Origin of the sequence: Kitasatospora sp. NPDC048545 (assembly GCF_040651155.1) — a bacterium.
Lineage (GTDB): Bacteria > Actinomycetota > Actinomycetes > Streptomycetales > Streptomycetaceae > Kitasatospora.
Genome location: NZ_JBEZIQ010000059.1, coordinates 1 through 52,154, shown reverse-complemented (window position 1 = coordinate 52,154; position 52,154 = coordinate 1). Strand labels below are relative to the sequence as shown.

The window sequence follows — 52,154 nt, the reverse complement described above, 5'->3', positions numbered from 1 at the left end:
GTCTGCTGCAGGACCGCCACACCAGGCGCGATTAGCTCAGCGGGAGAGCACTACCTTGACACGGTAGGGGTCACTGGTTCAATCCCAGTATCGCGCACAGTAACGGCCGGGGCCGCGTTCCGAGAGGATCGCGGCCTCGGTCTTTTGCGTTCGCCGACACGGGCACCGGCACCGGCCTACCGCGGCCCTCGGCCCTCGGCCCGGAGATCCGGAGACGCGTAAGGCCCGGAAAAGAGAAGAGCCGCGTACGGACGCCCTCACCGACGTCCGTACGCGGCGTCTCCGCCTGCCGGGGCGCTCTGCGCACCGCACACGCCCGTCCGCGTGTGATCGCGGCCGCGGCCTCCCCGGCGGCACCGCTCCCCGTCCCCAGGGGACCGGTGCCCGTTTCTGTGGCCGCCCCCTAGGGGACGGCGTCCTTCTCAGGTGCTCCTCAGCGGCTGATCAGATCGGCGACGGCCTGCGCCTGGTTCGCCATCTGGTCCCACCCGCCGAAGAGCAGCACCAGGAGCACGGCGCACGGCAGGGCCATGGCCAGCGCCACCGCGGGGTGCCGCGTGGGCTGCTCGGCGGTCGACCGGGACTGGACGAAGGCCTGCCGACGGCGGCGGGGGGTTCCCGTGAGCTGCGGTGCCATGCCCTTGCTCCTGATCCGGTCGAGTTGGCGCGGTGAACGGCTTACCTCGGGGGACGAGCTCCCCGTCCACCGCTGAACACAACGCTATTGGTCGGGGGCCCTGCGGGCGTCATGCCGTCGTACCGTTCCTCGGACGTCCCGGAGGATGACGCCCGGACTCGGGGCCTACTACCGCAGGGGGAGGCAGGGCTGACCCGACCCCCGGGGGAACCCTGAGGGGTAACCCCGAGAGCCGATCCGGCACCCCTGTGACCTGCGGGTCAACGCAAGATCAGACAATCGCACGGCCGCTGGAGGTGTTGCGTATCAGCACACCGCAGCAGGCAGTCCGTAAGCTGTGCCAGACAGGAACTGACGACGGCCCAACCGACGGGGCCTCAACCACAGGCTGACGGGGAACGGAACATGGCGATGATGCGGCTGAGGCGTGAGGACCCCCGCATCGTCGGGCCGTACCGCCTGCACCGGCGACTGGGCGCCGGCGGCATGGGCGTGGTCTACCTCGGGTCCGACCGCCGCGGGCAGCGCGTCGCGCTCAAGCTGATCCGCGCCGAACTCGCCGAGGACCAGGAGTTCCGCACCCGCTTCGCCCGCGAGATCGCCGCCGCCTCCCGGATCCGCGGCGGCTGCACCGCCCGCGTGGTCGGCTCGGACATCGAAGCCGACCGGCCCTGGCTGGCCACCGCGTACGTGCCCGGGCCCTCGCTCTACAAGCAGGTCGGCGACGAGGGACCGCTGAACTGGGCCGACGCCGCCCGGATCGGGGCCGCGCTCGCCGACGGACTGGTCAAGGTGCACGAGGCCGGGGTCGTCCACCGGGACCTCAAGCCGTCCAACATCCTGCTCTCCCCGCGGGGCCCGCGGATCATCGACTTCGGCATCGCGTGGTCACGCGGCGCCAGCACGCTCACCCACGTCGGCACCGCCGTCGGCTCCCCCGGCTTCCTCGCGCCCGAACAGGTGCGCGGAGCCGCCGTCACACCCGCCACCGACGTCTTCGCCTTCGGAGCCACCCTCGCCTACGCGCTCACCGGGGACACCCCCTTCGGCTCGGGGGCGTCCTCCGAGGTGATGCTGTACCGCGTCGTCCACGAGGAGCCCGACCTGTCGGCGGTGCCGCCGCAACTGGCACCGCTGATCCGCGCCTGCCTCGCCAAGGAACCCGCCGAGCGGCCCGGCGCGGCCGCACTGCACGAGCGGCTCAGCGAACTCGCGGCGCGCGGCACCGCCGGCGCCGGCCCGCGCACGGCACGCCCCGGTCGCGCAGCGGCCGCTCCCGCCCCGCAGGACGGCGCCCGGCAGGGCGTCCCGGCGCCCGGCCGCCCCGCCGAGCCGCCCGCCGAGGCGCGGGCCCGGGCCGCGGCGGGCCGCCCGGGCGGCCAGGGCGCCGGACCTGCGGGACGGCGCCCGCACGGGGCCTCCGCGCCGCTCCCCCGGCCCGAGCCGACACCCGTCACCCGCCCGCTGCGGGCACGTCCGGACCGCCCGCAGACACCTCCGCCGGCCCGGCCCGGCCCCCGCGACCGGGTGCGCCCCCGCGACCGCCAGCACACCCCCGCCCCCGGCGGACGACCCGGCACCGCGCGCCAGCGGCTGCTGCGTCAGCGGCTCGTCGTCTTCGTCACCGTGACCATCGGCGTCGCGCTGGCCATCGCGGCGGCACAGGGGTGCGAGAACCGGGACAACCAAGGTCTGAGGCCGCCGACCGGGGCGGTCGCGGCCACTGGCGCCCGTACCGGCGGCGGCGAACTGTCGGTGCCGGACTCGTCGGTGGACGTCGCCCCGCAGGCGCCGACCGCACCGCTCCCGGCGACCGCCCGCGGCGGCGCGGACGGCGCCCTGGGCGCCCCGCAGGGGCCGGTGCCGGCCGTCGACTGGCCGAACCGCAGCTACCCCGACGGGGCCGGCGGGCCCGCCGTCGCCCTGAAGGACGGGCACTCGGCCGGAGCCGGGCCCCAGGTCGCGCTGAGCGCGGTGCTCCCGGCCCGGTACAAGGGCCTGCCGGCCTCGGTCGTCGTCCTGCGACGGGCGGAGGGGTCGGCACCGGTCGACCTCGTCCAGCTCTACACCTTCGCCGGGGACTCCCCGGTCGCCGCCGCCTCCCGCACCTCGGCGGCGGACCCGCAGGCGACGGCGGCCTGGCGGCTGGACGGCAGCACGGTCGTCCGCGAGGAGCGCACCACCGTCGGCGCCGTCACCACCACCCGCTACACCGTCCGCGCCGACGGCACCCTCGACGAGTCCTGGCCCGGCGCCCCCAGCGGCCCCACGCCGCCCCCCGCGGCCGCCCCGGCCCCGCCCACGGCCCTGGCGAACTGACCCGGGCGGGCCGACAGGCCCGGTGCGGCGCCGGACGTCGGGCCGGCCGACTTCTCGTGCGCCTGGCCGGAAGCCGACGAGCGAGCGATGCCCCGTGCGGGACAGGTGCACGAGGGCCCGGACGGACAGAAATCCGGAGCACCGAGAGTGCGACCCGGTGCGCCGGTACGGACGGGCGGCGCGGGACGTCGGGTGGGCCGACTTCTCGGATGGTCGGGCGCCGGCTCCGGTGAGGACGGCGTCGAGGTGGCTTCGGGGCCGTCGGTACCGGAAGTCGATCCGGCCGACTTCCTGCGGCGCACGGGCCTTCTCCCGGCACGAACTCTGCAGGAGGAGGGTTCACCGCGGACCCTGAGGGCCACCGGCGGCCCGGGTGAGGCCCCGCGCGGGTCGTCTGATCGGCCGACCTTCCCTGCGGCGGGGGGCACTGCGGGCGCGGGACGTCGGGTGGGCCGACTTCTCGGATGGTCGGGCGCCGGCTCCGGTGGGGGCGACGCCCGAGGGGCTTCGGGGCCGCCGGTGCCGGAGCGGTCCGGCGGGCCGACGTTCCGTGCAGCGGGGGCAGTGCGGGCGCGCGGGACGTCGGAGCGGCCGTCCCCTGGCGCGCCGGGTCAGGAGGCGGGGGTGGTGACGGCGTAGAAGACGACGGCTGCGGCGGCGCCGACGTTGAGGGAGTCGATGCCGTGGGCCATGGGGATGCGGACGGGGTGGTGGGCGGCGGCGATGGCCTGGGGGGTGAGGCCGTCGCCTTCGGCGCCGAGCATGAGGGCGGCCTTGGGGAGGCCGTGCGGGGCGAGGCCGGCGAGGTCGACGGCGTTGTCGGCGGGGGTGAGGGCGAGCAGGGTGAAGCCGGCGGCACGGACCGTGGCGAGGCCGGCGGGCCAGGGGTCGAGGCGGGCGTACGGGACCGCGAAGACGGCGCCCATGGAGACCTTGACGGCGCGCCGGTAGAGCGGGTCGGCGCAGTCCGGCGAGAGCAGGACGGCGTCCATGCCGAGGGCGGCGGCGCTGCGGAAGATCGCGCCGCCCATCGTGCGCTCTTGCGGTGCGCCGCCGGCTTCGGCGGACCCTCTGCGGCATGCCTCGCGACCCGATACCGCCCCGGCCCCGCGCGCGGCTTCGGGCCCGCAGGAGCGGTCACCATGGAGGGGTGGACAGACGCCCGATCTACGTTCCGGGGGTCCTGGACGTCGGACCGACACCCCGGACGGCGCTTGGTTGCCACCGACGGAACTGTGGCAGGCCGTCCAGCGGATCCGGGAGGAGCACGATCCGCAGATCCGCCGCTGGCCGCTGCACGTCAACGTGCTGTTCAGCTTCGTCTCGGAGTCGGACTTCGGGCCCGCGCTCCCGCTGCTGGGCGCCACCGCGGCCGAGCACGCCCCGTTCACCGCGCGTCTGCAGGGGGTGTGTCACGCTGCCGCCGGACCCTCTGACCGCGCCTGCTTCCGGTTCAGCTCGTCCCGTTCGCCGGGCCGGAGCGGACATCCCGACGCATACCCAGGATCTCCGCGACGGCCACCAGCCACCGGGCGAGCAGCTGGTCGCCGTCGGTGGTGGTGACGATGGTGGTGGCCGAGCTCAACCACTCGCGGGCGAGCCGGGTCGGCTCCTCGCCGGGCAGCGGCTCGGCGAGGTCGGCGGCACAGCGGGCGCCACCGGCACGCACCACCTCGGCGAGGAACACGAGCGAGCGGGGGACCACCCCCAGCCCGTCGGCGGCCAGCGCCGCGGCGATGGCGCCCTCACCGAAGAGGGTCGTCCGGTGGGGGCCGGCGAAGGCCAGGCCGTAGCGGAGCATAGCGGGCACGTCGAGCTGTCGCAGCTCGTCGTCCGTCTTGGGGCGAAAGCGGTCGTTGGTGGTCATCGGACGGTCACCGTGTAGGTGTTGCGCACGACCCGTTTCCTGCTCTCGTCGTCGCCGAGTTTCGGGTGGTTGCAGAGTGTGCGATAGCAGTTGAAGAGGGTGATGGTGGTGGTCCCGCTGCCGTTGGCCTTGAAGGTGTAATAGCGGGTGCCGCCGGCACCGTCTGCGGTCTTCGACTCTTCTGGGAGGTCGTGCACCTCGCCGACGTTGGTCACGACGGCGGCGTCCGGCTTCGGGTCGACAATGTTCCAGTAGTCGCCATCCGAGGCATTGTCCCAGACGGCGATCGAGAAGCGCTGGCCGACGGCGAGGCTCACCGCGCGCTCGTCCGCTCGAAGCACCCGGCCGCGGTCCGGCCCGTCCGACCCGCAGGCCGTCAGGCCCGCCACCAGTACGACCGACAGCGCCACCACCCGCAGCAGTGTCTTCGTGACTGCCTTCATCGGTCTGGTCACCTCGGCAGGTGGACGGCGTAGGCGGTTGGCACCCGGTTATCCGCTGCCCGGTCCATGTGACCGTTGATGAAATCGTCCTCGCTGACCCAGGTGGTGAAGCCCCAGGGGTTATAGACCTGCAGCATGTTGCCCTCCTGACCGACGATCAGCAGGGCGTGGCCCTCGCGCTTGCCGTCCTTGTCGTGGCCCTCGATACCGATCGGGACCGGCTTGCCGTCGGCGACCGCCTTCTCGATGTCCGGCAGGATCTCACGCCGGGCGTTGTCGTCCGGCAGCTTCTTGTAGTCGAAGTCGGCGCCGGTATGCGGGCTGACCTCCTTCTCCAGCACCTGCCCCTTGCCGTTCGCCTCCATGCCCTTCTCGTTACCGTGGCCCTCCGCATGTACACGGTGCTCCTCGTCCAACAGTCGCTTCTGGAACGCCGCAGGGTCATTCTCCTGGCCGGACGGGCCGCCGGTCAGGTCCAATGCGTAGAGCGGGTCGACCATCGCCCGGGCGGTGACGGTGGAGGAGGCAACGCAGGTATTCTCACCAGCGTTTTCGCCGATCTTCTGCCTCCATACGCCGGTGCCGAAGTTCACCGTGTCCGTGTTCCTGTTGGAGCCGTCGTCATTGACTCCGCCGCTGGATTTGTCCTCGCTCCTGGTGTAGACGGGCGTCAGGTGCGTACGCAGCCACTCCGGGGTCTTGCCGTGGATCTTGTTCTGGAAGGTGCGGATCTCGTCCAGGCTGTGACCGGCCGCCAGCGCCTTCATCAGGTAGGCGCGCTCCTGCGGGGAACCGGAGGCAGCGAGCAGCTTCTCGAAGTCCGCCCGGTCCTTGTCGTTCATCTTGTTCAGGTACTCGCCGGACCGATTCATATCGTTGGCGGTCAGCAGCTCGTTCAGCTCGGTCGGGCCGTCCGGGCCAGAGGTCTCGGCCAGCATCAGCTTGTCGGCGGAGGTGACCCCGTTGACCACGGGCAACTTGCCGGCCCGGGCCTCGGACGCCAGCTTGTTGAGGTCACGGGCCGCCGCCCGGGCCGCCTCGTCGGCCTTCTTGGCGGCGTCGAGCATCGACTCGACATGCGGTATGGCGGCCTGCTGCGCCTTCTTGCGCTTGGCCTCGTCGTCATCGTCCTCGAACCACTCGTCGAGCAAGCCCTCCCTCCCGCCGAGTGAGCTCAGCACCTGCTGGAGTTCGGAGCGTGCGGTGCTGTCCTGGCTCTGGGCGGCACTCAGCGCGTCGGCGAGGCTGTGCAGAGCGATCCCGCCGTTGTGGAGCGCCGTGGTCTGGCGGTCGAGTGCACGGCCCGCGGCGCCCACCACCTCGGCCGCCTTCGCGCCGGTGTTGCCGGTCCAGACGTCCGGTAGACCGGAGTCGGTGATCTTCACGACATCCTGATGGAGATGGCCCGAGTCGGCGGCCGCCTTCTTGAAACGGTTTCCGGCGGCCTCGATGGCGCTCGGGGATCCGAGCGGCGCGTGGACGGCGAGGGCGCCCTTGATCGCGTCGATGAGGTCGTTCTTGGAGTCCGCCTCGCGGGCGTCCTTCAGTCGGTCGCCCAGCGCCTTACAGCGCTGAGTAGTGGATTCCTTTGCCATGCCGGTTTGTCAGCCCCCCTGATCCCCCTGGTGCCATGTTCAGCCGAAGGGGCGGTAGTCGCCGCCGGAGGCCGCCTCCCGGAGGCCGGCCACCGCAGCGCTCTCGGCCTTCTGGTAGTTGTGCGAGGAAAGGCGTACCTTGAGCGCCAGCTCGCTCAGGGCTCCCTGGATCACTGTGGTCTCGGACTGCCATGCGTTGCGGAAGTTCTGGTACGCCGGGTCGGCATCCTCACCGCCGTACACGTTCTCGGCGAGGTTGACGGGGTCGATGGTCGCCGCGCATATCTTGTCCTGGTCCAGGGACGCCTTGTCCAGCGCCTTCGCCTGCCCCTCGGCTCCGCCTGCCTGGATCGCGTAGCCCGTACCCTCGGCCATGGTCCCCACCCTGTGTGCCTTCTGTGTGCCATCTGAATGACGGCCTTCGTGCACTCTACGTGCGGGTTCGTGACCGGACCAGTTCGTATCGCTTCTGATGCGGTCAATGGTGCCGGTTTATGACACACCGTCAACCGCGTGGTGGCACCACCGGAACGGGACTTCCAGCGTGGGCCAACGGTTCCTCCGGGGCAGGCGTCGTGACCGAAGCCGTCCACCTGCCCGGCCAACATCGAGCGGAGGCGGAATGGGAGCGGTTACGAAGGTGGAGCAGGCTCGCCGGGTGATCGGAGATGCGGTCAGCGCCAGGGTCCCGACCTCGCGCAGATGCGCGAGCCGTTCCGCCCGTCCCGCCGGCCGACGTCGTCACATACTGCGCCATCACCAAACCGCAAGTGATGTTCACCTGGAAATCGGAGAACGGTACGGCCCCGTACTTCCAGATGGACATGCTGTCCAACTGGACGGCCGGAGCGGGCTGATGGGCCTGCTCGCGTCCGGTGCGCGGCTCGTGGTGCGCACCTGCTCGGCGCCGCCGGGACTCGGCGCCGAGCAGTGCGAGGAGCTGCTGGCGCTCGACCGCGACGCGTTCCGCGTGACCGCGTCCGAGGAAGCCCGGCGCACCCGCCACGGACCCGCGGCACAGCCCGCCGACCAGTTGAGAGAGCGCGCACATGAACCCTGCCGGATCTTCGAAACCCGTCCCAATTCGGCAGCCACCACCAAGCTCATCGCGTGGCGCACAGTCTCACAACGCCTCCGAGCTGTCTGTTCAAACGGCTCGGACCCGGTCGACGTTCCAGCAGTTCCCGAAGGCTGGAAGCTGCCTGCGAGCCTTCGCGGCAAGGAGGAAGCACCGAACCTTGCGCCACGGCACTGCATTGCTGGTGATCCGCCGGACCGGAGGAGGGCAAAAAGCCCAGGAGTTACCCTGAGTGATCTACCGGCCCAGCTCTCGTCGCGGCTGGGTCGCGTAGAAAGCCACCGCCGAGGCCGCTGCGACGTTGAGCGAGTCGACACCGGCATCCATCGGGATGCGGACATGCTCGTCGACCGAAGCGAGCGTCTTGGCGGCGAGGCCGTCGCCCTCCGTGCCGAAAACCAGGGCAAGCTTCTCGTCGTCCCGCGAAGCGAGTTCACCAAGGGTGATCGCCTGGTCACTCAGGCACAGCGCCGCGATCGTGAAGCCTGCGGAACGCAGGATCTCGATGTCCTTCGGCCAGGCCTCCAGGCGAGTCCACGGCACCTGGAAGACGGCACCCATCGACACCTTCACGGACCGCCGGTAGAGGGGATCGGCACAGCGCGGGGTGAGGAAGATCGCGTCGACGCCCAGGGCGGCTGCGTTCCTGAAGGCCGCCCCTATGTTGGCGTGATCGACGATATCCTCGAACACGGCGACGCGCCGGACTGCATGTTCCCGTAGACCCAAAGGCAACACCGCGCCGAGGTTGGTGTGGTCGACCAGTCCTTCCAGGACCGCGACCCGGCGGGCCCCGGCGAGCACGTCGGCGGCGGCCGGGAGGGGCTTGCGCTCCATCGAGGCGAGGGCGCCGCGGTGCACGTGGTAGCCGGTGACGGTTTCGGCGAGGGCGGGCTCGACGACGTGGACCGGGGCGTCGGCCTCGGCGATGACGTCGGCCATCACGTCCAGCCACTTCGCTGTGAGCAACATCGACCGCATCCGGTAGCCGGCGGCGAGGGCTCGGCGGATGACCTTCTCCCCCTCGGCGATGAACAGGCCCTCGGCGGGTTCGCGGCGGCGGCGCAGTTCGACGTCGGTGAGGCCGGTGTAGTCGGCGAGGCGGGGGTCGGCCGGGTCGGTGATGGTGCTGGGTTCGGACACCCTGCGATCTTGCCAAGCCGGGGCGGCGAAGGCCAAACGGCCGACAGGACGGGGTGGTCCCCGGCTAGTCGGAGTGCAAATATGACCGTATGGCCCGTTATCCGGGCCGATCCTGGGCTCCGTCGGCCAATGGCGCCACTGGCTCCGCCGGCCCCTCCGGTGGGCGCCCACACGGTCGGCCACAGCTGCCGCACGCGAAGCGGGCGTGGCCGGTGTGGCACCGTTCGGTGGCCGGACAGGTGTTCGCGCTGCAGATCCTGGTCGTGCTGCTGCTGGTGGCGGCGGCCGTGGTGGCGTTGGTGGTGCAGTCGCACAGGGACGCCGACAACGAGGCGCGCAACCGATCGGTTTCGGTCGCCCAGACGTTCGCCAACTCGCCGGGCATGGTCGAAGCGCTCCGCTCCCCCGACCCGAGCGCGATCCTGCAGCCGAAGGCGCAGTCCGCCCGGATCGGCTCCGGCGTGGACTTCATCGTCGTCCTGAACAACCAGGGCATCCGGTACACCCACCCGAACCCGGCCAGGATCGGCCAGAAGTTCGTCGGCACCTACGAACCCGCGCTGCACGGCCAGGTGGTGACCGAGCACATCACGGGCACGCTCGGCCCGCTGGTGCAGGCCGTGGTCCCGGTGTACGCGCCGGACGGCCAGGTCGTCGGGCTGGTCTCGGCGGGCGTCACCCTGGCGAACGTCAGTACGGCCAGTGAGCGCCAGTTGCCGGTGGTGCTGGGCGCGGCGGCCGGCGCGATCGGGCTGGCCACGCTCGGGACGGCGCTGATCAGCCGTCGGCTGCGGCGCCAGACGCGGGGGCTGGGCCCGATCGAGATGACCCGCATGTACGAGCATCACGCGGCCGTGCTGCACGCGGTGCGCGAGGGCGTCATGATCGTCGGCGGCGACGGGCTGCTGCTGCTCTGCAACGACGAGGCACGTCGGCTGCTCGACCTGCCGCCGGACGCCGAGGGCCGTCCGGTGACCGAGCTGGGCCTGGAGCAGGTTCCGCTGGAGCTGCTGACCGCCAACCGGCAGGTGACCGACGAGGTCGTGCTGGCCGGGGAGCGGCTGCTGGCGGTGAACGTCCGGCTGACCGACCAGGCTCCCGGCGGCGCGGGCGGCTGCGTCGCCACGCTGCGCGACTCCACCGAACTGCTGGCGCTGTCCGGCCGGGCCGAGCGCGCGCAGCGGCGGCTGCGGCTGCTGTACGACGCCGGGGTGACGGTGGGCAGCACGCTGGACGTGACGCGGACGGCGGAGGAACTGGCGCAGGTCGCGGTGCCGCGGTTCGCGGACTTCGTCACGGTCGACCTCGCGGAGCAGGTCCTGGCGGGCGAGGAGCCGCCGACGGGTTCCACCCTGGGGCGGATGCGACGGGCGGCGGTGACGGGCGTCCGGGAGGACGCGCCGTTCTACCCGGTGGGCACGGTGCTGGACGTGGTGCCCGCGACGCCGCTGGCCGGGGCGCTGCACAGCGGTGAGCCGGGTCTGGAACCGGACCTGGCACAGGCCCGGCAGTGGCGCGATCAGGACCCGGAGCGGTCGGCGCAGGTGCTGGCGTACGGGGTGCACTCGCTGCTGCGGGTGCCGCTGCGGGCGCGCGGCGTGCTGCTGGGGGTGGCCCGGTTCTGGCGGGCGCAGCGGGCGGAGCCGTTCGAGACGGACGACCTGGCGCTGGCCGAGGAACTGGTGTCGCACGCGGCGGTGTGCATCGACAACGCGCGCCGCTACACCCGGGAGCACGCGATGGCGGTGACGCTGCAGCACAGCCTGCTCCCGCGCAACCTGCCGGCGCAGAACGCGCTGGACGTGGCGCACCGCTACCTGCCGGCCCAGGCCGGGGTGGGCGGGGACTGGTTCGACGTGATCCCGCTGCCGGGCGCGCGGGTGGCCCTGGTGGTCGGTGACGTGGTGGGGCACGGGTTGCACGCGGCGGCGACGATGGGCCGGCTGCGCACCGCGATCCACAACTTCTCGACCCTGGACCTGCCGCCGGACGAGCTGCTGGGACACCTGGACGAGCTGGTGAACCGGATCGACCAGGACGAGGCAGCGAGCGGCGAGAACGCGGGGCTGACCGGGGCGACCTGCCTGTACGCGATCTACGACCCGGTGTCGCGGCGCTGCACCCTGGCCGCCGCCGGTCACCCGCCCCCGGCCGTGGTGGACCCGGAGGGCCGGGTGGTGTTCCCGGAGCTGCCGACCGGGCCGCCGCTGGGGCTGGCGGGACTGCCGTTCGAGACCGCCGAGCTGGAGCTGGCGGAGGGCAGTCGGCTGGTGCTGTACACGGACGGACTGGTGGAGGACCGCGACCGGGACATCGACGAGGGGCTGGAGCTGCTGCGTGCGGCACTGGCCGGCGAGCCGCGCACGCCCGAGCAGACCTGCGCGGACGTGCTCGGGGCGATGCTGCCGGCGCATCCGCAGGACGACATCGCGCTGCTGGTGGCGCAGACCAGGGTGCTCGCGCCGGACCAGGTGGCGGAGTGGGACGTGCCGTCCGACCCGGCGGCGGTGGGTGCCGTCCGGGGGGAGGTGGCCCGGCGGCTGGAGGCCTGGGGGCTGGACGAGGCCTCGTTCGTCACCGAGCTGATCCTGAGCGAGCTGGTGACCAACGCGATCCGCTACGGCTCGGGGCCGATCCGGGTGCGGCTGCTGCGGGACCGCGCGCTGATCTGCGAGGTGTCGGACGGCAGCAGCACCTCGCCGCACCTGCGGTACGCGGCGACCGAGGACGAGGGCGGGCGCGGGCTGTTCCTGGTCGCGCAGTTCGCGGACCGCTGGGGGACGCGCTACACGGCGACCGGGAAGGTCATCTGGACGGAGCAGCCGCTGGAGTAGGAAGTCGGCCGGGCCGACTTCCCGCTCCGGCCAGGGCTACCGCTGGAAGGCGGCGGCCAGGACGTTGACGACGTCGCCGACGACGATGACCGCAGGGGGCTTGACGCCCTCCGCTTCGACCACCGCGGCGACGGTGCCCAGGGTGGCGTCCACCCTGCGCTGGGCGGCGGTGGTGCCCTCCTGGACGATCGCGACCGGGGTGTCCGCCGGGCGGCCGAACTCGACCAGCCGGGCGGCGATCGCGCCGATCTTGTCCACGGCCATCAACAGCACCAGGGTGCCGCTCATCTTCGCGGCGGCCTCCCAGTTGGTCAGGGAGCGCTCGTCGTCCGGACCGACGTGGCCGGAGATGACCGTGAACTCGTGCGTCATGCCGCGGTGGGTGACCGGGACCCCGGCCGAGGCGGGGACGCTGATCGAGCTGGAGATCCCGGGCACCACGGTGACCGGCAGGCCGGCCTCCGCGCAGGCCAGCAGCTCCTCGCCGCCGCGGCCGAAGACGTAGGGGTCGCCGCCCTTGAGCCGGACCACGAACTTGCCGGCCTTGGCGTGCTCGATCAGCGTGCGGTTGATCGCCTCCTGGGCCATGAAACGGCCGTACGGGATCTTGGAGGCGTCGATCACCTCGACGTGCTCGGGCAGCTCGGCGAGCAGCTCGCGCGGGGCGAGGCGGTCGGCGACCACCACGTCGGCGTCGGCGAGCAGCCGGCGGCCGCGCACGGTGATCAGGTCCGGGTCGCCCGGGCCGCCGCCGACCAGGGCGACACCGGCGCCGTGCGAGCGGTACTGGCGGGCGGCCAGCGAGCCGTCCCGCAGCCCGTCCACGATGGCGTCGCGCAGGGCGGCGGAGTGGCGCGGGTCCCCGGTGAGGACGGCCACGGTGGCGCCCGCGTCCCGGCCGCTGGCCGGCGTCCAGGCGGAGGCGGCGGAGGCGTCGTCGCTGCGCGAGCAGAACACCCGGCCGCGCTCGGCTTCGGCGCTGACGGCCGTGTTGACGACCTGGTCGTCGGTGGCGACCAGGACGTACCAGGCGTCGGCCAGGTCGCCGTCCCGGTACGGGCGGGCGTGCCAGGTGAGCTCGCCGGCGTCGGCCATCGCCTGGACGGCCGGGGTGGTGACGGGCGATATCAGGTGCAGCTCGGCCCCGGAGGCGATCAGGGCGGGCAGCCGCCGCTGGGCGACCTGGCCGCCACCGACCACGACGACACGGCGGCCGGCCAGCAGCAGGCCGACCGGGTACGGGGTACGGCCCTCGGTGCTCGGGTGCGGGGTGGGCGCGGTCATCGACGGTGCTCCTGATCGGGGTGAGGGTGTGGGGACGGTACGGCGAGACGCCGCTCCGCGGGCCGGCGCGCCCTCGGGCCGGTCCGCGGAGCGGTGCGAGGTGCGCGTCAGGCCTTCTCGGTGACCCCGGCGGAGTCGAAGGTGGCTACATCGTGCATCGCCCGGGCCGCGCTCTGCACCAGCGGCAGGGCCAGCAGGGCGCCGGTGCCCTCGCCGAGCCGCAGGTCCAGATCGATCAGCGGACGCAGGCCCAGCTTCGCCAGCGCGGCCTGGTGACCGGGCTCGGCGGAACGGTGGCCGGCGATGCAGGCGGCCAGCACCTCGGGTGCGATCGCCTTGGCAACCAGGGCGGCCGAACCGGCGATGACGCCGTCCAGCACGACCGGGGTGCGCAGCGAGGCGGCGCCGAGCAGGAAGCCGGCGATGGCCGCGTGCTCCAGGCCGCCGATGGCGGTGAGGACGCCGACCGGGTCGTTCGGGTCGGGCTGGTGCAGGGCCAGCGCGGCGCGGATCACCTCGATCTTGCGGGCGTGGGTCTCGTCGTCGATGCCGGTGCCGCGGCCGGTGACCTCGGCCGGGTCCAGACCGGTGAACACCGAGATCAGGGCGGCCGAGGCAGTCGTGTTGGCGATGCCCATGTCGCCGGTGACCAGCGCCTTGTTGCCCGCCGCGACCAGGTCACGGGCGGTCTCGATGCCGACCTCGATGGCCTTGAGGGCCTCCTCGCGGGTCATCGCCGGGCCTTGGGTCATGTCGGCGGTGCCGGGACGGACCTTACGCGGCAGCAGGCCGGTGGCCCGGCCCTGCTGGACGGCCTCCGGCAGCTCGGCGGCCACGCCCACGTCGACCACGCAGACCTCGGTGCCGATCTGCTTGGCGAAGGAGTTGATCACCGCTCCCCCGGCCAGGAAGTTTCCGACCATCTGGGCGGTCACCTCCTGCGGCCAGGGGCTGACGCCCTGGGCGTGCACGCCGTGGTCGCCGGCGAAGATCGCCACGCAGGCGGGCTCCGGGATCGGCGGCGGGCACTTGCGGGACAGCCCGGACAGCTGGGCGGAGATGATCTCCAGCATGCCGAGCGACCCGGCCGGCTTGGTCATCCGCTTCTGCCGGTCCCAGGCTTCGCCGAGCGCCTTGGCGTCCAGCGGGCGGATGCCGCGCAGGGTCTCGGCGAGCAGGCTCTGCGGCTCCTCGCCGGGCAGCGCGCGGTTGCCGTACTGCTCCTCGTGGACGACCCAGGACAGCGGGCGCTTCTTGGCCCAGCCCTGCTGCTCCAGCTCCGGCTCGTCCGGGAACGAGTCGACGAAGCCGACGCACAGGTAGGCGACGACCTCCAGGTGCTCGGGCAGGCCGAGCTCGCGGACCAGCTGCTCGTCGTCGAAGAAGCTCACCCAGCCGACGCCCAGGCCCTCGGCGCGGGCGGCCAGCCAGAGGTTCTCCACGGCCAGGGCGGCCGAGTACGGAGCCATCTGGGGCTGGGTGTGCCGGCCCAGGGTGTGCCGGCCGCCGCGGGTGCGGTCGGCGGTCACCACGATGTTGACCGGGGTCTCGAGGATGGCCTCGATCTTGATTTCCTTGAACTGCTTCGCCCGGCCCTTGGGCAGCGAGTCCGCGTACGCCTCGCGCTGACGCTCGGCCAGGGCGTGCATCCGCTTGCGGGTCTTGCCCGAGCGGATCACCACGAAGTCCCAGGGCTGCGAGTAGCCGACGCTGGGCGCGGTGTGGGCCGCCTCCAGGACGCGGATCAGCACCTCGTGCGGGATCGGGTCCGGGCGGAAGCCGTTGCGGACGTCGCGGCGCTCGCGGATCACCTGGTGGACGGCCTCTCGGCCGAGCTCGTCGTAGCCGGGGGCGGCGGGGCCGCGCGGCTCGGCGGGTTCCTCGGGCTGCTGGTCCTCGGGCTGCGGCTCCTCGGGCTGCTGGTCCCCGGACACCGGCTGCTCGGCGGCCGACGGGTCGACGGCGGGCTCCTCGGTGGCCTGCTGCTCGGACACCGGCTGCTCCGCCTGCTGGTCGGCGGGCTGCGCGGCCTGCGGCTCCTCGGCGGCGGGGGCCTCGGGGGCCTGCTCGGCGGCCTCGGCCGGAGCGACAGCGACAGCGACCTCGGCCGGAGCGGCTTCGGCCGGAGCGGCGGGCGCCTCGGCCGGAACCTCGGCCTGCTCGGCGAGCGGTTCGGCGGACGCCTCCGCCGGGGCCTCGGCCGGCGCGGCCTCCGGCTGCTGCGGCTGCCCGGCCTCGGCGGCGGACCCGGCGGCGGACTCGGCGGCCGGCTCGCCAACGGGCTCCGCGGCGGTCTCGACCGGGGCGGCAACGGCCTCGGCCGGCTCGGCGGCGGGCTGCTCCGGCTCCTGCGTGACCGCTACGGCGGGCTGCGCCGCCTCGGCCTCGGCAACGGGCTCCGCGGCGGTCTCGACCGGGGCGGCAACGGCCTCGGCTGCGACGGCCGATTCGGCCGGGACCTCCGCCTGGGCCTGCTCCGCGGGCTGCTCGGCGGGCTGCTCGGCGGACGCCGCCGCCGGGGCCTCGGCCGGCGCGGCCTCCGGCTGCTGCGGCTGCCCGGCCTCGGCGGCGGGCTCGTTGACGGGCTGACCGGACGGCATCTCCCCGGTGCCGGCGGCGGTCTCGGCGGCCGGCTCGACGGCGGCCTCCGGCGCGACGGCCACGGCCTCGGCACCCTCGCCGCCCTGACCGGGCTCGCCGACGGGAGCCACCTGGAGGGCGTCACCGCCGTCGACGGTCTGCGGCACGTCGGCGGCCGCTATGGGCGCGGGCTGCTGCGGTGCCGCGGCCTCGGCCACCGGGGCCTGCCCGGCCGCCTCGACCTTGGGCAGGCCGTGCGGGGTGGGCGCGGCGAGGAAGGCGGAGATCCGGCGCTGCGGACCGGCCGGAGTCGCCTCGGCCTGCTCGGCGGACGCGTCGACGGCCACGGACTCGACAGCCACGGTCTCGACGGCAACGGATTCGACGGCAACGGTCTCGACGGCGACGGAGTCGGCGGGGACCGGTGCGGCGGGAGCCCCGGCCGGGGCCTGCTCGACGGCCGGCTCGGCCACGACGGCCTGCGGCGCGACGGCCACGGCTTCGACAGCGGACTCCGGCGCCACCTGGACCGGAACGGGCTGGACGCCCTGGATGGCCTCCGGCGTCTCGACGACCTCGATCACCTCGATCGCCCCGACCGTCTCCACGGCGAGCATCGACTCGACCGGCTGCGAGGCCGGCGGCACCTGCTGGACGTCCTGGGCGAGCGGCAGCTGCTGACCGTCAGCCACCGGAGTGCCCGGGACCAGCGGAACGACCGGCGGCGCCGCCAGCGTCTGAACGGCCTGCGGCGCGACGGGCGGCGCGGCCTCGGCCATCGGCGGCCGGCCGACGACCGGGATGCCGTGCGCGGGCGTGCCGCCCTGCGACGGGCCGCGATCGGCCAGCGAGCGCACCGGGACCTGACCGGTCATCAGCGACGGGTCCGGGATCGGCGGGCCGGCGTGCAGCGGGCGGCGCGGCTGAGCCTGCGTCATCGGCTGCTGCACCTGCGGCTGCAGCGGGACGGGCTGCTGCTGGACGTGCTCGGCGCCGAGCGCCGGCGGGTCCACCGGCGGCCAGGACGGCTCGAGCGGGGTGCCGTCCTGCTGCGACGCGAGCGGCATCTGCTCGGCCGGGACGGACGCCATCGGCTCGCCCCAGGAGCCCTGCGGGCCGGGCATCAGCAGCACGTCGTCATCGTCGTCCAGGCCGTCCGGCGAGTCGGGCTGGTCGAGGAAGTGGAAGGCCGGGCGCTGGGCGCCCTGGTCGACGGCCCACCCCTCGCCGGGGACGCCGGGGATGCCGTAGCCGGGCTGGCCCTGCGGCGGGATGACGCCGGCACCCGGGGGCATCCCGCCGAGCGGTCCGCCGAGCGGGGCCGCCGGGTTCGGGATCATTCCGCCGTCCGTCGCGACGCCCTGCAGGGGTGCAACGCCCGCGACGCCCTCCGGTCCGCCGAGCGGGTCGGGCCCGGCGTGCAGGTGCTCCGGCAGTCCCTCGCCCGGGACGTGGCCGCCATCGGTCATTGTCAAAGCTCCTTCCAGGCCGCTGCCGCGCCCTTGGCGACACGATCCGATCGCAGCGCCCATCCGCACGGGCCGGGCCAGCACCGACCCGCCCCTCAACCACACGCGGCCGCCGCGCCATGGCGCTGCGGCCCAAGTCCATCCGGTGCGCCGCGGCACCCCGGCCCGGCGCACCGCCACACGGGGCGGCGCATCGTCTGAAACAACGACACCCCGGAGCAACCGGCACGACCGCACCGGACCCTACGGCATTCTCCAGGTCCGGCACGAGGCTCGTCGAATTGCCCACACTCCGAGCGGAACCGGGTTGCACCACGTCAAAAAGGTGACAAACCGACCGAATCGGGTGGGTCGCCGACAGCTGCAGCCGCCCAGGACGTCACACTACCGGCCCGGCGCGGTCACCTCTCGAATCGGTGTCCGGATGCGACCTGGATCACCGTCCGCACCGCGCGTGGACCGCGCCCGCGCAACCGTCCGCACCACCGCGCGGCCCCGGCGCGCGCCCGAGGTTTTCACACGATCTGCTCACCCCAGAGCACGAGCGCGCCGGTTCCGCCCGACCCCAGCCCCAGCCCGCTGCCCTCCCCCGCGGACGCCAGCGGGGTCGACTGGAGCAGCGCGCCGTCCGCCCGGTACCCGGCCCCGTCGATCGCCCGGCGGACCTCCTCCGCCTCGGCGAAGGTCCGGGCCAGCGCGACGAACCGCTCCGGCCTGCGGGCCAGCACGGCGCGCACCACGTCCGGCCCGCCGGACTCCACCACCGCCGCGTCCGGCTCCGGCAAACCGCCCAGCACCTCGGGGCCACTCCCGTACACTGCCTCGATCTCGACGCCGTACCGGCGGGCGTTGACGGCCAGCCGGGCACAGGCCGAGCGGGATCCCTCGACCGCGACGACGGCGGCGCCGAACCGGGCCGCCTCCACCGCGAGGGCGCCGCTGCCCGCGCCGACCGACCAGACCAGGTCCCCCGGGCGGGCGCCCAGACGGGCCAGCACCAGGGCGCGCACGTGCGCGGGAAGCGTGTCCGGCGCGCCCGTTTCACCACCCGTGCGCCCGGCGCCCGCGTAGGCGTCGCCGGGGAGCGCCCAGCCGCGCTCCGCGCCGGGGTAGCCGACCGGGCGCCCGGCGAGCCAGCCGGCCGCCTGGTCCACCGGGGCGGCCTGGGCGCCACCGCCGATCACCAGCACCACGTTGGGGTCGCGCCAGTCGTGGTCGGCGATCCGGTCGGAGGTGAGGACGGTGACGTCCTCCTCGGGGGTGCCGAGGGCCTCGCAGACCACGAAGGTCCGGTGCACCCCGCGCAGCATCAGGGCGAGTTCGGCCGGCCCGGCACCCGGGGCGGTGAGCACCGCCACCTTGGGGTGGGCCCGGCAGATGTTGGCCGCGCGGCGCAGCCGTCCGCCGTGGGCGCTGACCACCTGGGCGTCCTCCCAGGGCATGCCGGCCCGGGCGAAGGCGGTGGCGACGGAGGAGACGGCGGGCAGGACTTCCAGTTCGAGGCCGTACTCGGGGCGGCGCAGGGTGCGCACCACGCCGAAGAAGCCCGGGTCGCCCTCGGCGACCACGACGGCGGCGCCGCGGTGCTCGGCGATCCGGCGAGCGGCCTGCCGAACGTCGCCGAGGGTGATCCGCTCCGCGGCTTCGGGCACCGGGAGGGCGCTGAGTTGATAGGGGGCTCCGGCCACCAGGGTCGCCGCGGCGAGGGCCGCACCGGCGGCCTCGGTCAGCGGCGTGCCGTCCCACCCGATGACCGTGATCCGGTCAGCCATCTGCGGCCGTTCTCCCTCGCCTCGTTGCGCCGTTCCGTGCGCCACCCGGTGCGCCGTGCTGCCGCACCGGTGCAGAGGCTACCGGGTGTGATCCCCCGGGGACGGACATCTCGTACACATGTCCGTGGCGGGCGGGTGGACAGACGGACGGTCGACGGCGGTCCGGTCGCCGGGCTGCCCCGGTCCGGCGGTCCGGGGCAGCCCGGCGTCAGTCGCGCAGCACGTAGCGGTGGTCGCCGTGCCAGCCGTGCCGGTGCAGTCCGGGCGACTCCAGGTCCTCCGGGAGCAGGCTCCAGAGGATGAGGTCGCTGCGGCTCTCCCCCGCGGTCCGGCCGCCGGGGGGTGCGCCCGCCGCCTCACCGGACTCGCGCACTATCCAGGCGCTGCGCAGCACGCCCTCGCTGATGCCGCCGATCTTCTGGGCGACCTGCTGGGCGGCGGTGTTCCCGGCGGCGGTGCGCATCTCCAGGCGCAGGAAGCCCCGGTCCTCGAACAGCCACTGGGCGACGCCGAGGACGGCCTCCGGGGCGTACCCCTCTCCGCGGGCCCAGGCGGCGGTGATGTAGGAGATCTCGGTGCTGCGCAACCGCCAGTCGGTGTTGCGCAGTTCGACCAGGCCGACCAGGCGCTGGGTCAGGTGCTCGGTGACGGCGAGGACGATGCCGCGCCCGGTGGCCCGGTGGGCCGGGGCGAGGGTCCGGGCGAGCTCGGCCGCGTACGCCTCGGTGAAGGGGTGCGGGAGGTCGGTCCAGGCCAGGACGAGGTCGTCGGCCATCATCGCGGCCAGGCCGGGGGCGTCGTCCTCCGCAAGGGGACGCAGCAGCAGCCGTTCGGTGCTGATCGCGGTCTCGGGGAAGCTCGCTGCCATGCCGTCTCTCCTCGCCGGGTCGTGAACACAACACCGTACGCCTCCGTCGCACTCCGGGTACCACCTGGTGCGCCGCGCGCACGACGGTACGTCAGAACGCCGTCGCCCGGGGGCGTCCCCGGTGCATACTGCCCGACCGGGCCCCCGCCGCAGTGCGGCGGGGGCCCGGTCGGGCGTCGCGGCGTACCGCGGTGCGACGGATCAGAAGGCCGGGATGACCGAACCCTGGAAGGTGTCGTTGATGTACTTCTTGACCTCGTCGGAGTGCAGCAGCTCGGCGAGCTTCTTGACCCGCGGGTCGTCCTCCTTGCCCTTCTTCACAGCGAGGATGTTGGCGTACGGGTTGCCGTCGGCCTTCTCCAGCACCAGCGCGTCGGTGGCCGGCTTCAGGCCGGAGTCGATCGCGTAGTTGCCGTTGATGACGGCGGCGTCGAGGTCGGTGACGGAGCGGGGCAGCTGGGCGGCCTCCAGCTCCTTCCACTTGAGGTTCTTCGGGTTGCCGGTCACGTCGGCCGGGGTGGCCGTGGTGGTGACGCCGTCCTTGAGGGTGATCAGCTTGTTGTCGGCGAGCAGCTTGAGGGCGCGGCCCTCGTTGGTGGCGTCGTTCGGCAGGCCGATGGTGGCGCCGTCCGGCAGGTCGGCGATCGCCTTGACCTTCTTGGAGTAGAGGCCCAGCGGCTCCAGGTGCACGGGCTCGACGGACACGATGGTCGTGCCGTGCTTCTTGTTGAAGTCCTCCAGGTACGGGACGTGCTGGAAGAAGTTGGCGTCGGCCGAACCGTCCTGCACCGCCGTGTTGGGGGTCACGTAGTCGGTGACCTCCTTGATGTCGAGCTTGAGGCCCGCCTTCTCCGCGAGGTTGTCCTTGACGAACTTGAGGATCTGCCCGTGCGGGGTCGGGCTGGCGACGACCTTGAGCGGCGCGTTCGGGTCCGAGGAGGAGGACCCCGAGCTGCCGCAGGCGGCGAGGGAGAGGGCGAGGCCGGCGGTGGCCAGGGCGCTGGTGAACTTCAGGGCGTTGCGCACGAAAAGTGCCTTTCTGCGTGATGCGGGGAGCCGCGTCCGGAGTCGGAGGCGGGAGGTCTAGGAGGCGACGAGGTCCTTGTCGCCGGCGGCCGGACCGGCCGGGCCGCGGCCGAACAGCCGGGTCCGGCCGCCGGTGCGGCCGCGGTGGGAGAGGCGGCGGACGGCGAAGTCGCCGATCAGCTGGACGGCCGTGACGATGATCACCAGCTCGGCCACGATGGCCCACATGAAGGCGGTCTCGAAGCGCTGGTAGCCGTAGTTGACGGCGAGGGTGCCGAGGCCGCCGCCGCCGACCGTGCCGGCCATCGCGGAGTAGCCGATCAGGGTGATGACCGTGGTGGTGATCGACGCCACGATGCCGGGCAGCGCCTCGGGCAGCAGGGTCTTGCGGACGATCGTCCAGGTGCCGGCGCCCATCGACTGGACGGCCTCGACCAGGCCGCCGTCGACCTCGCGGACGGAGGTCTCGACCAGACGGGCGAAGAACGGGATGGCGCCGATGGTCAGCGGCACGGTCGCCGCCTGCCAGCCGATCGACGTGCCGACGAGCCAGCGGGTGAAGGAGATCAGCGCGATCATCAGGATGATGAACGGCACCGAGCGGGCCAGGTTCACCACGAAGCCGATGCCCTTGTTGACGGCCCGGTTGGCCAGCAGGCCGCCCTTGTCGGTGAGCACCAGCAGGATGCCCAGCGGCAGGCCGAGCAGCACCGTGAAGACGGCGGACACCCCGACCATCTGGAAGGTCTCCTGCGTGGCGGGGCCCATCAGGGCCCACATCTCGTCCCAGGTCATGCCACCGCTCCGTCCACCGCGCCCAGTACGTCCACCTGCAGGCCCTGCTCGCGCAGGTAGCCGATCGGCACCACGTTGTCCTGGTGGCCGCCGGGCAGCTCGACCCGCATCCGCCCGACCATCCGGCCGGCGATGGTCTCCACGGCGGCGCCGAGGATGTTGATGTCGATCTGGTAGGTGCGGGCCAGCTGGGAGACGAACGGCTGGGCCGAGGTGTCGCCCTGGAAGGTGATCTCCAGCACGGTGGAGCCGGCGTGGCCGGTGCCGAACTCGCTGAGCGGGAACAGCTCGCGGGCCAGCTCGGAGCCGGGCTTGGCCAGCAGGTCGGTGAGTTCGCCGGACTCGACCACCCGGCCGCCGCGCATCAGGGCGGCGGAGTCGCAGACGGACTTGATGACGTCCATCTCGTGGGTGATCAGCAGGACGGTGAGGCCGAGTTGCTGGTTGAGGTCGCGCAGCAGCTTGAGGATCGAGCGGGTGGTCTCCGGGTCGAGCGCCGAGGTGGCCTCGTCGGAGAGCAGCACCTTGGGGTCGCCGGCCAGGGCGCGGGCGATGCCGACGCGCTGCTTCTGACCGCCGGAGAGCTGGTTGGGGTAGCTGCGGGCCTTGTCGCCGAGGCCGACCAGGTCGAGCAGTTCGGCGGCCTTGCGGCGGCGCTGGGTGCGGTCCAGTCCGATGATCTCCAGCGGGAGTTCGACGTTCTGCTGCACCGTCCGCGAGGAGAGCAGGTTGAAGTGCTGGAAGACCATGCCGATCCGGCGCCGCGCCTCGCGCAGTTCCCGTCCCGCGCGGTTCTCGCCGCCGGACAGGGCGGTGAGTTCGGCCCCGTCCACGGTGACGGTGCCGGAGGTCGGGCGCTCCAGCATGTTCACGCAGCGGATGAGGGTGGACTTGCCGGCGCCGCTGGTGCCGACGACGCCGTAGACCTCGCCCGGGCGGACGTGCAGGTCGACACCGGCGAGGGCGGTCACCTCGCGGCCTCGGGAGCGGTAGACCTTCGTGAGGTCCGTGGTGGTGATCACAGCAGCTTCCGTGGGTCGGGGGCGGGCGGCGCGGGTCGACCGCCCGACCGGGTTTCGGTCGGCGGTGTCATTGCGGCGCTTCGCCAGGGGGATCCGGACCTGCCACCCCTTGATCGCGGCCGTCGGACGGCCGGGCCGCGCGACGGCGTGGCCTTACGAGTCGACGCCCGCGGGCGGGCGGGCACGACAGGGGGAGGGGTACGGGAGGAAGGGCGCGCTCACACGGGCGGGAGCGGCGCCGGAGTCTCGCTTCGGGGCGCGAGGGGAGGCACCCTCGGAGGGGTGCCGGGGGCGGTGGCCCTCAGCAGTGACACATTCGACGGCACATGGCACGCTCACCTGCCGGCAGCGTGCCGGTGGGGGTGCAGTTCGTCGTCGCAGTCATGTGAGCCAGTAAAACAGATGGTTCGAGGTACGCCCAATTATTTGACCAGGCTGTCCGCAATGCGGACGCATACCGCTCTGACCAGCGCAGACATGGCTCGGCGCCGCCACCGGATCGTCCGGATGGTGGCGGCGCCGAGGGGCGGGGCGCGGGGCGGCCGGTCAGGCCGTCGCGGCGAGCGGCGTGCTGACGGGCTTCTCCAGATGGACGAAGCTCAGCCGGCTGTTGACCTGTTCGACCCGGGTCTGCCGGTAGCCCTGGCGGGCGTACAGGCGCAGGTTGCCGAGGCTGCGGTGGCCGGTGAAGAGGCGGTAGGCGGACACCGCGCCGTCCTCGGCGAGGCGGCGCTCCAGCGCGTCCAGCAGGCGACCGCCGAGGCCGTGGCGCTGCATCCGCGGGTGGACGACCAGACGCCCTATCCGGGCGACGCCGTCGGGCTCCACGCGGCCGCGGACGGTGCCGACCACCTCGCCGCCCAGCCGGGCGACCAGGAAGTGTTGCTCGGTCAGTTCGGCGCGCAGACTCTCCAGGGTCTGCGTCAGGGGCTCGATCGCCCAGTCGCCGTACAGCTCGGCCTCGGGCTGGTAGCCGAGGTACTGGAGCTTGAGGATCTGCTCCGCGTCCTCGGCCGCCGCGGCCGAGATGATCACGCTCATGCCCATGTGGAGGGGCCTCCCCAGTCGTCGTGCCCGGCGCGCAGAGGGTGACGCGCTCACGCTCAGTATCCGAGTGATCGCGCCACCGTCAAGAGCTGCGTTCGCCAGCGCTCTACCCGGGTGTCAGCTTCCCTCAACCTTCGGGGGGCCAGACGTGGCGAGGGTCACGCCCGGGCGAGGAGGGAGTGGTGGGACGGGGCGCGCGGCGTGGAACGCGCACCGGGGAGTGCGGGCGGACGCGCCCGGGGCCCCTCCCGCGTCTCACGGGTACCGCTCCGCGTGGAGCAGCGTGCGCAGGCAGGCGAGGCAGCGGGAGCGGGTGGGGCCGATGGAGCCGCGGGGCATGCCGAGGCGCTCGGAGAGCTCGCGGTAGCTGGGCGGCGGGTCCTCCGCGAGCGCGGCGATCAGCTGCGGGCAGCGGCCGGGCAGGGCGGCGACTGTCTCGCGGACCACGCGGCGGCGGCGTTCGGCGAGGTAGACGTCCTCGGCGGAGGGGACGGGGGGAAGGGTGGTGCACACACCGTGCATGACGCCTCGGGGCGGGGCCGGTTACGCCCGGACCGGGGCGCGGACGCCGCAGGGGCGCGCCGGTCGGACCGCCGCGCCCCTGCTCACGCCGACCCCCGGTCAGCCCTGCACCCACTCCTGCTGCCGCGCCAGGTCCGCCTTCACCTCGGCGAGCTGGACCGCGACCGCCGAGGGGGCGGTGCCGCCGCGCCCGTTGCGGGAGGCGATGGCGCCGTGCACGCTGAGCACCGAGCGCACCTCCGGCGTCAGGTGGCCGGAGATCCCGGCGAACTGCTCGTCCGTCAGGTCGGACAGCTCGATGCCCTCGGCCTCGCAGACCTTGACGCAGGCGCCGGCCACCTCGTGCGCGACCCGGAACGGCACGCCCTGCTTGACCAGCCACTCGGCGATGTCGGTGGCGAGCGAGAAGCCGGCCGGGGCGAGCTCCTCCAGCCGCTCCCGGTGCACGGTGAGGGTGGCCATCATCCCGGTGAACGCCGGCAGCAGCACCTCCAGCGTGTCGCAGGAGTCGAAGACCGGCTCCTTGTCCTCCTGCAGGTCCCGGTTGTAGGCCAGCGGGAGCGCCTTGAGGGTGGCCAGCAGGCCGGTCAGGTTGCCGATCAGGCGACCGGACTTGCCGCGGGCGAGCTCGGCGATGTCCGGGTTCTTCTTCTGCGGCATGATCGAGGAGCCGGTGGAGAAGGCGTCGTGCAGCGTGATGAAGCCGAACTCCTTGGTGTTCCAGATGATCACCTCCTCCGCGATCCGGGAGAGGTTGATCCCGACCATCGCGGTGACGAAGGCGAACTCGGCGACGAAGTCGCGCGAGGCCGTGCCGTCGATGGAGTTGCCGACCGAGCCGCCCTCGAAGCCGAGCTCGGCGGCGACGGCCTGCGGGTCGAGGCCGAGCGAGGAGCCGGCCAGCGCCCCGGAGCCGTACGGCGAGACGGCGGTGCGGGCGTCCCACTGGCGCAGCCGCTCGGCGTCCCGGCCGATGGCCTGCACGTGCGCGAGGACGTGGTGGGCGAAGAGCACGGGCTGGGCGTGCTGGAGGTGGGTGCGGCCCGGCATGGCGGTGTCCGGGTGCGCCTCGGCGAGGCCGACCAGGACTTGCTGGAGGTCGAGCAGCAGGCCGCCGATGGTCTTCGCGTGGTCCCGCAGGTACATCCGGAACAGGGTGGCGATCTGGTCGTTGCGGGAGCGCCCGGCGCGCAGCTTGCCGCCGAGCTCGGCGCCGAGGCGCTCCAGCAGGCCGCGCTCCAGGGCGGTGTGGACGTCCTCGTCGGCGACGGTGCCGGTGAACGTGCCCGCCTCGACGTCGGCGAGCAGCCGGTCGAGGCCGTCCAGCATGGCGGCCAGTTCGTCGTCGGAGAGCAGCCCGGCCTTGTGCAGGACCCGGGCGTGGGCCTTGGAGCCGGCGATGTCGTACGGGGCGAGCCGCCAGTCGAAGTGGACCGAGGCGGACAGCTTGGCCAGCGCCTCGGACGGGCCGTCGGCGAAGCGCGCGCCCCAGAGGCGGACGTCGGAGGACTGCTGGGCGGTCATCGCGGGGCTCCTTCACACATGTGCGGCTGGTGGCATAAGTATGCATGACGGCGTATGAAACACAAAACCCCGGCCGGACGGGATCCGTCGGCCGGGGTTGCGGGTGTCCGGGGGGCTACTGCGCCTTCGCCTGGGCGAGTTGCATCAGGTGGTCGGCGAGCGCCTGGCCGCCGGCCGGGTCACGGCTGATCAGCAGGACGGTGTCGTCGCCGGCGATGGTGCCGATGATCTCGAACACCTCGGCCTGATCGATCGCCGAGGCCAGGAACTGGGCCGCGCCCGGCGGGGTGCGCAGCACGACCAGGTTGCCGGAGGCCGTCGCGGAGACCATGAGCTCGCCGGCCAGCCGGGCCATCCGGCCCTCGCTGGCCGACTCCCCCATCGGCGCGCGGGGCGTGCGGTCGCCGCCCTCGGCCGGGACGGCGTAGATCAGCGCGCCGTCCCGGTTGCGGATCTTGACCGCGCCCAGCTCGTCCAGGTCCCGGGAGAGGGTCGCCTGGGTGACCACGAGTCCGTCGTCGGCGAGCAGCTTGGCGAGCTGGCTCTGCGAACGCACGGGCTGGCGGGTGAGCAGGTCCACGATCCGCCGGTGGCGCGCGGTGCGGGTCTGTGGGACCTGCGGCGTCGGGCCGGCGGCGGACGGGCCTGAGTGGGAAACGGTCATGTGATTATTCTCCCGGACGACGGTCAACTCGCATCGGCCGGGGCGCTCTCGCGCACCGTCCGGAGGATGCCCGGCAGCGCCGCGAGGAACGCGTCCGCCTCCTCCTCGGTCAGCACCAGCGGCGGGGCCAGCCGGACGGCGTCCGGGACGGCCGCGTTGACCAGGAACCCGGCCTCCTGCGCGACGGCCTGGACCCGGGCCGAGACCGGCGCGGTGAGCACGATGCCGAGCAGCAGGCCGGCGCCGCGCACGTGCGAGACCAGCGGGTCGCCGATCGCCTCGACGCCGTGCCGCAGCCGCTCGCCGAGCTTGCGGACGTGCTCCAGCAGGCCCTCGGACTCGATGGTGTCCAGCACCGCGAGACCGGCCGCGGCGGCCACCGGGTTGCCGCCGAAGGTGGTGCCGTGCTGGCCCGGGGTGAGCAGCTCGGCGGCCTCCCCGAAGGCGAGGACGGCTCCCATCGGCAGGCCGCCGCCGAGCGCCTTGGCCAGGGTGACGACGTCCGGCTCGACGCCCTCGAAGGCCTGGTGGGCGTACCAGTGGCCGGTGCGGCCGACGCCGGTCTGGATCTCGTCCAGGACCAGCAGGGTGCCGGTGGCCCGGGTGATCTCGCGGGCCGCCCGGAGGTAGCCGTCGGGAAGCGGGATCGCGCCGTTCTCGCCCTGCACCGGCTCCAGGAAGACGGCGGCGGTCTCGGTGGTGACGGCCGCGCGCAGCGCCTCGATGTCGCCGAAGGGGACGTGGGTGACGTCGCCGGGCAGCGGGCGGAACGGGTCCTGCTTGGCGGGCTGGCCGGTGAGCGCGAGGGCTCCCATCGTCCGGCCGTGGAAGGCGCCCTGGAGGGCGACCAGGTGGGTGCGCCCGGTCCGTCGGCTGATCTTGAAGGCGGCCTCGTTGGCCTCCGCGCCGGAGTTGCAGAAGAACACCCGGCCGCCGGCCCGGCCGTCCAGGCGCAGCAGCCGCTCGGCGAGGGCGATGGTGGGCTCGGCCATGAAGAGGTTGGAGACGTGGCCGAGGGTGGCGATCTGCCGGCCGACCGCCTCGACCACCGCCGGGTGGGCGGTGCCGAGGGCGTTGACGGCGATGCCGCCGAGCAGGTCGGTGTACTCCTTGCCGTCGGCGTCCCACAGCTTGCTGCCCTCGCCCCGCACCAGCGGGATCCGGGGGGTGCCGTAGTTGTCGGTGAAGCTGTGCTGCCACCGGTCGGTGAGCTGCTCGTTGTGCGTCATGCCAGTCCCCCGGTCACGGTCGGCTCGTCGTCCGGCACGACCATCGTGCCGATGCCCTCGTCGGTGAAGATCTCCAGCAGCAGGCTGTGCGGTACCCGGCCGTCCAGGACGCGGGCGGTGCCCACGCCGGAGCGGACGGCGCGCAGGCAGCCCTCCATCTTGGGGAGCATGCCGCTGGCCAGGCCGGGCAGCAGCTCCTCCAGTTCGCTCGCGTTGAGCTGGCTGATCACGTCGTCGGAGTTCGGCCAGTCCTTGTAGAGGCCCTCGACGTCCGTGAGGACGACGAGCATCTCGGCGCCGAGAGCGACCGCGAGGGCGGCGGCGGCGGTGTCGGCGTTGATGTTGTAGACGTGACCGTCGGCACCGCGCGCGATCGAGGAGATCACCGGGATCCGGCCGTCGCCGATCAGCGCCTTCACCGCGCCGGCCTCGATGTTGACGATGTCCCCGACCAGGCCGATGTCCACCTGCTCGCCGTCCACCACCGCGTAGCGCTTGACCGCCGTCATGGTGTGCGCGTCCTCGCCGGTCATGCCGACGGCGAACGGTCCGTGCTCGTTGAGCAGGCCGACCAGCTCGCGCTGCACCTGGCCGGCCAGCACCATCCGGACTACGTCCATGGTCTCGGGGGTGGTGACCCGCAGGCCGTTGGTGAAGCTGGACTGCAGGCCGAGCCTGTCCAGCTGGGCGCTGATCTGCGGACCGCCGCCATGCACCACCACGGGGTGCAGTCCGGCGTAGCGGAGGAAGACGACGTCCTGGGCGAACGCCGACTTGAGCTCGTCGTCCACCATGGCGTTGCCGCCGAACTTGATCACGACGGTCTTGCCGTGGAAGCGCTCCAGCCACGGCAGTGCCTCGATCAGCGTCATGGCCTTGGGCAACGCGGTGTTGTTGCGGGCCTGTTCGCCCTTGGGTGCGATCTGCACGGGTATCCCTCGTCGGAACGGATGTCGCGGATCAGGTGCGGCGCGGATCAGGTGGAGTAGGCGCTGTTCTCGTGGACGTAGTCGGCGGTGAGGTCGTTGGTCCACAGCGAGGCGCTCGCGGTGCCCGCGTCGAGGTCCGCGGTGATCACGACCTCCCGGCCCTTCATGTCGACCAGGTCGCGGTCCTCGCCCACCCCGCCGCCCTTGCAGACCCAGACGCCGTTGATGGCGACGTCGAGGCGGTTCGGGTCGAAGGCGGCGGAGGTGGTGCCGATCGCGGCGAGGACGCGGCCCCAGTTGGGGTCCTCGCCGTGGATGGCGCACTTGAGCAGGTTGTTGCGGCTGATCGTGCGGGCGACCTCGACGGCCTCGTCCTCGGTCGCGGCGCCGGTGACGTCGATCCGGATGTCCTTGCTCGCGCCCTCGGCGTCGCCGATCAGCTGACGGGCCAGCTCGGCGCTGACGGTGCGGACGGCCTCGGCGAACTCGGCCCGGTCCGGGGTGGTGCCGGAGGCGCCGGAGGCCAGCAGCAGCACGGTGTCGTTGGTCGACATGCAGCCGTCGGAGTCGATCCGGTCGAAGGTGGTGCGGGTGGCGCCGCGCAGGGCGGCGTCCAGGTCCGTGCTGTCGACGGCGGCGTCGGTGGTGAGCACGACCAGCATGGTGGCGAGGCTCGGGGCGAGCATGCCCGCGCCCTTGGCCATGCCGCCGACCGTCCAGCCGGCCGGGCTGGTGACCTGGGCGGTCTTGTGCACGGTGTCGGTGGTCTTGATGGCGATCGCGGCAGCCTCGCCGCCGGTCCCGCTGAGCTCCCCGGCGGCGAGGGTGACGCCGGGCAGCAGGATGTCCATCGGCAGCCGGACGCCGATCAGGCCGGTGGAGGCGACGGCGACCTCGCCCGCGTTGAGCCCCAGCTCCTCGGCGGCCTTCTCCGCGGTGGCGTGGGTGTCCTGGAAGCCGAGCGGGCCGGTGCAGGCGTTGGCGCCACCGGAGTTGAGGACGACGGCGGAGACCTGCCCGCCCTTGAGGACCTGCTCGGACCAGAGCACCGGCGCGGCCTTGACCCGGTTCGAGGTGAAGACGCCGGCTGCGGCGAGCGAGGGACCGTCGTTGACCACCAGGGCGAGGTCCGGCGTGCCGGAGGCCTTGATGCCGGCGGTCACCCCGGCGGCGCGGAAGCCCTTGGCGGCCGTCACGCCCACGTTGCTGCTGTTGCTCACGGTGCGACTCCGTTCAGGGGGAGGCCCAGCTCTTCGGGCAGGCCCAGGGCGATGTTCATGCTCTGCACCGCGCCGCCCGCGGTGCCCTTGACCAGGTTGTCGATCGCGCTGATCGCGATGATCCGCCCGGCGGTGGCGTCCAGGGCGACCTGGACCAGGGCGGTGTTGGCGCCGTAGACGCTGCTGGTCTGCGGCCACTGGCCCTCGGGCAGCAGGTGGACGAAGGCCTCGTCCGCGAACGCCTCGGCGTAGGCGGCGCGCAGGCTCTCGGCGGTCACGCCGGGCCTGGCCTTGGCCGAGCAGGTGGCGAGGATCCCGCGCGGCATCGGGACGAGGGTGGGGGTGAAGGACACGGTGACCGGCTCGCCCGCGAGCGGGCTGAGGTTCTGCGCCATCTCCGGGGTGTGCCGGTGGACGCCGCCGACCCCGTACGGGCTGACGTTGCCCATCACCTCGCTGCCCAGCAGGTGCGGCTTGGCGGCCTTGCCGGCGCCGGAAGTGCCGGAGGCGGCGACCACGACGGCCTCCGGCTCGGCGAGTCCGGCCGCGTACGCGGGAAACAGCGCGAGCGAGACGGCCGTCGGGTAGCAGCCGGGCACGGCGATCCGGTTGCTGCCCTTCAACGCGGCTCGGTGGCCGGGGAGTTCGGGCAGACCGTAGGGCCAGGTGCCGGCGTGCGCGGAGCCGTAGAACTGCTCCCAGTCGGCGGCGGCCTTGAGCCGGAAGTCGGCGCCGCAGTCGACCACCAGGACGTTCGGGCCGAGGGCCTCGGCGACGGCGGCGGACTGGCCGTGCGGCAACGCCAGGAACACCACGTCGTGGTCGGCCAGCACCTCGGGGGTGGTGGGTTCGAGGACGCGGTCGGCGAGCGGGATCAGGTGCGGCTGCAGCGCGCCCAGCCTGGCGCCCGCGTTCGAGCCGCCGGTCAGCGCCCCGATCTCCACCTCCGGGTGGCCGAGCAGCAGGCGCAGCACCTCTCCGCCCGCGTATCCGCTCGCGCCGGCGACGGCGACTCGCAATGCCATGGCGTTCCTCCTTAGTCTTGGCATGAATATACGCGGGACGGAAAATCCATGCAAGGAGTTCGTGGCAGACCCCCCCCGGGCACCCGGGCGGGCCCGGGGGCGGAGGTCCGCGGCGGCCGGGGCCTGGGGGCCTGGGGCCGGTCAGCGCTTGACGGCGCGCAGCACCACGAACTTGGGGTTCCCGGCCACGAGTCGGCAGTTGCCGAACAGGCGGCGCAGCTTGACGTGGTAGCCGAGGTGGCGGTTGCCGACCACCCAGAGTTCGCCACCGGGCCGCAGGGCCCGCTTGGCGCCGGTGAACATCCGCCAGGAGGTCGCGTCGGTGGTGGCCTGGTGCGAGTGGAACGGGGGGTTGTTGAGCACCAGGTCCACCGAACCGGGGGCGACCACGTCCGCCGCCAGCGCGTCGGCGGTGCGGAACTCGGCCCGGGCGTCCGGGCCCAGGTTGGCGCGGAAGGTCTCCTCGGCGGAGGCCACCGCCTGGTGCGACTCGTCCACGAAGAGCAGCTCCGCGCCGGGACCGGCCAGCGCGGCGGCCGTGCCGACCACGCCGTTGCCGCAGCCGAGGTCGACCACCCGGGCGCCCGGGGCGGGGACGGGCAGGTGGGCGAGGAAGAAGCGGGTGCCGATGTCGAGCCGCTCGGCGCAGAACGTCCCGGCGTGGTTGACGACCGTACGGCCGGCGGCGGGGCCGATGTCCGACGGCAGCGCGTAGCGGTGCGGCCACGGGTTCGGGCCGGGGTCGAGCGCCGGATCGGGGGTGCACAGGATCAGCCGGGCCTTGCGGACCGCCAGCGAGGTGCGGGTCGGGCCGAGGATCCGCTCGAAGAGCCGGAGGGTGGAGCTGTGGATCTCGGTGACCATGCCGGTGCCGACCACCACGGTGCCGGGGTGGAGCGCGGGGGCGAGCCGGTGCAGCTGGTCCTCCAGCAGGGCCAGGCTCTTGGGCACGCGCACCAGCAGCACGTCGATCCGCTCCGGCGGGGTGTCCCGGGTGCTGAGCAGCCGGTCCCCGTCGACGGCGGCACCGGCGCGGGCCAGGTTGGCCAGGGTGGCCTGGCGGCCCAGGTGGGAGTCGGAGATCTGGACCGGCCCGAACCCGGCGAGCGCGGTGGTCAGCGCGCCCCAACGGTCGCCGAGGACGGCGATCCGGCGGCCGGCCAGCTCGGTGGCGGCGCCGCACGCGCTGTCCGTCTCGCCCGCGAGGTGGCGCAGCAGGTACTCGTCGGCGGCGTCCCAGGCCCGGAGCCGCTCGCGCGGATCCTCGGGGAAGCGGGTGAGGTCGAGGGTGCCCCACGGGGTGGAGAACGTGGTCGCGGCGGGCGTGGTCTGCGGATTCATCGTGTTCTCAGGCTATCGGACGGCCGGTGGGGGAACAGTTTTGGATGACTGCCGCCGGACGGATACTGGAAGGGCCCGACCGAGAGGGGTGAGGGCGATGGACTGGAAACTCGAAGTCGTGGTGGTCCCCGTGTCCGACGTGGACCGCGCGAAGCTCTTCTACGAGGAGCAGGCCGGCTTCACGGTGGACCACGACACCCGCCTGCGGGACGGGGTCCGGGTGGTCCAGCTGACGCCCCCCGGCTCACCCTGCTCGATCGTGGTGGGCAAGGGGGTGATCGACTCCCCGCCCGGCTCGGTCAAGGGCCTCCAACTGGTGGTGGCGGACATCGAGAAGGCGCACGCCGAACTGGTGGCGCGGGGCGTCCAGGTCAGTCCGGTCCAGCACTTCGTGGCGGGTGCCCGGGTGAACGGGCACGGCGAGGCCTGGAACAACTTCGTGTTCTTCAACGACCCGGACGGCAACGGCTGGGCGATCCAGGAGGCGCCGGCCGCGGCGTAGCCGCCGGGCGGCCGCCCGTCCCGCCGCGCAAGTCGTCCGTCGGCCGCCCGGGCCCGACCGCTTGGGTAGGCTCCGAGGATGGCTGAACACGAGGGAAGCGTGCGGGTGGACAGCTGGATCTGGGCGGTCCGGCTGGTCAAGACGCGGGCGCTGGCGGCGGCCGCCTGCCGGGCCGGACACGTCCGGGTGAACGGCGAACGGGCCAAGCCGGCCCAGGCGCTGAAGCCCGGCGACGAGGTCCGGGTGCGCGAGGAGAACCACGAGCGGGTGGTGGTCGTGCGGACGCTGATCCGCAAGCGGGTCGGCGCCCCGGCGGCCGCGGAGTGCCTGGTCGACAACAGCCCGCCGCGGCCGCCGCGCGAGTTCGTCGCGGCGGCCGGGCAGCGGGACCGCGGGGCCGGGCGCCCGACCAAGCGGGAGCGCCGCGAGCTGGACGGGCTGCGCGGCCACTGAGCCCCGGCCGGGCAGGGCCTGGGTCCGGGCAGGGCCTAGCCGGGCGTGACGGTCGTGTCGGTGAGCACCCGGGCGAGGAAGGCGTCGAGGTTGGCCAGCGTCCGGGCGATCTGGTCTGCCAGCGGCAGCGACTCGTCGGGCCGGGTGACCAGGGTGGACTTCTTCAGCCCGCGCACGTAGAGCGAGCAGGCGAGGTCGGCGCAGATGTAGGTCCCGACGGTGTTGCCCTCGCGGCCGGCGGCTCCGGCCCGGCGGGCGGCGAGCAGCGCGACGCCGGTGCCGGCGTGTCCGGTGATGCACAGCGAGCAGACGTTGGTCTTGGTCAGGCTGCGCCGGACCGTCGGCACCCGCAGCGTCACCCCGACGAGTTCGCCGCCGTGCGGGGCCACCAGGTAGGCGCGGTCGGGCGCGCCCTGGTCCCGCCAGCCGAGGAAGTCCAGCTCCTCCCAGGGCAGTTCGGCGAGGCCCCGGGGAAGGTTGAGCCGACGGGCCTCGCCCTTGGAGCAGTTGACGAAGGACGCGCGGATCTCGTTCTCACTCAGGGCTTCCATGCCTCGGAAGCTAACACCGCCCGGCGCGCCCTGTCGCGTGGGTTTCCCCCGGCGCGCACGGGGTGCGCGGCCTGGACGGCGAGCCGCCTCGGGGCGTCCTCGCCGATCCGGGTGAGCAGGTCGTCCAGGGCGAGGAAGGCCTCCCAGCGCTCCCGACCGGTGGCGGCGAGCCGGTCGACCACGCGGTCCTCCAGGTCCTGGACGCGCTTGTTCTTCCACGCCTTGTCGGCCAGGCTGACCAGCAGTTCCTCGACGGTGACGCCGGGCCCGCCCCAGCTCGCGTGGCTGCGGGCGAAGCGGGCGAGCCGCTCGGGGACGCCGCGGGCGAGCAGCAGGGCGTGACCGGCGGCCTCGTGCGCGGATCCGGGCCCCGAGAGTTCCTCCGGGTGGACGGTCTTGCCGATGTCGTGGGTGGCGGCGCCGTACCGGACGGCCTCGCGGTCGAACTCCAGACCCTCACCGGCGCAGAAGTCGGCGATCTCCTCGGCGACTTCGTGCACCAGCGCGAGGTGGGCGACCAGCCGGGGCGGGGCGTCGAGGTCGTGCAGCAGGTCGGCGGCCTCGACGGGCAGGGGCGGCAGGGTGGTGGTCACGCCGCAGGCTACCCGGGCGGGTGAGGGGCTGTCAGTGGGGCTGCGTAGGCTGCGGTGATCCGGTCCCGGCGCAGGAGGGAGGCGCCGGGACCGGGTACCGGTCACGCGCGGGGCGCGGCGGCGGCCGCCGTGGGCCCGACGGCCACGGCAACCACCCACGGCAGCAGCGGCTACGGCTTGAACGCGACGCCCGCGTAGGCGGAGACGTCCTGCCAGCCCTCGGGCAGTTCGGTGGTGGGCACGTGTCCGGCGGTGGGGCGCCAGAGCGGGAGCTGGACGAGCCCGGGGCCGACGAACTCGAAGTCCCCGAAGAAGGGTTCGACGCCGGCCCGGGGGCGCAGGACGAGCGGGGCGCTGGCGCTCTTGTAGATCCGGGTGCCCTCGGCGGCGCTCTCCCGGGAGGCGAAGTCGGGGCTGCCGTGCGACAGGATCAGCGCGCTGCCCGGGGCGAGCGCCTCGCGCAGGGTGCGGACGATCTGCTGCGCGCCGTCCTCGTCGCGGATGAAGTGCAGGACGGCGACCAGCATCAGCGCGACCGGCCGGGAGAGGTCGACGGCGGCGGCCAGTGCGGGGTGGGCGAGGATCGCGGCCGGGTCGCGCAGGTCGGCCTCGATCACCGAGGTGTGCCCGGCGGGGTGTCCGGCCAGCAGGGCGCGGGCGTGGGTGGCGACGATCGGGTCGTTGTCGACGTACACCACGCGGGCGTCCGGGGCGACCCGCTGGGCGGCCTCGCTGGTGGAGCCCACGGCCGGGATGCCGGTGCCGATGTCGACGAACTGGCGGATGCCCCGGCCGGTCGCGAACTCGACGGCCCGCCCGAGGAACTGCCGGTTGGTGCGGGCCAGCAGCGGAAGCGCGGGGTAGGCGGCTATCGCGGCCTGGGCGGCCTTGCGGTCCGCCTCGAAGTTGTCCTTGCCGCCCAGGTAGTAGTCGTACATCCGGGCTGTGTGCGGGATGCCGGTGTCCAGTTCGCTCGGCGGCTGCCAGTCGTCCGCTCTGGCCCAGTGCCAGTCGGTGTCGGCCGCCCGGCCGGTCGCCGTGGTGTCCTCGTACATCCTGTCCGCCCCCAATGCGCGATGCCGGAATTGTGCGACCGCCTGTCAACACGCGGCGCGCGGTGATCGTATCCAACGACACGCCGTGGAAACAGCGGGAGTTCAGGTTTACGCAACGCCCGTAGACAGGGTGTGTGCACGTCAAGGGCGGTGCGGACGGGTCATCCCGGATCGCCCACCACGGCCGTCCTCTCTATGCTGGCTGCCGATGACTGCCGACCGCCGCACCGTACTGCGCACCGCCGCCAAGCTGGCCGCCCTCACCGCCACCGGAGGCCTCCTCACCGCCTGTGGCACCGGCGTGCCCCGCCGGGCCGACCCAGGGGCGCTGGCCGCCCACCCCGGCACCGTCGACCCGCAGCACATCACCGACCCGGCCTGGAACGGCGGCGAGGGCCCGGCCTCCCCCGCGCCGACCGCCCCGGCCGCCAGCGCGGATCCCGAGCCCGTCGCCGATCCGACCGCGGCCGCCGCCCGGGCGTCCGCCCCGCCGACCCCTCCCCCGCTGCCCCCGCTCGCGCCCGGCACCCCGGTCGAGGTCGTGTACGGGCCTCGCACCGGCAAGAACGTGGCGCTCACCGTCCACGGCAGCGGCGACCCGAAGCTGGCCACCGCCCTGCTGGAGATCGCCGAGCAGCGCGGCGCCAAGCTGACCGTGATGGTGGTCGGCAGCTGGCTCGACCAGCAGCCGCAGATGGCGCAGCGGATCCTGGACGGCGGCCACGAGCTGGGCAACCACACCCAGAACCACCTCAACATCTCCGCGATGACGCCGGACCAGGCGCGCGCCGAGATCGCCCAGTGCGCCGACCGGCTGCAGAAGCTCACCGGTTCGATCGGCCGCTGGTTCCGCCCCTCCGCCGCGCAGTACGCCACCCCGATGGTGCGCGAGCAGGCGCGGGCCGTCGGCTACGAGCACGTGCTGTCCTTCGACGTCGACCCGCGCGACTACAACGACCCCTCGGCCGCCGAGCTGCAGCGCCGGGTGCTGAACTCGGTGCGCGGCGGCTCGGTGGTGGCCCTGCACATGGGCCACCAGTGCACGGTCGACGCGCTGCCGGCCATCCTGGACGGCCTCGCCAAGGCCGGGCTCAAGCCGGTGACCGCCAGCCAACTGTGCGCCTAGGGCCGGCTGCGCGAGCAGGGCCCCGGGGGGCCGTACCGGTCAGACCATCGGGTCGTCGTCCTTGTACGGGCGCAGCCGAAGGGTGCGGGCGTCCGACGCGCGGATCTCGTCGGCCCGCTCGACCAGCTCCGCCAGGTCGTCCCGCCCCGCGTGGATGAACCGCCCGTGCAACCCGTCGAAGCGGCCCCGGGCGGCGTCCACGGTGACCGCGACCATGTACGGGATGGAGCCCCAGTCCTTCGTGTCCCGGAACATCGGCATCCCGGCGGTCATGTCGGTGGCCACCGCGCCGGGGCTGATGTCGAGGACGACGACGTCGTGCCGGGCGAGCGAGTCGGCCATGTTGTCGGACAGCTGGAGCAGCGCGCCCTTCGAGGTGGCGTACGCGGTGTAGTTGCCGTCCGGGCGCAGCGCGAAGCCCGAGTTGAGGTTGACCACCCGGCCGCTCCGCCGTTCGACCATGCCGGGCAGCACGCAGCGCAGCAGGTTGTACGGGCCGCGCAGGTTGGTCTCCACCACCTGCCACCACTGGTTGGCGTCGCTCTCCCAGATCGGCACCTCGGCGCGGTCGACCAGGCCGGCGTTGTTGACCAGCAGGTCGATCGGGCCGAGGTCGCGCTCGACCAGCCGGACGGCCTCGCGCACCGATCCCGGGCGGGTGACGTCGGCGGTGACCGCGACGCCCCGGGAGCCGCGCACGACGCACTCCTTGAGGGTGTCGGTCAGCGTCTCATGGGTGCGGCCGACCAGCCCGACGGCCATCCCCTCGGCGGCCAGGCCGATGGCGATCTCCCGGCCGATGCCCCGGCCGGCGCCGGTGATCAGGGCGACCTGTCCTGCGAGCGATCCCGTCGACACCGTGTGTGCTCCCTTCCGTCCCCGCCCGTGTCCGCCGTCTTTTCCCCGCCCTGTCCGCGGTCCGTCCCCGGCCCCCACCTGCGGCATTCTGTCGGCCGCCGGGCGGCGGCGGCCCCGGGGCACACGGGCCGGAGCCGCCGCCTCACCCGTTCGGGGGATCGGTCCGCGGTGGCACTCCTCCGGGGAGGGGGTGACCTACTGGCCGGTACGGAGTAGTAACGTCGTCGGGGCGGTGACCGGTGCACCCATTCCGGTACACCGACCCGCTGACCAGCAGCTCGCTGGGCCACCAGTCGCTGGGCGACCCCCAGCACCACCGAAGGGCAACTGAGTGAGTGACATCGCGCGCGTCGGAGTAGTGGGCTGCGGACTGATGGGGTCGGGCATCGCCGAGGTCTTCGCCCGGGCCGGGCTGGACGTCCTGGTGTCGGAGGCCAGCGGCGAGGCGCTGGAGTTCGGCCGCACCCGGCTGACCAACTCCCTGGACACGGCGGTCAAGCGCGGCAAGCTGAGCCCCGAGGCGCGGGACGAGGCGATGGCCCGGCTGTCCTTCACCGTCGACCTGGCCGACTTCGCCGACCGCGACCTGGTGGTCGAGGCCGTCGCCGAGCGCGAGGACATCAAGGTCAAGATCTTCCAGACCCTGGACCAGGTCATCGAGCGCCGCGACGCGGTCCTCGCCTCCAACACCTCCTCGATCCCGATCGTGAAGCTGGCCGCCGCCACCTCCCGCCCGGAGCAGGTGATCGGCCTGCACTTCTTCAACCCGGCGCCGGTGCAGAAGCTGGTCGAGGTCATCCCGACCCTGACCACCTCGGCGACCACCACCGAGCGGGTCGAGGCCTTCGCCTCCCAGGTGCTCGGCAAGGAGCCGATCCGCGCCCGCGACCGGGCCGGCTTCGTGGTCAACGCGCTGCTGGTGCCGTACCTGCTGTCCGCGGTGCGGATGTTCGAGTCGGGCGTGGCCACCGCCTCCGACATCGACAAGGGCATGGAGGCCGGCTGCGCCCACCCGATGGGCCCGCTGCGCCTGTGCGACCTGATCGGCCTGGACACCATCGTGTCGATCGCCGAGTCGATGTACGACGAGTACAAGGAGCCGCTGTACGCCGCTCCCCCGCTGCTCTCCCGGATGGTCGACGCGGGCCTGCTGGGCCGCAAGTCCGGCCGGGGCTTCTACGACTACACCGCGAGCGCCTGACCCGCGAAGGACACCTCCGCACAACGGCGGCTCCGGCCGGCGGCGACGCGGCCGGTGCCCCGCCCCGCGGGGCGGGGCACCGGTCCTCGCGCTACTTGACGCCGGCCGCCGCGCAGGCGTCCGCGTACTGCGGCGTGCAGATGTCGGCGGCCTTGAAGAGGCCGCCGCCGACCACCGTGGCCTGCACCTTCGCCTTGGTCACCACGATCGGGGTGAGCAGCAGGGACGGGATGTGCAGCCCGCCGCTGTCGGTGATCGAGGTCGCCGTCGAGCTGATGTCCAGGCCCTCGACCAGCTGGACGGCGATCCTGCCGGCTGCGTCCGCCTCGGGCTTGTACGGCTTGTAGATGGTGTAGGTCTGCTCGCCGGTGAGCACCCGGTGCACCGCGTCCATGGACGCGTCCTGACCGCCCACGGGCACGTTCTTGATGCCCGCCGCCTTCAGGGACTCGATGACGGCCGCGGCCATGCCGTCGTTGGCCGCGTAGACGGCCTGGATGCCGTCCTTGCCCAGGCTCTGGATGGCCTCGTTCATCTTCGCCGTGGCCACCTCCGGCTTCCACTCGCCGGACTGCTCGTAGGCGATCTTCTTGACCTTGCCGTCCAGCGCGCGGTGCGCGCCCGCCTTGAACTGGGCCGCGTTGGGGTCGGACTCGGCACCGTTGATCATCACGACATTGGCCGAGGCGGCCTTCGGGCCGAGCGCGTCCAACAGGGTCTGGCCCTGGAGTTCACCGGTGCGCCCGTTGTCGAAGGACACGTAGGCGGCGACCTTGCCGGCGACCAGCCGGTCGTAGGCGACGACCTTCACGCCCTTGGCAGTGGCGGCCTCGACCCACGGGGCGGTGGTCTTGGCGTTGACCGGGTCGAGCAGGATGACCTTGACGCCCTTGGCCAGCATGTCATCGAACTGGCGCTTCTGGGTGCTCTCGTTCCCGTCCGCGTTGGCGTAGTCGATCGTGCACCCCGGGCAGAGGCTGGTGACCGTCTGTTGGATCAGCGGCCTGTCGAAGGCCTCGTAGCGGGTGGAGGAGGTGTTCTCCGGCAGAAGCAGACCGATGCTCCGTTCGCTCCCGCCGGCCCCCGGCTGCTGCGACGCGACGGTCTGACCGCAGGCCGCGAGGGTGAGTGCGAGCGACACGGCGGCCGTGCCCGCGGCCGCGAGACGGATGGGTCTGTTCATGATCGGTGGTGCCTCCTGTACTGCGCCGCGACGTCGCGGCAGTGCCACGGAGTCAAGCGCCACCGGACCGATGCGTCAATAAGTGAAGGAGACTTCGTCATCCTCCCGTCCGATTCGTTATGAAGCGAATGATCCGTGCGCATCGCCGCAGGAAGGCCGCCGGACGGCTCCGGAACGGCGTCGACCCCCGAAGGAAGCGCGAAGCCGAAAGCCGACGGCGGGCGGCCCCGGGGAGAGGGGTCGCCCGCCGTCGGGACGGTGAGGACTCAGCTGTTGATGGTGTAGCTGTCGCCGTAGACCTTCCACTTCAGCGGCGGGTTGAGGTCGAAGTTCTTGGCGTTGAGGAAGACCAGCTGCTCGGTGTCCACCCGGCTGGTGTCGGAGTGGGCCTCCTCCTTCTTCATGACCACCTTGCGGGCGTCGAGGAAGGCCTTGAGGTAGGTGGCCTCGTCGCCGCCCTGGGCGGGGGTCTTCGCCTTCTTCATCGCGGCGGCGCGGATGCCGCCGAAGCTGTCCGAGCTGTTGCCCGGGCCGTGCATGACGATGGCGTCGTAGTAGGCGAACTGGCCGAGCGCGCGCAGGCCGTCGGCCTTGGCCTGGCTGACGGCGGGGTTGAAGTAGACCCGGTCGCGCTCGTCGTTCTGGGCCTGCTGGAAGACGGAGTCCTTGGCGGCGGTGGCCCAGTCCCGCTCGAACGCGGAGCCGAGGCCGGCGTGCGATTCGGTGCCGTTGACCTTCTTCAGCGCGGGAAGGTACTTGGCCAGGACGTTGCCGGGCTTGAGGTCGGCGTAGTGCTGGACCAGCTCCAGCATGTCGCCGGTGCCGGAGCAGAAGCCGATGATGCCGGCGGTGTAGCCCCGCCCGTCCTTGATGTCCTCGATGTACTTGTACTGGGCCTTCCAGTCCAGTGACGAGTTCTCCGCGCTGGACACCAGCTGCATCGCGATGTCCTTCTTGTGCGGGTCGTCCAGTCCGGTCGCCTTGAGCTGGACGGCGGTGGTCGGGGCCGGGGCGGCCTGGGCCGCCGTGGTGGCCGCGACGGTGAGGGGCGCGGCCACCAGGGCGGCGGCGAGGGCGATGCGGAGGGCTCGACGGGGCTGAGGGCGCATGGGACGCTCCGATTCCTCGTTGGGTTAGGAAACTTTCCTAACGAGAGAAGGAAAGCCGTCCGGCCGCACTCCCGCAAGGGTTTTGACGGAACCTCTTCAAACGATCTCCGGGCCCGCAGGTCAGACCGCCCGCCGCCGCACCCACCAGACCGCGGCCGCGCACAGCGCCACGGCGAGCAGGATCATCCAGCCGGACTCGATCAGCTGGAACGGCCAGAACCGTTCCGCCGGCTGGTACACCTGGTGCACCGTGTAGCCGCCGTCGCGCAGCAGCGACTGCCACGCGCCGCCCGAGTCGCCGAGGCGGTAGAAGTCGTCCGTGGGGATCCGGTTCCCGGCCGGGTCGGAGAACCACACGTCCAGCACCCAGCGATCGTCCACCGCCATGGCGTTCAGCGTGTGCATCGGCTCCTCCAGGGGGGCCATGTAGTGCGAGCGCACGGCCACGGCGAGGAACGGCAGCGCGACCGAGGCCGCCATCCCGACACCGACCGCGACCACGGTGCGGCGCAGCACCGCACCGGCCAGCGCCGCGGCCCCGAAGGCCACCAGCACCCGGCCCACCAGTACCGGTGGCGCCAGTGCGAAGAGGTCCGGGTTGAACACGCCGGCCCTGATCGCCAGCGGCTCGCTCCACCAGCGCAGCAACAGCCCGAACAGCGCCGCCACGACGGCCAGAACCGCGCCGCCCACGGCCAGGCCGCCCGCCGTCCACCGGGTCCGCCCGGCGCCCTGGGTCCAGGCGAAGCGCACCGTGCCGTGCTCGAACTCCCGTGCCAGCAACGGGCCGCCGAGGAACGCGCCGAACACGCCGCCGAGGACGTAGACCACGCTGTCAAGCTCCAGCAGGCCGTCTCCGTACGTGCGCGTGAACCGCTTGTACGCGGCCAGGCAGGCATCCGTGGACGGATCGCAGGCGGCGGCGCCCGTGCGGTCCAGGCCGGTGTGCAGGTACCAGCCGTGCAGCAGCAGGGCGAGGGAGACCGCAGCCATCACCGTGAGCAGGGTCAGCAGGGCGGGCCGGTGGCGCAGCCCGGCCGCCCGCAGGACGGCGGAGCGGGGCGGGGCCAGGGTGGTCGAGCTCACGGCAGCATCGCCTTCTCGGTCGTCGCGGTCGTCGCAGTCATCCCGGTCGTCGCGGTCGTCCCGTTCGGGCGGACGGCCCCGCGCGGGCCTGGCAGGGCGGAGGCGGTCGGCTCCCGCAGGTAGGCGAGCACCAGCTCCTCCAGGCCGACGCGCTGCTGGCGCCAGCCGCCGGAGACCGGGGCGTCCACGCCGCCGGTGCGGACCAGCAGGTGCGACTGGGTGCCGGCCCGGCGGTCGCGGACCACCGGCAGGCGTTCGGCGACCGCGTCCGCCTCGGCGGTCGGACCGGTGAGCATCCGGTGGCCGCCCAGCAGGTCGTCGACCTCCCCCGACACCTGGACCCGGCCGCCGGCCAGCACCACCAGGTAGTCGCAGCTCTGCTCCAGCTCGTTGACGGCGTGCGAGGAGAACACCACCGAGAGCCCGTCCTCGGCCACCGCGGTCAGCAGGACGGCCATGAAGTCGTGCCGGGCGAGCGGGTCGAGCGCGGCCAGGGGCTCGTCCAGGAGCAGGAGTTCGGGCCGCTTGGCGAGGGCCAGGGCGAGCGAGACCTGGGCCTGCTGGCCGCCGGAGAGGCGCCCGTACTTGCGGTCCAGCGGGATGCCGAGGCCGTCCAGGTGGGTGCGCGCCCGGGCGGCGTCCCAGCGCCGGTTGAGGTGGCCGCCGATCGCGAGCAGGTCCCGCACGGGCAGGCCCGGGTAGAGCGCGGCGTTCTGGGCGACGAACCCGATCCGGTCCAGAGCCTCCGGGGAGCCCGGGAGTTGGTCGCCGAGGACGGTCATCACCCCCTCGCTGGGCAAGGTCAGGCCGGCGGCCAGGCCGAGCAGCGTGGTCTTGCCCGCGCCGTTCGGACCGACCAGCGCCACCACGTGTCCGGCCGGAACGGCGAGGTGGCAGTCCCGCAGCGCCCAGGAGCGGCGGTAGCGCTTTCCGATCCCGCCGCAGTCGATCACCGTGTCCGTCACCATCAGGCCACCACCCCGTCGCGCCCCTCACGCAGGTCGCGCAGCGCGTCCTCGAACACCGCGACCATCCCCCCTTCGTCCAGCCCGGCGGCCCGCGCCGTGCGCATCCAATCCAGCAACCCCCGCCGCAGCCCGGCCCGTTCGCGCAGCGGCACGACCCCGGCGGGCAGCCCGCGCACGAAGGTGCCCTGGCCGCGGCGGCCGGCCGCGAGGCCTCGGTGCTCCAGCTCGCGGTAGGCCTTGAGCACGGTGTTCGGGTTGATCGCCAGTCCGGCGACCACCTCGCGCACCCGGGGCAGCCGGTCCCCCTCGGTCAACCAGCCCATCCGCAGCGCCTGTTCGACCTGCTGCACGAGCTGCAGGTAGGTCGGGACGCCGGAGGCCGGGTCCAGGCGGAACTCGATGGGAGAGGGCCTGTCGTCAGCTTTATCTACTTCCATAGGTAAAGAGATATTCGACGAACTGAGGCACCGTCAACCAAGGATGTGCAAAAAGGGCCCCGCCCCGGACCTGGTGGTCCGGGGCGGGGCCCCTGTGCGGGCGTCACGGCATCAGGCGCCGCGCAGCACCGCTCCCGTACGGGCGACGGCCTCGGCGACGGCCGCCTCGCGGGCGGCGGTGGCCTCGTCGGCGGTCAGGGTGCGGTCGACGGCACGGAAGCGCAGCGCGTACGCCAGCGACTTCTTGCCCTCACCGACCTGCTCGCCGGTGAACACGTCGAACAGCCGGATGGCCTCCAGCAGTTCGCCGGCACCGACGCGCAGCGCGGCCTCGACGTCGGCGGCCGGAACCGCCGTGTCGACGATCAGCGCGACGTCCTGGGTCGCCACCGGGAAGCCGGAGACGGTCGGGCCGCCGACCCGCTCGGCACCGTCGGCGGTGAGCAGGTCGACGTCGATCTCCATCGCGGCGGAGCGGGCCGGCAGCCCGAGCGCCTTGACCACTCGCGGGTGCAGCTCACCGGCGTGGCCGACCACCCGGTCGGTGCCGGTGACGACCAGCTCGGCGCAGCGGCCCGGGTGCCAGGGCGCCAGCTGGCCCTGGCGGACGGTCAGCTCGACGCCGGCCGCGCGGGCCACCGTGCGGGCCGCCTCGACGGCGTCCGCCCAGGAGGCCTGGGCACCCTTGCCCCACCAGCCCGACGGCAGCCGCTCGCCCGCGAGGGCGACGGCGATCCGGCGCGGCTGGTCCGGCAGCGCGGCGTCCAGCTCGGCCAGCTCCTCGTTGCTGGGCCGGTGGTCGACGGCCGGGCGCGGGGCCACGGACAGCTCGTCCTTGGGCAGGAACACCGTGCCGGTCTCGTAGACCGCCAGGTCGGTGTTGCCCCGGCCGATGTTGCGGCGCAGCGCACCGAGCAGGCCCGGCAGCAGCGTGGTCCGCAGCGCCGGCTCCTCGTCGTTCAGCGGGTTGACCAGCCTGACCGTCCGGCGGCGGCGGTCGTCCGCCTCCAGGCCGAGCGCATCCCAGGCGGCGTCGCCGAGGAACGGGTAGTTGTTGACCTCGACGTAGCCGGCCCCGGCCAGCGCGACGCCGATCCGGCGGTTGATCCGCTGGCCCTCGGTCAGGCCCTTGCCCGGCGGCACGTCGGGCATCCGGGCGGGGACGTTGTCGTAGCCCTCCAGCCGGATGACCTCCTCCGCGAGGTCGTACGGGTCCGTGAGGTCGGGTCGCCAGGTCGGCGGGGTGACCTCCAGGACGTCCGCGCCGGAGACCGAGCAGCCGATCTCCTGCAGGCGCCGGGTCACGGTCTCGCGGCCGTACACCGTGCCGGCCACCCGGTCGGGCAGGTCGGCGGCGATGGTGATGGTGCGCACCGGGTGCGGGGCCGCGATGTCGGTGACCCCGGCCTCGGCGGTGCCGCCGGCGATCAGGACCAGCAGGTCGACGGCGCGCTGCGCGGCGGCGCGGGCGGCCTCCGGGTCGACGCCGCGCTCGAAGCGCTTGGACGCCTCGGAGGGCAGCTTGTGCCGCTTGGCGGTACGGGCGATGGCGACCGGGTCGAAGTGCGCCGCCTCGATGATCACCTCGGTGGTGCCCGGGCCGGCGGCCGGGTCGAGGATCTCGGTGGAGGCGCCGCCCATGACACCGGCCAGGCCGATCGGGCCGCTGTTGTCGCAGATCAGCAGGTCCTCGGCGGCGAGCTTGCGCTCGACGCCGTCGAGGGTGGTGAGGGTCTCGCCCTGCTCCGCCCGGCGGACCGTGATCGGGCCGTCCACGCGCTGCTTGTCGTAGGCGTGCAGCGGCTGGCCGACCTCGAGCATCACGTAGTTGGTGATGTCGACGGTCAGCGAGATCGGGCGGATGCCCGACTTCTGCAGGCGGCGCTGCAGCCAGATCGGGGACTTGGCGTTCGGGTCGACGCCGACGACCGTGCGGGCCACGAAGCGGTCGCAGCCGGCCGGGTCGTTGACCTTGACCAGGTAGCCGAAGGAGTTGGCCGGCGGTACGTCGAGCAGCGCCGGGTCGGCCAGCGGCAGCCCGTACGCGGCGGCGGCCTCCCGGGCCACGCCGCGCATGGACAGGCAGTAGCCGCGGTCCGGGGTGACGGCGATGTCGAGCACCTCGTCGACGAGCTGGAGCAGCTCGATGGCGTCGGTGCCGGGCTCGTACTCCGGCGGGAGCACGATGATGCCGTCGTGATCGTCGCCCATGCCCAGCTCGCGGGCCGAGCAGATCATGCCGGCCGAGGTCTGGCCGTAGGTCTTGCGGGCCGCGATCGGGAAGGGGCCGGGCAGCACGGCGCCCGGGAGCACGACCACGACCTTGTCGCCGACGGCGAAGTTGGTCGCACCGCAGACGATCTCCTGCGGCTCACCGGTGCCGTTGGCGTCGCCGACGTTGACGAAGCAGTGCCGGATCGGCTTCTTGAAGCCGGCCAGCTCCTCGATGGAGAGCACCTCGCCGACCACCAGCGGACCCTTGAGGTCGGCGCCGATCTGCTCGACGGTCTCGACCTCCAGGCCGGCCCGGACCAGGCGCTCCGCGACGTCACGGCCGGTCGCGCCGGTCGGCAGGTCGACGTACTCGCGCAGCCAGGAAAGCGGGACGCGCATCAGATCTCCATCCCGAACGGGAGGGTGAAGCGCACGTCACCCTCGACCATGTCGCGCATGTCGGCGACGTTGTGACGATTCATCAGGATCCGCTCCAGGCCGAGGCCGAACGCGAAGCCGCTGTAACGGTCGGGGTCGACACCGCAGGCGACGAGCACCCGCGGGTTGACGACGCCGCAGCCGCCGAGCTCGATCCAGCCCTCCGAGGAGCAGGTGCGGCACGGGCGGTCCGGGTTGCCGACGCTCGCCCCGAGGCACACGAAGCACTGCAGGTCGACCTCGGCCGACGGCTCGGTGAACGGGAAGTACGAGGGCCGCCAGCGCAGCTCCAGGTGGTCGCCGATCAGCTTCTCGACCATGACCTCGATGGTGCCCTTGAGGTCGGCGAAGGTGATGCCCTCGTCCACCGCGAGGCCCTCGACCTGGCGGAAGACCGGGGTGTGGGTGGCGTCCAGCTCGTCGGTCCGGTAGACCCGGCCGGGGCACACCACGTAGATGGGGGGCTCGCGGTCCAGCATGGTGCGGGCCTGGACCGGGGAGGTCTGGGTGCGCAGCACCACGCCGGAGTCGGCGGAGCCGTCCGGGGCCTGGACGAAGAAGGTGTCCTGCATCGATCGGGCCGGGTGGTCCGGGCCCAGGTTGAGGGCGTCGAAGTTGAGCCACTCGGCCTCGACCTCGGGGCCCTCGGCGACCTGGTAGCCCATCGCGACGAAGGTGTCCTCGATGCGCTCGGCCATGGTGGTCAGCGGGTGCCGGGCGCCGCGCGGGGCGCGGTCGTACGGCAGCGTGACGTCCACCGCCTCCTCGACCAGCACGCGGGCGTCGCGCTCCGCCTCCAGCTCGGCCTGCCGCGCGGCGAGGGCCTTGTTGACGGCCCCGCGGGCCTGGCCGATCAGCTTGCCCGCGGCGGCCTTGGCGTGCGGGGGCAGGGCGCCGATCTCGCGGTTGGCGAGGGACAGCGGGGACCGGTCGCCGGTGTGGGCGACCTTGGCCTGCTTCAGCTCGTCCAGGGTGCTGGCGGTGGCGAAGGCGGCGACGGCCTCGTCCCGCGCCTGCTCCACCACCTCGGGCTTGAGGGCCTCGACCTCGACCGGGTCGTACGACTTGTTGGGTGCCGACATCTCTATCTTTCCCGTGCTCCTGCTCGTCCGTGCTCAGGTGTGTGGGCTCGCCTTCGCGTCACGCCCGGCGGGGCCGGGGCACGGGCAGCCGGTCTCCGTTCACCGGAGGCTCACGGGAGTGGGTGTCCGCGGCTCAGCCGCACAGGGCGTTGCGCGACGCCAAAGGTCGAGTGTAGTCGCAGCGCGTAGCGCCGCTGCCGCGAAGCCCGTCCGGCCCCGACGCGGAGCACGCTCCGCTCGTCGTTCCTGCTCGGTCAGAGCATGAAGTCGGGCACGCCGGCGGGCAGGATAAATCGGAACCGGGCGCCGCCGCCGGGGGCGCGGTCGACCCGGATCGAGCCGCCGTGGGCCTCCACGATGCCCTTGACGATGTAGAGGCCCAGGCCGGTGCCGCCGCGCTTGGAGCCGCGCCAGAAACGGGTGAAGACGCGTGGCATCGACTCCTCGGGAATGCCGCTGCCTTCGTCGCTCACGGTGACCGCTGTGCCTTCCACGATGCGGGGCGGGGTGCCGGAGCGCTCCCAGACGGGCGCCTCGACGACTTCCTTGGCCGGTGCCACCTCGATCGTGACAGTTCCCTCGCCGTGCCGCACCGCATTTTCCAGCAGGTTGGCGAGCACCTGGTCGACCTTGTCCGGGTCCGCCCACAGGACGGTCAGCGGCTCGCTGACCCGGATGTCGAAGCGCTCCTCTGGGATGCCGGTGGCGACCTTGCGCTCGACGTGGCGGCGCACCGCCGCGGCCAGGTCGACCACCTGCTTGCGCAGCTCCAGCCGCCCGGCGTCGATCCGGGAGATGTCCAGCAGCTCGGCGATCAGCCGGGTGACCCGGTCGGCGTCGGCGTCCACGGTTTCCAGCATCAGCCGCTTCTGCCCGTCGGTGAACCGCTCCCACTTGGCCAGCAGCGTCGCCGTGAAGCCCTTGACGCTGGTCAGCGGGGAGCGCAGCTCGTGCGCGACGGTGGCGATCAGCTCGGCGTGGCTGCGCTCGGTGCGCCGCCGGGCCTCGGTGCCGCGCAGGGCGACCACCAGGCGCTCCAGCGGCCCGCACGGCACCGCGCGGACGTACCTGGCGGAGACCAGCACTTCGAGGCCGCCGGGCAGCAGCAGGTTGCGCTCCGGCTGGCGGGTGCGGGTGGTCAGGCCGCCGTACGGGTCGGTCAGCTGCCACCAGCGCCGGCCGTCGAGGTCCTCCAGCGGGAGGACGTCCTCCAGCGCGCTGCCGAGGGCGGCCTGCGGGAGCACGCCGGTGAGCCGGGCCGCGGCCCGGTTGAAGCAGACCACCCGGCCCAGCGCGTCGGCGACCACCAGGCCGTCCGGCAGGTCGTCCGGGTCGAGCTCGGGCCCGCTGCCGACCATGGGTTGCCTCCCCGATTACCCACCGTGCCGTTCCCCCCACCGAGGCAGACCCTAGCGCCTCGCAGGCCCCCGCAGTAGGGCTTGCAACGGGGTGATCCCGGTGCGCCCCCGGGTGCGTCAGACGTTCGAGCGGCAGCCGCCGGGCGAACGCTGCGCCCGGGCCGAGGCGTACAGGCAGACGGCCGCGGCGGTGGCCAGGTTGAGGCTCTCGGCGTGGCCGTGGATCGGGACGCGCACGACCTCGTCGGTGAGCGCGCGGGTCTCCTCCGGGAGCCCCCACGCCTCGTTGCCGAACACCCACGCGCCGGGCGCGCCCAGGGTGCCCTCGTCCAGCTCCCGGTCCAGGTCGCGCTCCCCCGCGCCGTCCGCGGCGAGCACCCGGACACCGGCCTCGCGCAGCTTCCCGACAGCTTCCTCGACCGGCACGCCGACCGCCACCGGCAGGTGGAAGAGGCTGCCCACGGAGGCCCGGACGGCCTTCGGGTTGTAGAGGTCCACCGAGGCGTCCGTGAGCACCACGGCGTCCGCGCCGGCCGCGTCGGCGGTGCGCAGCACCGTCCCGGCGTTCCCGGGGTCGCGCACGTGGGCGAGGATCGCGACCAGCTTCGGGCGGGCCCTGAGCACCTCGTCGAACGGGGTGTCGATGAAGCGGCAGAGCGCCACGATGCCCTGCGGGGTCACGGTGTCGCAGATCCCGGCGATCACCTCGTCGGTGGCGGTCAGCACGGGCAGCCCCTCCGCCAGACCGGCCTCGACGATGCCGGCGTGCCGCTCGGCGGCCTCCTGGGTCACGTAGACCTCGACCACGGCGTGCTCGTCCGTGCCGGGCAGCCTGCCGAAGGCGATGGCCTCCCGGACGGCCTGCGGGCCCTCGGCCAGGAAGCGGCGCTCCTTGGTCCGCTGGTTGCGCTTGGCCAGCCGCCGGGCCGCGACGACGCGCGGCGAGCGCAGGGAGGTCAGCAGGGGGGTGTCGGTGCTCGGCATGGCCTCGTTCTCTGGGGCGCTGAGGGGTCGGGGGCACCGGCCGACGGACGGGAGCCGCGGAGGCGGACGGGAGCCGCGGGGCGGACGTCGCGTGGGGCCGGCGTCGCGGAGTGGGCGGAAACCAGAACCGGACCCGCAGGAGGCCTGCGGGTCCGGTCAGAGCTCAACCGATCTCGGAAGATCAGGCGGCGTCCGCGGCGGCCTTCGGGGCGTTCACGTCGGCCGGCAGCGCCTTCCGGGCGACCTCGACCAGGGAGGCGAAGGCACCCGGGTCGTTGACGGCCAGGTCGGCCAGCATCTTGCGGTCGATCTCGACGCTGGCGGCCTTCAGGCCCTGCACGAAGCGGTTGTAGGTGATGCCGTTGGCACGGGCCGCAGCGTTGATGCGCTGGATCCACAGCTGACGGAAGTCGCCCTTGCGCTTCTTGCGGTCGTTGAAGTTGTAGACCAGCGAGTGGGTGACCTGCTCCTTGGCCTTGCGGTACAGCCGCGAACGCTGGCCACGGTAGCCGCTGGCGCGCTCCAGGATGACCCGGCGCTTCTTGTGGGCGTTGACTGCCCGCTTGACGCGTGCCACTTGATTACTCCTTGGGTTGGACCACGGACTACTTCACGTGGTCCGTCATTCGAATGGGTCGGGAAGGATCAGCTGCCCCGCGCACGGCTCTCGCCGGGCGGGAAGGCGATCACTTGCCGAGAAGCTTCTTGATCTTCTTGGCGTCAGCGGGGGCGACCTCGACGGTCCCGGCCAGCTTGCGGGTCAGCGTCGAGGGCTTGTGCTCCAGGAGGTGGCGGCGGCCGGCGCGCTCGCGCAGCACCTTGCCAGAGCCACTGATCTTGAAGCGCTTGCTGGCGCCACTGTGCGTCTTCTGCTTCGGCATTTCGCCGTATCTCCTCGTCGGTCCCGTCCACGCCCGCGCGGCTCGTACCACGCGGGCGTGAACTGGATGGATCTGCGGTGACCGGGCGGGACGCCCGCCACCGTGGGGGGCCGGTCTCCCGGGCCGCCCTGGCCGGTGAAGGCTCAGGCGCCCTGGGAGGCGGCCGGCTGCTCGACCGGAGCGTCGGCCTCGGCGACCGGCGCCTCGACCGGGGCGTCGTCCTGCGCCTCGGTCGCCGCGTCGTCGGTCACCAGGTCCTCGGTCACGAGGTCCTCGGCCAGCGCGTCGTCGTCCTCCGGGTCGGCGTCGGAACCGGGGGTCCGGCCCTGACGCTCCGCCTTGCGGGCGTCCGCGAGGGCGCGGGCCTCGGCCATCGCCTCGGTCTTCTTCTTGTGCGGGCCCAGGACCATGATCATGTTACGGCCGTCCTGCTTGGGCGAGGACTCCACGAAGCCCAGGTCCTGGACGTCGTCGGCGAGCCGCTGCAGCAGGCGGAAGCCCAGCTCGGGGCGGGACTGCTCACGACCGCGGAACATGATCGTGATCTTGACCTTGTCGCCCTGCTTGAGGAACCGGACGACGTGACCCTTCTTGGTGTCATAGTCGTGCGGGTCGATCTTCGGCCGGAGCTTCATCTCCTTGATGACCGTGTGCGCCTGGTTCTTGCGCGCCTCACGGGCCTTCATGGCCGACTCGTACTTGAACTTGCCGTAGTCCATGAGCTTGCACACCGGCGGCCGGGCGGTCGCCGCGACCTCGACCAGGTCGAGGTCGTACTCCTGTGCGAGCTCCAGCGCCTTGGCAAGCGGCACGATGCCGACCTGCTCGCCGCTGGGACCGACAAGTCGCACCTCCGGGACGCGAATCCGGTCGTTGATGCGGGGCTCGGTGCTGATGGGGCCTCCTCGGTTGCACCTTCTGCGATGCGGCCGTCGGACGGCGGTCGCACGTAGTGGACTCGACCACTGGGCGGGGCTTCATTCGTGCTGCGCTGCCCGGCGCCTTCCGGCACCTGCACCCGCGACACGAAAAAAGCCCCGCTCGGTACAAGCGGGGCTCCACACAACCGGGGGCTGCGCCCGGTGAGGGGCGCTGCGGCGACTCGGCGCCAGGCGCCCGTCGCGGACCGGGACCCGTCGACCGTGAGGCCGATCGGGTGGGAGACTTTCGCGGTTGCCCTCTCGGGCCTCCTCGGTGGAGCCTCCACTTGCTGGCCGGGGGCCCGTTCAGGATCCCGGCCGGTCAGTCTCGAAGCATACAGCGCTGGGAGGTCGAAAGCCATTCCGACCCCGGCGCACTGCCCGGCCGGCGCGCCGCGGGGCCCTTGTACGCTCCACCTGTACCCGCACGACACGACGGAACGAGCCCCCCTTGAGTAGCGAGCCCACCCAGACCCCCGGCGCGGACGACGACGCGATCGGCTTCGACGACCTCACCCGCGACATCGCCGAGGTCCCGGCCGTCGAGGTGATCACCACCGTCGCCGTGCACCTGATGAGCGCGGCCGCCGTCAAGTGCGGTCTCGCCGAGGGCGGCGAGAAGGACAAGGACCTGGACGAGGCCCGCAAGCTGATCACCGCGCTGGCCGGGCTGGTCACCGCCGGAGCCCCGGAGATCAGCAACTTCCACGCCGCCCCGCTGCGCGACGGCCTGCGCTCGTTGCAGCTCGCCTTCCGCGAGGCCTCCGTCGTCCCGGACGCCCCGGGCGCGGGCCCGGGCGAGAAGTTCACCGGGCCGGTCTACTCCTGATCACCGCCCGAACCACAGGGGGCGCGCACCGGCCGGTGCGCGCGACCACGCCACGTGCGCCGCGGACGGCAGGAAGATCCAGGCCGCCCACAA

General features: G+C 73.1%; 45 protein-coding genes, 1 tRNA gene and 2 pseudogenes. 9 read left to right on the top strand and 39 right to left on the bottom strand.

Going from position 1 to position 52,154, the window contains the following annotated elements:
• The first annotated feature begins 25 nt into the window (after positions 1–25).
• Positions 26–97, top strand: a tRNA-Val gene (locus AB0D10_RS37525).
• 336 nt (positions 98–433) lie between these two features.
• Here AB0D10_RS37525 and AB0D10_RS37520 read toward each other — a convergent pair.
• Positions 434–637, bottom strand: a complete 204-nt coding sequence (locus AB0D10_RS37520) for a hypothetical protein (protein ID WP_360264670.1) — start codon at positions 635–637, stop codon at positions 434–436.
• 405 nt (positions 638–1,042) lie between these two features.
• Here AB0D10_RS37520 and AB0D10_RS37515 point away from each other — a divergent pair.
• Positions 1,043–2,311, top strand: a pseudogene (locus AB0D10_RS37515) (serine/threonine-protein kinase); the annotation flags it as partial.
• A 1,256-nt stretch (positions 2,312–3,567) separates the two neighbouring features.
• On the opposite strand, the pseudogene AB0D10_RS37510 reads toward AB0D10_RS37515, so the two are convergent.
• Positions 3,568–3,981: pseudogene (locus AB0D10_RS37510) on the bottom strand (RNA methyltransferase); the annotation flags it as partial.
• Here AB0D10_RS37510 and AB0D10_RS37505 point away from each other — a divergent pair.
• Positions 3,947–4,519 (top strand): 2'-5' RNA ligase family protein, encoded by a 573-nt coding sequence (locus tag AB0D10_RS37505; protein WP_360264667.1) that lies wholly within the window; start codon positions 3,947–3,949, stop codon positions 4,517–4,519. The pseudogene AB0D10_RS37510 and the gene AB0D10_RS37505 sit on opposite strands and share 35 nt — an antisense overlap.
• Here AB0D10_RS37505 and AB0D10_RS37500 read toward each other — a convergent pair.
• The 5 genes from AB0D10_RS37500 to AB0D10_RS37480 all read right to left on the bottom strand — a co-directional run bounded on the left by AB0D10_RS37500 (position 4,410) and on the right by AB0D10_RS37480 (position 9,082).
• Positions 4,410–4,823: a hypothetical protein gene (locus AB0D10_RS37500; RefSeq protein ID WP_360264665.1), complete on the bottom strand. Its 414-nt coding sequence runs from the start codon at positions 4,821–4,823 to the stop codon at positions 4,410–4,412. The genes AB0D10_RS37505 and AB0D10_RS37500 overlap by 110 nt on opposite strands.
• Entirely contained in the window at positions 4,820–5,266 is a 447-nt protein-coding gene (locus AB0D10_RS37495; protein WP_360264662.1) for a protease inhibitor I42 family protein, read from the bottom strand. Before AB0D10_RS37495 ends, AB0D10_RS37500 begins: the two co-directional genes overlap by 4 nt.
• Positions 5,267–5,274: 8 nt before the next feature.
• Complete coding sequence (locus tag AB0D10_RS37490; protein ID WP_360264659.1) at positions 5,275–6,861, bottom strand: peptidoglycan-binding protein; 1,587 nt, start codon at positions 6,859–6,861, stop codon at positions 5,275–5,277.
• A 39-nt stretch (positions 6,862–6,900) separates the two neighbouring features.
• The gene (locus AB0D10_RS37485; RefSeq protein ID WP_360264657.1) at positions 6,901–7,236 is read right to left on the bottom strand and encodes a hypothetical protein; all 336 of its coding nucleotides are present in this window, start codon (positions 7,234–7,236) and stop codon (positions 6,901–6,903) included.
• 940 nt (positions 7,237–8,176) lie between these two features.
• The gene (locus AB0D10_RS37480) at positions 8,177–9,082 is read right to left on the bottom strand and encodes an RNA methyltransferase (RefSeq protein ID WP_360264703.1); all 906 of its coding nucleotides are present in this window, start codon (positions 9,080–9,082) and stop codon (positions 8,177–8,179) included.
• Between the two features lie 89 nt (positions 9,083–9,171).
• Here AB0D10_RS37480 and AB0D10_RS37475 point away from each other — a divergent pair, with 89 nt between their 5' ends.
• The gene (locus AB0D10_RS37475; protein ID WP_360264655.1) at positions 9,172–11,916 is read left to right on the top strand and encodes a SpoIIE family protein phosphatase; all 2,745 of its coding nucleotides are present in this window, start codon (positions 9,172–9,174) and stop codon (positions 11,914–11,916) included.
• Positions 11,917–11,952: 36 nt separating this feature from the next.
• Here AB0D10_RS37475 and cobA read toward each other — a convergent pair whose 3' ends face one another.
• The 16 genes from cobA to AB0D10_RS37395 all read right to left on the bottom strand — a co-directional run bounded on the left by cobA (position 11,953) and on the right by AB0D10_RS37395 (position 32,233).
• Complete coding sequence (gene cobA, locus AB0D10_RS37470) at positions 11,953–13,200, bottom strand: uroporphyrinogen-III C-methyltransferase (protein ID WP_360264652.1); 1,248 nt, start codon at positions 13,198–13,200, stop codon at positions 11,953–11,955.
• Positions 13,201–13,307: 107 nt separating this feature from the next.
• Complete coding sequence (cobT, locus tag AB0D10_RS37465; RefSeq protein WP_360264649.1) at positions 13,308–17,249, bottom strand: nicotinate-nucleotide--dimethylbenzimidazole phosphoribosyltransferase; 3,942 nt, start codon at positions 17,247–17,249, stop codon at positions 13,308–13,310.
• Positions 17,250–17,764: 515 nt separating this feature from the next.
• Positions 17,765–19,021, bottom strand: a complete 1,257-nt coding sequence (gene cbiE / locus AB0D10_RS37460; RefSeq protein ID WP_360264646.1) for a precorrin-6y C5,15-methyltransferase (decarboxylating) subunit CbiE — start codon at positions 19,019–19,021, stop codon at positions 17,765–17,767.
• Between the two features lie 208 nt (positions 19,022–19,229).
• Positions 19,230–19,889, bottom strand: coding sequence for a GNAT family N-acetyltransferase (locus AB0D10_RS37455; RefSeq protein WP_360264644.1), 660 nt, complete (start codon positions 19,887–19,889; stop codon positions 19,230–19,232).
• 201 nt (positions 19,890–20,090) lie between these two features.
• Positions 20,091–20,915, bottom strand: coding sequence for a MetQ/NlpA family ABC transporter substrate-binding protein (locus AB0D10_RS37450; protein WP_360264641.1), 825 nt, complete (start codon positions 20,913–20,915; stop codon positions 20,091–20,093).
• 57 nt (positions 20,916–20,972) lie between these two features.
• A complete protein-coding gene (locus AB0D10_RS37445; RefSeq protein ID WP_360264639.1) occupies positions 20,973–21,710 on the bottom strand; it encodes a methionine ABC transporter permease in 738 nt (245 codons plus the stop codon).
• On the bottom strand, positions 21,707–22,732 hold the full coding sequence (locus tag AB0D10_RS37440) for an ATP-binding cassette domain-containing protein (protein ID WP_360264636.1): 1,026 nt from the start codon (positions 22,730–22,732) through the stop codon (positions 21,707–21,709). The genes AB0D10_RS37445 and AB0D10_RS37440 overlap by 4 nt, the downstream gene beginning before the upstream one ends.
• 546 nt (positions 22,733–23,278) lie before the next feature.
• Entirely contained in the window at positions 23,279–23,779 is a 501-nt protein-coding gene (locus AB0D10_RS37435; protein ID WP_360264633.1) for a GNAT family N-acetyltransferase, read from the bottom strand.
• 255 nt (positions 23,780–24,034) lie between these two features.
• Positions 24,035–24,292: a hypothetical protein gene (locus AB0D10_RS37430; RefSeq protein ID WP_360264630.1), complete on the bottom strand. Its 258-nt coding sequence runs from the start codon at positions 24,290–24,292 to the stop codon at positions 24,035–24,037.
• A 108-nt stretch (positions 24,293–24,400) separates the two neighbouring features.
• On the bottom strand, positions 24,401–25,825 hold the full coding sequence (gene argH / locus AB0D10_RS37425; protein WP_360264628.1) for an argininosuccinate lyase: 1,425 nt from the start codon (positions 25,823–25,825) through the stop codon (positions 24,401–24,403).
• A gap of 115 nt (positions 25,826–25,940) precedes the next feature.
• Entirely contained in the window at positions 25,941–26,489 is a 549-nt protein-coding gene (locus tag AB0D10_RS37420) for an arginine repressor (protein ID WP_030245061.1), read from the bottom strand.
• Between the two features lie 23 nt (positions 26,490–26,512).
• Positions 26,513–27,718, bottom strand: coding sequence for an acetylornithine transaminase (locus AB0D10_RS37415; RefSeq protein WP_360264625.1), 1,206 nt, complete (start codon positions 27,716–27,718; stop codon positions 26,513–26,515).
• Positions 27,715–28,590: an acetylglutamate kinase gene (argB, locus tag AB0D10_RS37410; RefSeq protein WP_360264700.1), complete on the bottom strand. Its 876-nt coding sequence runs from the start codon at positions 28,588–28,590 to the stop codon at positions 27,715–27,717. Before argB ends, AB0D10_RS37415 begins: the two co-directional genes overlap by 4 nt.
• Positions 28,591–28,694: 104 nt before the next feature.
• Complete coding sequence (gene argJ, locus AB0D10_RS37405; protein ID WP_360264697.1) at positions 28,695–29,849, bottom strand: bifunctional glutamate N-acetyltransferase/amino-acid acetyltransferase ArgJ; 1,155 nt, start codon at positions 29,847–29,849, stop codon at positions 28,695–28,697.
• Positions 29,850–29,863: 14 nt separating this feature from the next.
• On the bottom strand, positions 29,864–30,892 hold the full coding sequence (gene argC, locus AB0D10_RS37400) for an N-acetyl-gamma-glutamyl-phosphate reductase (RefSeq protein ID WP_360264622.1): 1,029 nt from the start codon (positions 30,890–30,892) through the stop codon (positions 29,864–29,866).
• A gap of 141 nt (positions 30,893–31,033) precedes the next feature.
• Entirely contained in the window at positions 31,034–32,233 is a 1,200-nt protein-coding gene (locus AB0D10_RS37395; RefSeq protein ID WP_360264620.1) for a methyltransferase, read from the bottom strand.
• A 97-nt stretch (positions 32,234–32,330) separates the two neighbouring features.
• Between AB0D10_RS37395 and AB0D10_RS37390 the strand changes: the two genes are divergently transcribed.
• Positions 32,331–32,735, top strand: a complete 405-nt coding sequence (locus AB0D10_RS37390) for a VOC family protein (RefSeq protein WP_360264617.1) — start codon at positions 32,331–32,333, stop codon at positions 32,733–32,735.
• 78 nt (positions 32,736–32,813) lie between these two features.
• Positions 32,814–33,188, top strand: a complete 375-nt coding sequence (locus AB0D10_RS37385) for a S4 domain-containing protein (protein WP_360264614.1) — start codon at positions 32,814–32,816, stop codon at positions 33,186–33,188.
• A gap of 35 nt (positions 33,189–33,223) precedes the next feature.
• Here the strand turns inward: AB0D10_RS37385 and AB0D10_RS37380 are convergent, their stop codons facing one another.
• The 3 genes from AB0D10_RS37380 to AB0D10_RS37370 all read right to left on the bottom strand — a co-directional run bounded on the left by AB0D10_RS37380 (position 33,224) and on the right by AB0D10_RS37370 (position 35,387).
• Entirely contained in the window at positions 33,224–33,739 is a 516-nt protein-coding gene (locus tag AB0D10_RS37380; protein WP_360264611.1) for an FBP domain-containing protein, read from the bottom strand.
• A complete protein-coding gene (locus tag AB0D10_RS37375; RefSeq protein WP_360264609.1) occupies positions 33,727–34,332 on the bottom strand; it encodes an HDIG domain-containing metalloprotein in 606 nt (201 codons plus the stop codon). The genes AB0D10_RS37380 and AB0D10_RS37375 overlap by 13 nt, the downstream gene beginning before the upstream one ends.
• Positions 34,333–34,502: 170 nt before the next feature.
• Complete coding sequence (locus AB0D10_RS37370) at positions 34,503–35,387, bottom strand: SAM-dependent methyltransferase (protein ID WP_360264606.1); 885 nt, start codon at positions 35,385–35,387, stop codon at positions 34,503–34,505.
• Between the two features lie 208 nt (positions 35,388–35,595).
• On the opposite strand from AB0D10_RS37370, the gene AB0D10_RS37365 reads away from it, so the two are divergent.
• Positions 35,596–36,513, top strand: coding sequence for a polysaccharide deacetylase family protein (locus tag AB0D10_RS37365; protein ID WP_360264603.1), 918 nt, complete (start codon positions 35,596–35,598; stop codon positions 36,511–36,513).
• Positions 36,514–36,552: 39 nt separating this feature from the next.
• Here AB0D10_RS37365 and AB0D10_RS37360 read toward each other — a convergent pair whose 3' ends face one another.
• Entirely contained in the window at positions 36,553–37,371 is an 819-nt protein-coding gene (locus AB0D10_RS37360) for an SDR family oxidoreductase (protein WP_360264600.1), read from the bottom strand.
• A gap of 331 nt (positions 37,372–37,702) precedes the next feature.
• On the opposite strand from AB0D10_RS37360, the gene AB0D10_RS37355 reads away from it, so the two are divergent.
• Complete coding sequence (locus tag AB0D10_RS37355) at positions 37,703–38,572, top strand: 3-hydroxybutyryl-CoA dehydrogenase (RefSeq protein WP_360264597.1); 870 nt, start codon at positions 37,703–37,705, stop codon at positions 38,570–38,572.
• 91 nt (positions 38,573–38,663) lie between these two features.
• Here AB0D10_RS37355 and AB0D10_RS37350 read toward each other — a convergent pair whose 3' ends face one another.
• The 12 genes from AB0D10_RS37350 to infC form a co-directional block, all read right to left on the bottom strand.
• A complete protein-coding gene (locus tag AB0D10_RS37350; protein ID WP_360264595.1) occupies positions 38,664–39,755 on the bottom strand; it encodes a substrate-binding domain-containing protein in 1,092 nt (363 codons plus the stop codon).
• Positions 39,756–40,021: 266 nt separating this feature from the next.
• Positions 40,022–40,864 (bottom strand): chitosanase, encoded by an 843-nt coding sequence (locus tag AB0D10_RS37345; protein WP_360264592.1) that lies wholly within the window; start codon positions 40,862–40,864, stop codon positions 40,022–40,024.
• A 120-nt stretch (positions 40,865–40,984) separates the two neighbouring features.
• Positions 40,985–41,950: a hypothetical protein gene (locus AB0D10_RS37340; RefSeq protein WP_360264589.1), complete on the bottom strand. Its 966-nt coding sequence runs from the start codon at positions 41,948–41,950 to the stop codon at positions 40,985–40,987.
• Positions 41,947–42,918 carry an ATP-binding cassette domain-containing protein gene (locus tag AB0D10_RS37335; RefSeq protein ID WP_360264586.1) on the bottom strand — a complete coding sequence of 324 codons (972 nt, stop codon included), beginning with the start codon at positions 42,916–42,918 and terminating at the stop codon, positions 41,947–41,949. Before AB0D10_RS37335 ends, AB0D10_RS37340 begins: the two co-directional genes overlap by 4 nt.
• Positions 42,918–43,355, bottom strand: a complete 438-nt coding sequence (locus AB0D10_RS37330) for a GntR family transcriptional regulator (RefSeq protein ID WP_360264583.1) — start codon at positions 43,353–43,355, stop codon at positions 42,918–42,920. Before AB0D10_RS37330 ends, AB0D10_RS37335 begins: the two co-directional genes overlap by 1 nt.
• A gap of 111 nt (positions 43,356–43,466) precedes the next feature.
• Positions 43,467–45,968: a phenylalanine--tRNA ligase subunit beta gene (gene pheT / locus AB0D10_RS37325; protein ID WP_360264580.1), complete on the bottom strand. Its 2,502-nt coding sequence runs from the start codon at positions 45,966–45,968 to the stop codon at positions 43,467–43,469.
• Entirely contained in the window at positions 45,968–47,089 is a 1,122-nt protein-coding gene (gene pheS / locus AB0D10_RS37320) for a phenylalanine--tRNA ligase subunit alpha (protein ID WP_360264577.1), read from the bottom strand. Before pheS ends, pheT begins: the two co-directional genes overlap by 1 nt.
• Positions 47,090–47,343: 254 nt before the next feature.
• Entirely contained in the window at positions 47,344–48,447 is a 1,104-nt protein-coding gene (locus AB0D10_RS37315) for an ATP-binding protein (RefSeq protein ID WP_360264574.1), read from the bottom strand.
• A 117-nt stretch (positions 48,448–48,564) separates the two neighbouring features.
• Positions 48,565–49,431, bottom strand: a complete 867-nt coding sequence (locus AB0D10_RS37310) for an RNA methyltransferase (RefSeq protein ID WP_360264571.1) — start codon at positions 49,429–49,431, stop codon at positions 48,565–48,567.
• 181 nt (positions 49,432–49,612) lie between these two features.
• Positions 49,613–50,008, bottom strand: coding sequence for a 50S ribosomal protein L20 (gene rplT / locus AB0D10_RS37305; RefSeq protein ID WP_355669891.1), 396 nt, complete (start codon positions 50,006–50,008; stop codon positions 49,613–49,615).
• A 109-nt stretch (positions 50,009–50,117) separates the two neighbouring features.
• On the bottom strand, positions 50,118–50,312 hold the full coding sequence (gene rpmI / locus AB0D10_RS37300) for a 50S ribosomal protein L35 (RefSeq protein WP_360264568.1): 195 nt from the start codon (positions 50,310–50,312) through the stop codon (positions 50,118–50,120).
• 143 nt (positions 50,313–50,455) lie between these two features.
• Positions 50,456–51,208: a translation initiation factor IF-3 gene (gene infC / locus AB0D10_RS37295; RefSeq protein ID WP_360264694.1), complete on the bottom strand. Its 753-nt coding sequence runs from the start codon at positions 51,206–51,208 to the stop codon at positions 50,456–50,458.
• Between the two features lie 475 nt (positions 51,209–51,683).
• Here infC and AB0D10_RS37290 point away from each other — a divergent pair, with 475 nt between their 5' ends.
• Complete coding sequence (locus tag AB0D10_RS37290) at positions 51,684–52,061, top strand: DUF1844 domain-containing protein (RefSeq protein WP_360264565.1); 378 nt, start codon at positions 51,684–51,686, stop codon at positions 52,059–52,061.
• The last annotated feature ends 93 nt before the right edge of the window (positions 52,062–52,154 follow it).

What these genes read in the sequence shown, in the direction of transcription:
- AB0D10_RS37345 (WP_360264592.1), bottom strand. Translation starts at nt 40,864, where the DNA reads ATGCGCCCTCAGCCCCGTCGAGCCCTCCGCATCGCCCTCGCCGCCGCC.
- AB0D10_RS37390 (WP_360264617.1), top strand. Translation starts at nt 32,331, where the DNA reads ATGGACTGGAAACTCGAAGTCGTGGTGGTCCCCGTGTCCGACGTGGAC.
- AB0D10_RS37415 (WP_360264625.1), bottom strand. Translation starts at nt 27,718, where the DNA reads ATGACGCACAACGAGCAGCTCACCGACCGGTGGCAGCACAGCTTCACC.
- AB0D10_RS37310 (WP_360264571.1), bottom strand. Translation starts at nt 49,431, where the DNA reads ATGCCGAGCACCGACACCCCCCTGCTGACCTCCCTGCGCTCGCCGCGC.
- rpmI (WP_360264568.1), bottom strand. Translation starts at nt 50,312, where the DNA reads ATGCCGAAGCAGAAGACGCACAGTGGCGCCAGCAAGCGCTTCAAGATC.
- AB0D10_RS37435 (WP_360264633.1), bottom strand. Translation starts at nt 23,779, where the DNA reads ATGGGCATGAGCGTGATCATCTCGGCCGCGGCGGCCGAGGACGCGGAG.
- pheS (WP_360264577.1), bottom strand. Translation starts at nt 47,089, where the DNA reads ATGTCGGCACCCAACAAGTCGTACGACCCGGTCGAGGTCGAGGCCCTC.
- AB0D10_RS37495 (WP_360264662.1), bottom strand. Translation starts at nt 5,266, where the DNA reads ATGAAGGCAGTCACGAAGACACTGCTGCGGGTGGTGGCGCTGTCGGTC.
- AB0D10_RS37365 (WP_360264603.1), top strand. Translation starts at nt 35,596, where the DNA reads ATGACTGCCGACCGCCGCACCGTACTGCGCACCGCCGCCAAGCTGGCC.
- argB (WP_360264700.1), bottom strand. Translation starts at nt 28,590, where the DNA reads ATGACGCTGATCGAGGCACTGCCGTGGCTGGAGCGCTTCCACGGCAAG.
- AB0D10_RS37395 (WP_360264620.1), bottom strand. Translation starts at nt 32,233, where the DNA reads ATGAATCCGCAGACCACGCCCGCCGCGACCACGTTCTCCACCCCGTGG.
- AB0D10_RS37505 (WP_360264667.1), top strand. Translation starts at nt 3,947, where the DNA reads ATGCCGAGGGCGGCGGCGCTGCGGAAGATCGCGCCGCCCATCGTGCGC.
- cobT (WP_360264649.1), bottom strand. Translation starts at nt 17,249, where the DNA reads ATGACCGATGGCGGCCACGTCCCGGGCGAGGGACTGCCGGAGCACCTG.
- AB0D10_RS37370 (WP_360264606.1), bottom strand. Translation starts at nt 35,387, where the DNA reads ATGTACGAGGACACCACGGCGACCGGCCGGGCGGCCGACACCGACTGG.
- argH (WP_360264628.1), bottom strand. Translation starts at nt 25,825, where the DNA reads ATGACCGCCCAGCAGTCCTCCGACGTCCGCCTCTGGGGCGCGCGCTTC.
- AB0D10_RS37445 (WP_360264639.1), bottom strand. Translation starts at nt 21,710, where the DNA reads ATGACCTGGGACGAGATGTGGGCCCTGATGGGCCCCGCCACGCAGGAG.
- AB0D10_RS37455 (WP_360264644.1), bottom strand. Translation starts at nt 19,889, where the DNA reads ATGGCAGCGAGCTTCCCCGAGACCGCGATCAGCACCGAACGGCTGCTG.
- AB0D10_RS37420 (WP_030245061.1), bottom strand. Translation starts at nt 26,489, where the DNA reads ATGACCGTTTCCCACTCAGGCCCGTCCGCCGCCGGCCCGACGCCGCAG.
- AB0D10_RS37520 (WP_360264670.1), bottom strand. Translation starts at nt 637, where the DNA reads ATGGCACCGCAGCTCACGGGAACCCCCCGCCGCCGTCGGCAGGCCTTC.
- AB0D10_RS37485 (WP_360264657.1), bottom strand. Translation starts at nt 7,236, where the DNA reads ATGGCCGAGGGTACGGGCTACGCGATCCAGGCAGGCGGAGCCGAGGGG.
- pheT (WP_360264580.1), bottom strand. Translation starts at nt 45,968, where the DNA reads ATGCGCGTCCCGCTTTCCTGGCTGCGCGAGTACGTCGACCTGCCGACC.
- AB0D10_RS37490 (WP_360264659.1), bottom strand. Translation starts at nt 6,861, where the DNA reads ATGGCAAAGGAATCCACTACTCAGCGCTGTAAGGCGCTGGGCGACCGA.
- AB0D10_RS37350 (WP_360264595.1), bottom strand. Translation starts at nt 39,755, where the DNA reads ATGAACAGACCCATCCGTCTCGCGGCCGCGGGCACGGCCGCCGTGTCG.
- AB0D10_RS37380 (WP_360264611.1), bottom strand. Translation starts at nt 33,739, where the DNA reads ATGGAAGCCCTGAGTGAGAACGAGATCCGCGCGTCCTTCGTCAACTGC.
- argC (WP_360264622.1), bottom strand. Translation starts at nt 30,892, where the DNA reads ATGGCATTGCGAGTCGCCGTCGCCGGCGCGAGCGGATACGCGGGCGGA.
- AB0D10_RS37475 (WP_360264655.1), top strand. Translation starts at nt 9,172, where the DNA reads ATGGCCCGTTATCCGGGCCGATCCTGGGCTCCGTCGGCCAATGGCGCC.
- cbiE (WP_360264646.1), bottom strand. Translation starts at nt 19,021, where the DNA reads ATGGCTGACCGGATCACGGTCATCGGGTGGGACGGCACGCCGCTGACC.
- AB0D10_RS37335 (WP_360264586.1), bottom strand. Translation starts at nt 42,918, where the DNA reads ATGGTGACGGACACGGTGATCGACTGCGGCGGGATCGGAAAGCGCTAC.
- cobA (WP_360264652.1), bottom strand. Translation starts at nt 13,200, where the DNA reads ATGACCGCGCCCACCCCGCACCCGAGCACCGAGGGCCGTACCCCGTAC.
- AB0D10_RS37500 (WP_360264665.1), bottom strand. Translation starts at nt 4,823, where the DNA reads ATGACCACCAACGACCGCTTTCGCCCCAAGACGGACGACGAGCTGCGA.
- AB0D10_RS37385 (WP_360264614.1), top strand. Translation starts at nt 32,814, where the DNA reads ATGGCTGAACACGAGGGAAGCGTGCGGGTGGACAGCTGGATCTGGGCG.
- AB0D10_RS37330 (WP_360264583.1), bottom strand. Translation starts at nt 43,355, where the DNA reads ATGGAAGTAGATAAAGCTGACGACAGGCCCTCTCCCATCGAGTTCCGC.
- AB0D10_RS37315 (WP_360264574.1), bottom strand. Translation starts at nt 48,447, where the DNA reads ATGGTCGGCAGCGGGCCCGAGCTCGACCCGGACGACCTGCCGGACGGC.